Annotated in this window: 38 protein-coding genes, 14 tRNA genes, 2 pseudogenes, 1 riboswitch and 1 other annotated feature; of the genes and pseudogenes, 43 read left to right on the top strand and 11 right to left on the bottom strand. The window is 38.1% G+C overall.

Annotation, left to right across the window (positions count from 1 at the left end):
* Positions 1–209 precede the first annotated feature (209 nt).
* From AC6HVZ_RS16000 to AC6HVZ_RS16135, 28 genes are all read left to right on the top strand, one after another.
* A tRNA-Asn gene (locus AC6HVZ_RS16000) sits at positions 210–284 on the top strand.
* A 1-nt stretch (position 285) separates the two neighbouring features.
* Positions 286–377 (top strand) — tRNA-Ser (locus AC6HVZ_RS16005).
* Positions 378–392: 15 nt separating this feature from the next.
* Positions 393–467: transfer RNA gene (locus AC6HVZ_RS16010), tRNA-Glu, on the top strand.
* Between the two features lie 4 nt (positions 468–471).
* Positions 472–547 (top strand) — tRNA-Val (locus AC6HVZ_RS16015).
* Between the two features lie 38 nt (positions 548–585).
* Positions 586–662 (top strand) — tRNA-Met (locus tag AC6HVZ_RS16020).
* 151 nt (positions 663–813) lie between these two features.
* Positions 814–890, top strand: a tRNA-Asp gene (locus tag AC6HVZ_RS16025).
* A gap of 82 nt (positions 891–972) precedes the next feature.
* Positions 973–1,048: transfer RNA gene (locus AC6HVZ_RS16030), tRNA-Phe, on the top strand.
* Between the two features lie 31 nt (positions 1,049–1,079).
* Positions 1,080–1,164 (top strand) — tRNA-Tyr (locus tag AC6HVZ_RS16035).
* A gap of 19 nt (positions 1,165–1,183) precedes the next feature.
* A tRNA-Trp gene (locus tag AC6HVZ_RS16040) sits at positions 1,184–1,254 on the top strand.
* Positions 1,255–1,268: 14 nt separating this feature from the next.
* A tRNA-His gene (locus AC6HVZ_RS16045) sits at positions 1,269–1,344 on the top strand.
* Positions 1,345–1,355: 11 nt separating this feature from the next.
* A tRNA-Gln gene (locus tag AC6HVZ_RS16050) sits at positions 1,356–1,430 on the top strand.
* A 4-nt stretch (positions 1,431–1,434) separates the two neighbouring features.
* Positions 1,435–1,509 (top strand) — tRNA-Gly (locus tag AC6HVZ_RS16055).
* A 13-nt stretch (positions 1,510–1,522) separates the two neighbouring features.
* Positions 1,523–1,596, top strand: a tRNA-Cys gene (locus AC6HVZ_RS16060).
* A 10-nt stretch (positions 1,597–1,606) separates the two neighbouring features.
* Positions 1,607–1,690: transfer RNA gene (locus AC6HVZ_RS16065), tRNA-Leu, on the top strand.
* Between the two features lie 375 nt (positions 1,691–2,065).
* The gene (locus AC6HVZ_RS16070) at positions 2,066–2,203 is read left to right on the top strand and encodes a hypothetical protein (RefSeq protein ID WP_497559182.1); all 138 of its coding nucleotides are present in this window, start codon (positions 2,066–2,068) and stop codon (positions 2,201–2,203) included.
* Positions 2,196–2,489 carry a hypothetical protein gene (locus AC6HVZ_RS16075; RefSeq protein WP_497559183.1) on the top strand — a complete coding sequence of 98 codons (294 nt, stop codon included), beginning with the start codon at positions 2,196–2,198 and terminating at the stop codon, positions 2,487–2,489. Before AC6HVZ_RS16070 ends, AC6HVZ_RS16075 begins: the two co-directional genes overlap by 8 nt.
* Positions 2,490–2,916: 427 nt before the next feature.
* Positions 2,917–3,140, top strand: a binding site (T-box leader).
* Positions 3,141–3,187: 47 nt separating this feature from the next.
* The gene (gene proB, locus AC6HVZ_RS16080; protein WP_497559184.1) at positions 3,188–4,309 is read left to right on the top strand and encodes a glutamate 5-kinase; all 1,122 of its coding nucleotides are present in this window, start codon (positions 3,188–3,190) and stop codon (positions 4,307–4,309) included.
* 1 nt (position 4,310) lies between these two features.
* Positions 4,311–5,582, top strand: a complete 1,272-nt coding sequence (locus AC6HVZ_RS16085) for a glutamate-5-semialdehyde dehydrogenase (RefSeq protein ID WP_497559185.1) — start codon at positions 4,311–4,313, stop codon at positions 5,580–5,582.
* Positions 5,583–5,757: 175 nt separating this feature from the next.
* On the top strand, positions 5,758–6,039 hold the full coding sequence (locus AC6HVZ_RS16090) for a hypothetical protein (RefSeq protein ID WP_497559186.1): 282 nt from the start codon (positions 5,758–5,760) through the stop codon (positions 6,037–6,039).
* A 75-nt stretch (positions 6,040–6,114) separates the two neighbouring features.
* The gene (locus tag AC6HVZ_RS16095) at positions 6,115–7,056 is read left to right on the top strand and encodes an arsenic resistance protein (protein ID WP_497559218.1); all 942 of its coding nucleotides are present in this window, start codon (positions 6,115–6,117) and stop codon (positions 7,054–7,056) included.
* 199 nt (positions 7,057–7,255) lie between these two features.
* Positions 7,256–7,687 carry an IS200/IS605 family transposase gene (gene tnpA, locus AC6HVZ_RS16100; RefSeq protein ID WP_497559219.1) on the top strand — a complete coding sequence of 144 codons (432 nt, stop codon included), beginning with the start codon at positions 7,256–7,258 and terminating at the stop codon, positions 7,685–7,687.
* An 861-nt stretch (positions 7,688–8,548) separates the two neighbouring features.
* A riboswitch (SAM riboswitch) is annotated at positions 8,549–8,657 on the top strand.
* A 110-nt stretch (positions 8,658–8,767) separates the two neighbouring features.
* A complete protein-coding gene (locus AC6HVZ_RS16105) occupies positions 8,768–9,964 on the top strand; it encodes a M20 metallopeptidase family protein (protein WP_497559187.1) in 1,197 nt (398 codons plus the stop codon).
* A 36-nt stretch (positions 9,965–10,000) separates the two neighbouring features.
* On the top strand, positions 10,001–11,605 hold the full coding sequence (locus AC6HVZ_RS16110) for an ABC transporter substrate-binding protein (RefSeq protein WP_497559188.1): 1,605 nt from the start codon (positions 10,001–10,003) through the stop codon (positions 11,603–11,605).
* Positions 11,606–11,694: 89 nt separating this feature from the next.
* Complete coding sequence (locus AC6HVZ_RS16115) at positions 11,695–12,639, top strand: ABC transporter permease (RefSeq protein WP_497559189.1); 945 nt, start codon at positions 11,695–11,697, stop codon at positions 12,637–12,639.
* Between the two features lie 40 nt (positions 12,640–12,679).
* The gene (locus AC6HVZ_RS16120; protein ID WP_497559190.1) at positions 12,680–13,534 is read left to right on the top strand and encodes an ABC transporter permease; all 855 of its coding nucleotides are present in this window, start codon (positions 12,680–12,682) and stop codon (positions 13,532–13,534) included.
* 36 nt (positions 13,535–13,570) lie between these two features.
* Positions 13,571–14,587, top strand: coding sequence for an ABC transporter ATP-binding protein (locus AC6HVZ_RS16125; RefSeq protein WP_497559191.1), 1,017 nt, complete (start codon positions 13,571–13,573; stop codon positions 14,585–14,587).
* Between the two features lie 3 nt (positions 14,588–14,590).
* Positions 14,591–15,598, top strand: coding sequence for an ABC transporter ATP-binding protein (locus AC6HVZ_RS16130; protein ID WP_497559192.1), 1,008 nt, complete (start codon positions 14,591–14,593; stop codon positions 15,596–15,598).
* A 16-nt stretch (positions 15,599–15,614) separates the two neighbouring features.
* Complete coding sequence (locus AC6HVZ_RS16135; RefSeq protein ID WP_497559193.1) at positions 15,615–16,076, top strand: hypothetical protein; 462 nt, start codon at positions 15,615–15,617, stop codon at positions 16,074–16,076.
* Positions 16,077–16,384: 308 nt separating this feature from the next.
* Here the strand turns inward: AC6HVZ_RS16135 and AC6HVZ_RS16140 are convergent, their stop codons facing one another.
* A complete protein-coding gene (locus AC6HVZ_RS16140; RefSeq protein ID WP_497559194.1) occupies positions 16,385–17,137 on the bottom strand; it encodes a PLL family lectin in 753 nt (250 codons plus the stop codon).
* An 18-nt stretch (positions 17,138–17,155) separates the two neighbouring features.
* Positions 17,156–17,308: a hypothetical protein gene (locus AC6HVZ_RS16145; RefSeq protein WP_497559195.1), complete on the bottom strand. Its 153-nt coding sequence runs from the start codon at positions 17,306–17,308 to the stop codon at positions 17,156–17,158.
* Between the two features lie 263 nt (positions 17,309–17,571).
* Here AC6HVZ_RS16145 and AC6HVZ_RS16150 point away from each other — a divergent pair, with 263 nt between their 5' ends.
* Positions 17,572–17,667: a putative holin-like toxin gene (locus AC6HVZ_RS16150; RefSeq protein ID WP_497559196.1), complete on the top strand. Its 96-nt coding sequence runs from the start codon at positions 17,572–17,574 to the stop codon at positions 17,665–17,667.
* Between the two features lie 296 nt (positions 17,668–17,963).
* Here the strand turns inward: AC6HVZ_RS16150 and AC6HVZ_RS16155 are convergent, their stop codons facing one another.
* The 5 genes and pseudogenes from AC6HVZ_RS16155 to AC6HVZ_RS16175 all read right to left on the bottom strand — a co-directional run bounded on the left by AC6HVZ_RS16155 (position 17,964) and on the right by AC6HVZ_RS16175 (position 21,085).
* Complete coding sequence (locus AC6HVZ_RS16155) at positions 17,964–18,671, bottom strand: M23 family metallopeptidase (RefSeq protein WP_497559197.1); 708 nt, start codon at positions 18,669–18,671, stop codon at positions 17,964–17,966.
* A gap of 128 nt (positions 18,672–18,799) precedes the next feature.
* Positions 18,800–19,936 (bottom strand): plasmid pRiA4b ORF-3 family protein, encoded by a 1,137-nt coding sequence (locus AC6HVZ_RS16160; RefSeq protein ID WP_497559198.1) that lies wholly within the window; start codon positions 19,934–19,936, stop codon positions 18,800–18,802.
* Between the two features lie 24 nt (positions 19,937–19,960).
* Positions 19,961–20,062, bottom strand: a pseudogene (locus tag AC6HVZ_RS16165) (zinc-ribbon domain containing protein); the annotation flags it as partial.
* A gap of 12 nt (positions 20,063–20,074) precedes the next feature.
* The gene (locus AC6HVZ_RS16170) at positions 20,075–20,458 is read right to left on the bottom strand and encodes a hypothetical protein (RefSeq protein WP_497559199.1); all 384 of its coding nucleotides are present in this window, start codon (positions 20,456–20,458) and stop codon (positions 20,075–20,077) included.
* Between the two features lie 78 nt (positions 20,459–20,536).
* Positions 20,537–21,085 (bottom strand): hypothetical protein, encoded by a 549-nt coding sequence (locus tag AC6HVZ_RS16175; RefSeq protein WP_497559200.1) that lies wholly within the window; start codon positions 21,083–21,085, stop codon positions 20,537–20,539.
* A 401-nt stretch (positions 21,086–21,486) separates the two neighbouring features.
* On the opposite strand from AC6HVZ_RS16175, the gene AC6HVZ_RS16180 reads away from it, so the two are divergent.
* Positions 21,487–22,116, top strand: a complete 630-nt coding sequence (locus AC6HVZ_RS16180; protein WP_497559201.1) for an RpnC/YadD family protein — start codon at positions 21,487–21,489, stop codon at positions 22,114–22,116.
* Between the two features lie 311 nt (positions 22,117–22,427).
* On the opposite strand, the gene AC6HVZ_RS16185 is transcribed toward AC6HVZ_RS16180, so the two are convergent.
* Both AC6HVZ_RS16185 and AC6HVZ_RS16190 read right to left on the bottom strand, forming a co-directional pair.
* Positions 22,428–22,805, bottom strand: a complete 378-nt coding sequence (locus AC6HVZ_RS16185; RefSeq protein WP_497559202.1) for a glycine betaine ABC transporter substrate-binding protein — start codon at positions 22,803–22,805, stop codon at positions 22,428–22,430.
* Positions 22,806–23,180, bottom strand: a pseudogene (locus AC6HVZ_RS16190) (glycine betaine ABC transporter substrate-binding protein); the annotation flags it as partial.
* Positions 23,181–23,350: 170 nt separating this feature from the next.
* On the opposite strand from AC6HVZ_RS16190, the gene AC6HVZ_RS16195 reads away from it, so the two are divergent.
* The 5 genes from AC6HVZ_RS16195 to AC6HVZ_RS16215 all read left to right on the top strand — a co-directional run bounded on the left by AC6HVZ_RS16195 (position 23,351) and on the right by AC6HVZ_RS16215 (position 27,972).
* Complete coding sequence (locus AC6HVZ_RS16195) at positions 23,351–23,788, top strand: HI0074 family nucleotidyltransferase substrate-binding subunit (protein WP_497559203.1); 438 nt, start codon at positions 23,351–23,353, stop codon at positions 23,786–23,788.
* On the top strand, positions 23,789–24,079 hold the full coding sequence (locus AC6HVZ_RS16200) for a nucleotidyltransferase family protein (RefSeq protein WP_497559204.1): 291 nt from the start codon (positions 23,789–23,791) through the stop codon (positions 24,077–24,079).
* Positions 24,080–24,388: 309 nt separating this feature from the next.
* Complete coding sequence (gene fabF, locus AC6HVZ_RS16205) at positions 24,389–25,618, top strand: beta-ketoacyl-ACP synthase II (RefSeq protein ID WP_497559205.1); 1,230 nt, start codon at positions 24,389–24,391, stop codon at positions 25,616–25,618.
* Positions 25,619–25,717: 99 nt separating this feature from the next.
* Complete coding sequence (locus AC6HVZ_RS16210; RefSeq protein ID WP_497559206.1) at positions 25,718–27,460, top strand: class I adenylate-forming enzyme family protein; 1,743 nt, start codon at positions 25,718–25,720, stop codon at positions 27,458–27,460.
* A 50-nt stretch (positions 27,461–27,510) separates the two neighbouring features.
* The gene (locus AC6HVZ_RS16215; RefSeq protein WP_497559207.1) at positions 27,511–27,972 is read left to right on the top strand and encodes an acyl-CoA thioesterase; all 462 of its coding nucleotides are present in this window, start codon (positions 27,511–27,513) and stop codon (positions 27,970–27,972) included.
* Between the two features lie 1,500 nt (positions 27,973–29,472).
* Here AC6HVZ_RS16215 and AC6HVZ_RS16220 read toward each other — a convergent pair.
* Positions 29,473–30,324: a DegV family protein gene (locus AC6HVZ_RS16220; protein WP_497559208.1), complete on the bottom strand. Its 852-nt coding sequence runs from the start codon at positions 30,322–30,324 to the stop codon at positions 29,473–29,475.
* 276 nt (positions 30,325–30,600) lie between these two features.
* Between AC6HVZ_RS16220 and AC6HVZ_RS16225 the strand changes: the two genes are divergently transcribed.
* The 7 genes from AC6HVZ_RS16225 (at position 30,601) to AC6HVZ_RS16255 (ending at position 38,948) form a co-directional block, all read left to right on the top strand.
* Entirely contained in the window at positions 30,601–31,791 is a 1,191-nt protein-coding gene (locus tag AC6HVZ_RS16225; RefSeq protein WP_497559209.1) for a DUF4317 domain-containing protein, read from the top strand.
* A 124-nt stretch (positions 31,792–31,915) separates the two neighbouring features.
* Positions 31,916–32,554 (top strand): ribonuclease H1 domain-containing protein, encoded by a 639-nt coding sequence (locus AC6HVZ_RS16230; protein ID WP_497559210.1) that lies wholly within the window; start codon positions 31,916–31,918, stop codon positions 32,552–32,554.
* Positions 32,555–32,783: 229 nt separating this feature from the next.
* A complete protein-coding gene (locus tag AC6HVZ_RS16235) occupies positions 32,784–33,215 on the top strand; it encodes a plasmid pRiA4b ORF-3 family protein (protein ID WP_497559211.1) in 432 nt (143 codons plus the stop codon).
* 317 nt (positions 33,216–33,532) lie between these two features.
* Entirely contained in the window at positions 33,533–35,119 is a 1,587-nt protein-coding gene (locus tag AC6HVZ_RS16240; protein WP_497559212.1) for an L-lactate permease, read from the top strand.
* A gap of 80 nt (positions 35,120–35,199) precedes the next feature.
* Complete coding sequence (locus tag AC6HVZ_RS16245) at positions 35,200–35,916, top strand: FadR/GntR family transcriptional regulator (RefSeq protein WP_497559213.1); 717 nt, start codon at positions 35,200–35,202, stop codon at positions 35,914–35,916.
* 267 nt (positions 35,917–36,183) lie between these two features.
* The gene (gene mqo, locus AC6HVZ_RS16250; protein WP_497559214.1) at positions 36,184–37,596 is read left to right on the top strand and encodes a malate dehydrogenase (quinone); all 1,413 of its coding nucleotides are present in this window, start codon (positions 36,184–36,186) and stop codon (positions 37,594–37,596) included.
* Positions 37,597–38,543: 947 nt separating this feature from the next.
* Positions 38,544–38,948: a hypothetical protein gene (locus tag AC6HVZ_RS16255; protein ID WP_497559215.1), complete on the top strand. Its 405-nt coding sequence runs from the start codon at positions 38,544–38,546 to the stop codon at positions 38,946–38,948.
* Between the two features lie 83 nt (positions 38,949–39,031).
* Here AC6HVZ_RS16255 and AC6HVZ_RS16260 read toward each other — a convergent pair whose 3' ends face one another.
* Complete coding sequence (locus AC6HVZ_RS16260; RefSeq protein ID WP_497559216.1) at positions 39,032–39,259, bottom strand: hypothetical protein; 228 nt, start codon at positions 39,257–39,259, stop codon at positions 39,032–39,034.
* Positions 39,260–39,396: 137 nt separating this feature from the next.
* On the opposite strand from AC6HVZ_RS16260, the gene AC6HVZ_RS16265 reads away from it, so the two are divergent.
* Positions 39,397–40,299 (top strand): Rpn family recombination-promoting nuclease/putative transposase, encoded by a 903-nt coding sequence (locus AC6HVZ_RS16265; protein ID WP_497559217.1) that lies wholly within the window; start codon positions 39,397–39,399, stop codon positions 40,297–40,299.
* The last annotated feature ends 262 nt before the right edge of the window (positions 40,300–40,561 follow it).

Raw genomic sequence — 40,561 nt, forward strand, 5'->3', positions numbered from 1 at the left:
AGTTAAGCTCTCCAGCGCCGATGGTAGTTGGGGCTTTGCCCCTGCAAGAGTAGGACGCCGCCAGGCATATTCCATTCCACAGTAGCATGACTACATTTGCTTTGTAACAATTAAAATGTCATGTGAGGAGTGAAGCTGTTTTGAATAAAGTTTGCACATAGACAAGTTTTAAAGTGCTTGTGTTGCAATGATATTCTATTATGGATTATTCCACAGTAGCTCAGTGGTAGAGCAATCGGCTGTTAACCGATCGGTCGTAGGTTCGAATCCTACCTGTGGAGCCATGGAGAGCTGTCCGAGTGGTCGAAGGAGCACGATTGGAAATCGTGTAGGCTGTTAACGCGGTCTCGAGGGTTCGAATCCCTCGCTCTCCGCCACTTTTAATATATATTGGCCCGTTGGTCAAGCGGTTAAGACACCGCCCTTTCACGGCGGTAACACGGGTTCGAATCCCGTACGGGTCACCAATATGGAGGATTAGCTCAGCTGGGAGAGCACCTGCCTTACAAGCAGGGGGTCGCAGGTTCGAGCCCTGCATCCTCCACCATATTTCGCAACATAACATCTTAATATGATATTTCATATCGCGGGGTGGAGCAGTCTGGTAGCTCGTTGGGCTCATAACCCAGAGGTCGCAGGTTCAAATCCTGCCCCCGCAACCAATTTATTTCAACTAACTACGTCGAGTTACATCATTGCTAGTTGAAGATGAGTAGTACTTTGGAGTATAATAAAAAAAATTCATTTTATTTCATCGAATTAATATATATGTAAATTGGTAAACAGTAGTACCTTAGAGTACAATTAAAAAATGGTCCGGTAGTTCAGTTGGTTAGAATGCCTGCCTGTCACGCAGGAGGTCGCGGGTTCGAGTCCCGTCCGGACCGCCACTTTAAATGATAGCACCACACTTAAACTTTAAACATCAAATGTTGTAATAAAATAGTCGCATTTGATTACTAACAATTTAATGGCTCGGTAGCTCAGTCGGTAGAGCAAGGGACTGAAAATCCCTGTGTCGGCGGTTCGATTCCGTCCCGAGCCACCATTTTTTATTTTCATGTATCTATCTTATATGTGGAGGGGTAGCGAAGTGGCTAAACGCGGCGGACTGTAAATCCGCTCCCTCAGGGTTCGGCAGTTCGAATCTGCCCCCCTCCACCATTTATTTTCATAGTTATGTAGGGGTATAGTTTAATGGTAAAACGAAGGTCTCCAAAACCTTTGATGTGGGTTCGATTCCTACTACCCCTGTCCTTTTGATTATGGCGGTCGTGGCGAAGTGGTTAACGCACCGGATTGTGGCTCCGGCATACGTGGGTTCGATCCCCACCGGTCGCCCCATTTTCAATTAATGGGCCATAGCCAAGCGGTAAGGCATCGGGTTTTGATCCCGTGTACCCTAGGTTCGAATCCTAGTGGCCCAGCCATATTGCGGAAGTAGTTCAGTGGTAGAACACCACCTTGCCAAGGTGGGGGTCGCGGGTTCGAATCCCGTCTTCCGCTCCATTTACATTACTGTGGCGGTATAGCCAAGTGGTAAGGCAGAGGTCTGCAAAACCTTTATCACCGGTTCAAATCCGGTTACCGCCTCCATTATTTTTATGCCGGTGTGGCGGAATTGGCAGACGCGCGGGACTCAAAATCCCGTTCCTTCACGGGAGTGTCGGTTCGACCCCGACCACCGGTATACCAACGTAAAAGTACGTTCGTTTTTAAAAAAGTTAAAAGCTCACAAATCTTGATATATCAAGATTTGTGAGCTTTTTTAATTTATAATGAACACGATAGAAAACGATAAGAATTGATTTGATTTTACACGAATTTTACACAAGATAATGCTGTTGAAATCCAAGTAGAGTAAGGTAACTACCTCCTTTCTAAAACGATATTTACACACATTAATGGTTCGATAAATTACCTAATAATAAACGCACCTACTGAAGGGATGTATGCTGTTGCTATTATCTGTTATAATTTCAAGTAAAGTGGTGTTTATCTTATGTTAGAAGAATAAAGCAATGTTCCGAAGAGAAAATTTGCTTGGGCTGATAAATGGGTGAAAATGACTGGTGACCGGGCTAGAATTGACGCAAAAGTAAACAATACGTATATAGTGTACGAAAAGAACGGAATTCTGGTTAAAGAATTTCCGAATGGCAAAGTCGTACCTCTTACAAATGAGGACAATCATGATGCATAATCACAAACCTATATTCTATGTGTTCGCAGGAAATAATGGAAGTGGAAAAAGCACAATCCGTAATTTACTCATCAATAAAATTGGTATTGAAATTAAGCTTGATCCTGATGCGATAGCTAGAAGAATAGACCCGTCAAACCCAGAATCCAAAAGACGAACAGAGAACGGATATGAAAATCGAAAGTATGATACGATTTCATTTACCGATACATCGTTTAGCAGATTGTCTATTATACAACTGTTCCGTAAGTGCTTAGCTGATATTTTCCGAAGTCCGGCCAATTGAACTTCATTTTTTATTATTTCCTGAATTGCTCTAACAGACAGCGATTTTGGCATTTCCGTAGAATAGTCATAACGAAATTCACAAGTGATATTAAAATAAGATACAAATAGAGGATCATTAGATCGAAGGCGAGGTCTAATCTCCTTTTCTATTGAATTTAAGTAATCACGGATGTGTTGAATATGATCTTCTTGAAGATTAATAATGAAAACAGACTCTTTTGACTCCATCTGTATAGTTTTTTGTGCTAGGTTTATACGTTCCATTTTGAGTAGTGAGATATCCTTTGGAGTAAACCCGTAATACCTAGGAAAAGTGGCACATCGCAAAAAGCTCAAACTAAAAAAATATTGACATAAAACGAAATACCGTTCATAATGTTTCTAATATTAACTATTGGTGAATTGTTAATGATCTAAATTTATATAAAAAAGTAATGACAGGGAACTAGTAAATAGACATTAGGTAAAAGAGAGTAAAATTCATCGGCTGAAAGATTTTACACGCCTGGAATGCTATGGAACCTATCCCTTGAACTGTTAGGCAAAACCTAACCGATTTCCTGCGATAAAGGATATTTAAGTGGATATTAGAAACAATCTAATATCAATGAAGGTGGTACCACGGAGACAAAGCTCTTCCGTCCTTATTATAAGGATGGAAGGGCTTTTTTTATTAAAATGGATGGTGAATAAAAAGTGAAGAAGAAAAGAATTGTTGTCAAAATAGGAAGTAGTTCTTTGGCAGATAGTAATGGCGGACTTAGTAGTGAGAAGATGTGTGAGCATGTGGATGCACTTGCACGACTAAAGAAGCTTGGGCATGAAGTTATTCTTATTTCGTCTGGAGCTGTTGCAACAGGCTTTGCTGATCTAGGCTATTCCTCTCGTCCTACCACCATAGCTGGTAAGCAAGCAGCTGCAGCCGTTGGCCAAGGATTATTAATCAGAGGATATACGGAAGAATTTAAAGAAAGGCATAGCATTGTGGCGGCACAATTACTGTTAACGAGACATAATTTCTTGCATAAAGATCAATATCATAATGTAAATGTCACCCTATCGGAGCTTTTACGATGTAATGTCCTACCGATTATTAATGAAAATGATTCGGTGTCAGTAGAAGAATTAACCTTTGGGGATAATGACATGTTATCGGCCTTAGTGAGTGGCCTTGTGCATGCGGATTTTTTAATGATTTTGACGGATATCAATGGAATCTATAATCAAAATCCACGAACAAATCGGCATGCGAAAAAGTATAACTTTCTTGATGAAATTAATGATGAATTAATAAGTGGTGCTTCTGGAACGGGTACAAAGATTGGTACTGGTGGAATGAAATCAAAAATAGAGGCAGCACGAACGGCACTGGATTTGGGTGTAAAAGTATTTATTGGATCCGGTACCGGGAATGAAAAAATGGTCGATATTCTTGTTGGAAAAGGGGATGGAACCTATATCGGGAGTACGTCTCAAGCTAGTGTGAAAGCGTCGAAGCAATGGTTAGCACTACATTCCATTCCCAGTGGTAAAATTGAAGTGGATCAAGGTGCAGTAGGTGCGATTTTAAGGCAGGGAAAAAGTCTCCTTCCCGCAGGTGTGACAAACATTTATGGAAGCTTTACTATCAATGATATCGTTGAAGTTGTGAACATAAATGGAAAGATTATCGGCAAAGGGAAAGTTAACTTTTCATCAGAACAATTATTGGAAATTAAAGGATTATCAAGTGCAGAAGCTATGATTATAACGAACAGTCATCACAGAGTGGTCATTCATAGGGATCATTGGGTCAGCCAAATTGAAAGGAGAAGATAGAATGAGTGAAATCGTTCAAGCAAGCCAAAGTAGGGAGTTAATTCAAAAAGGAAAAAAGGCCAAAGCAGCAGCTTCTTTATTAGCAAAGGCGACAACTGAACAAAAAAATACAGCACTTCTTATGATGGCAGAACAGCTTATCCAAGAACAGGCATTTATTTTAGCGGAAAATGAAAAAGATGTAAGAGCTGGTAAAGAAAATGGGATGACCGATGCTTTACTCGATCGTTTAAAGTTAAATGAACAACGATTACGAGACATGTCCGAAGCGCTTATTCAGTTAACAAAACTGAAAGATCCCACTGGGGAATTGTTAGAGGAATGGGAACGTCCGAACGAACTTATTATTTCACAAATCCGAGTACCGCTTGGGGTAGTTGGAATGATTTATGAAGCTAGGCCGAATGTGACAGTTGATGCATCAAGTCTTTGTTTAAAAACAGGCAATGCGGTATTGCTTCGTGGAAGTTCAACAGCTATCCATTCCAATATAGCAATTGTGAAGGTTATCCAGCATGCACTTGAATTAAGTAAACTACCTATTGAGTCTGTGCAATTGCTTGAAGATACAAGCCGAAAGACAGCCTCTGAAATGTTTAAATTGAATCAATATCTCGATGTTTTAATTCCGCGTGGTGGTGCCAAGCTGATTCGAACTGTCGTGCAAAACTCGACCGTTCCTGTATTAGAAACGGGTGCAGGGAATTGTCATGTATATATAGATGAAACAGCTGATCCGAAAATGGCGATTGATATAGCGATCAATGCCAAAACACAACGTCCATCTGTATGTAATGCTTGTGAGACGATTCTTCTCCATCGGAAATGGGCATCCAAGTATTTACTAGATTTATATACCGCTTTACGAGAGAAAGAAGTTCATATTCATGGGGATGAAACGGTACAAAAAATTGGAATGGATGTCATTCCCGCTAATGAAGCAGATTGGGGAATGGAGTATTTAGAGCTGGAATTGGCATTAAAGGTAGTCGATAACGTTGATGAGGCGATTACACATATTAATCATTATGGCACAAAACACTCAGAGGCGATAATTTCCCAGACGATGAAAAATGTAGAACAATTTTTCAATGAAATTGATGCTGCAGCCATCTATCACAATGCCTCAACAAGATTCACGGATGGATTTGAATTTGGATTTGGAGCTGAAATTGGGATAAGTACACAAAAACTTCATGCTCGTGGACCAATGGGTTTAACTGCTTTAACCTCAACTAAATATATCATTAAGGGAAAAGGGCAAATAAAGTAGTCTTTACATGATGTGGGAACTGTATCACAAATAGTGATAAAAATAAGAGCAGAAAATGTTGGGGGGTAAGAATTCACTGGCAAGATTATAACCTTTCTAAAAGGAACTGTTGCCATTGTTCTGTTAAGATAGTTCTTAGGCTATGCAAATTAGTAGATTGGATAGGAGTGATTTTATGGCAAGTAAAGTGTACTTATTTTCCTATGTCTGTGTTTCTAAAGAGGAATGGACGAATAAATGCATTGATGAAAGAATGTCAAAATTATATGATATACAGAAGATTCACCATACCCTATATATGATAAAAACAACAGAGGACGTAGAGTTTTTAGAGAAGTATTTAATGGAATGTTTTGACCATAAAGATACCTATTTTTTAGTAGACATAACGGATCAACCTAATCGATATAAAAATATTGACTCAATCGACATTAGAATTTGGATGGATAACATATAGTTATAAATCTCTTCAAGGGTAATTGTGAAGGGATTTTATAATATTTCAACTAAATTAGGCAAGGGTGGTGAAACCGTGGGGCTATTTGAGAAACTATATACTCTATTTATTATATTCTCCGTATTAATTGGGCTAGTCATCGGTCGAGTCAGTGGAATAGAAACTTATGCAGATAAGTTTATACTGCCTTTATTGATTATTATGTTGTTTCTTACTTTTTTACAAATCCCTTTAAAGGATATTAAAAAGTCATTCTCAAATCGTAAATTCACATTTACTAGTATAGGAATGAATTTTGTACTAACGCCATTATTGGCTTGGTTTCTTGCTGCTATTTTCTTGGTTGATAATCCTGCATTATGGCTAGGATTTATTATGCTAATGGTTACCCCTTGTACTGATTGGTATATTATTTTTACAGGAATTGCAAAAGGGAATATAGCACTATCTACAAGTATTCTACCCTTAAACTTAATTCTGCAACTTCTTTTATTACCATTATATCTTTATTTATTCTCAGGAACAGTTGGTGTAGTTGATTTCCACCTAGTGATTGAAAGTATTATCCTTGTATTGATCATACCTTTTGTTTTAGCCTTTATAACAAGACATTACATTTTAAAGAATGAAAAAGACAATTTAATAGAAAAAGTTAGTTCATTACCAGTAATCTTTTTATGCTTGGCAATAGTGGCCATGTTTGCTTCACAGGGAGGCTTATTACTGAATAATTTAGATTTATTGGTTGAATTAATTCTACCGATTCTCGCTTTCTTTTGTATCAATTTTATTATTGGACGTTTGGTTGGAAAGGGATTTAAATTAGATAGGGCCAATACAGCCAGTTTAAACCTAACGACGTTGGCTAGAAATTCACCAGTGGCATTGGCGATTGCTATGACGGCATTTCCTCATGAACCATTAATTGCTTTAGTGTTAGTTATAGGCCCTTTGATTGAATTACCTTTGTTGGCTTTAATAGCTTATATAATAGTTGTAATTGATAAACGAACTTGATGCTTTACTCAAGCGGTGCCCAGAATTGAATCACAGCTAGTGGTAAATAGAGAGTGGAAACTGTTATTAATAAGGAATAGATAGAAAAAATCTAGGTTACCTTCCAAATGCGTTATCTAACTCCACCGACTTTAGACGGTATCGGCTTTTAGCCTTATCTTTTGATGTCCATACTGAGGGGTAAGAGGTGAAGAATAGTATGGACGGATATAAGAAGAATGGTCACGTAGTCTACGATATCAAGTACCATGTCATCTGGGTAACGAAATATAGATATAAGGTGTTAAGTGGGCAAATTGCATATAGAACCAGAGAATTAATTAGACAAGGTTGTGAAGCAAGAGGTATAACAATCTTGCAAGGAAGTGTTGGAAAAGATCATATTCATTTATTGATATCGTGTCCACCAAGTCTTGCCCCAAGTGAAATAATTACATATCTAAAAGGAAGATCATCAAGACTTCTCCAAGATCAATTTCCAGATTTGAAAAAGAAATATTGGAACCAGCATCTATGGGCAAGAGATTATTTCTGTGCAACAGTTGGAAAAGTAGATGAAGAAACGATTAGAAATTATATCGTAAATCAATTTAATGAAGAAAAGAACGACATATTTAGAATTGAGGATTGAGTTTAGTCAAATTTGGAGTGTGCTTAAGCATAAGGACTTTAAGCAGGACTTCAGCTTGAAGAACGACTTTAGTCGTCGATATTTATGTCTAAATCTACCTGCTTTAGGTGGTCGTTTAACCCCTAACGATCTTTTTTACATCTAAAGGTTATTCTCCATTTTTTATTATTGCTTCTGCTTTAGCTAATTTGTGATACATCCGTTTGCACTATAAACTGTTTGCGAGTTTCCATATTCATGATAACCATATCTCAAGAGCCAATTTTTTGTAATAAAAATTGGCTCTTTATTTTGGTGACATCGTTCAGAGAATTCCGTTGGTAGATAAGAAAGTATAGAATATTTCCTTACCGTATAAGTGCAGGCTAGGCTGTCACCTAAGGGCTTGGTGATAACCGAGTTTTCAAATACTGATAAGAAAGTATAACTTTTTTAGGAAATCAGTATAAGTGCACAAAGGCTTTCGCGATTAAGGCTTGGCGATAAGCCAAAGTTTCCTAATATTTCTTAAATCTTTTGTCGGGTGAATTTCAGGCATAAAATTATTTCTTCAGAGTATTATAATGTCTTAATCATAGCGTATTATGTTGTAATGACAATTTGGTTTATATAGCTGGATGGTAATAATAAATGTAGCAACCTTAGTATGTGTGAAATATTCCTCAATGACCATATTAATAACTGAAATTCACCTCCTCCTTACCACTGGACTATGCCTTTTACATACTAAAAGAAAGGGATTTTTTTGACAAAATAAGACGAATTCCGAGAAGTCATAGGGACCAATATAAATATAACTAAACCTAGTTGACAAGTTGGTATTGTCGGGATACAATAGGAATCATAAAATTTAATATGTAACTCTTATTTAGAGAGGTTGAGGGAACTGGCCCGGTGATACCTCGGCAACAGTTGATGGAAAAATCAAGATGTGCCAAATCCAGCAGACTTTACGTCTGAAAGATAAGAGGTTTTGCTTAAGGCTTGGACCTGAGTAGCTGACCTCTTGGAAAAGTGGTCTTTTTTAATAGGACAATTTTTTTGGCAAGAGCTGAATTCATATAAGAATGGAGGATTAGGATGAGTAAAGCGCAACAGAATGAGAATCTATCATCAATTTTTACTGAACTCGATAATAGCTTGGAAGAAATGAAGAACTGGAGAAGGTATATGCACCAGCATCCGGAACTTTCTTTTGAAGAAGTACATACAGCAAAGTTTATAGAGGATAAACTAATCGAATTTGGATTAGAAGTAAAGACGCAAATCGGGGGCAATGGATTAATTGGAATCCTAAAGGGTGCAGGCTCAGGAAAAACGATTGCTTTAAGAGCGGATTTTGATGCTCTTCCAATTAAGGATGAGAAAGATGTCCCCTATAAATCTACCAATCCCGGTGTCATGCATGCGTGCGGACATGATGGTCATACCTCTGCTTTACTAGGTACTGCAAGAACACTAAGTAAGTATCGGCAAAAGTTAAAAGGTGCCATTCTTTTTGTTTTCCAGCCAGCGGAAGAAAAGCCGCCTGGTGGAGCAAAGTTTATGATTGAAGAAGGTATTCTGGACGATGTAGATTATGTATTTGGTGCCCATTTGGCCTCTGATATTCCACTAGGGAAAATAGGTGTTGGTGAGGGATATCAAATGGCAGCAGTTGATAAATTTGAGATTAATATTCAAGGACGTGGCGGGCATGGAGCGAGACCACACCAAAGCATTGATTCACTTGTTATAGGAACCGGTGTAGTGGAAGGATTGCAAAAAATTGTTAGTCGTAGAATCGATCCACTAAAATCTGCCGTTGTGACTATCGGCGTCTTCCATGCAGGAAATGCTTTTAACGTTATTCCTGATACGGCAACAATTGAAGGAACCGTCCGTACGTTTGATGAAGATGTTCGTGATCAGGTCGAAGCTGAAATATATTCAATTGTAAAAGGAATTACCAGCGGGTTTCATGCAGACTATGAAATTGATTATCTCCGCGGTTACCCGGCACTATATAACCATAAAGAAGAAACAGAGACAGTGAGCGGACTTTTATCGGAAGTTTTTACGAAACAGGATATTGTCAAGCTGGAACCAACAATGGGGGCAGAGGATTTTGCCTATTTCCTGGAAGAAAAACCAGGAACGTATTTTAAAGTTGGTTCGCATAACGAAAATGAAGCTACCCATTATCCGCATCATCATCCAAAATTTGATTTTGATGAGAGAGCACTGGTAAACATCAGTAAATCCTTTGTCAAGATAGTGTCACACTACCTTTTCTAAGGGAGAATAAAGAAAACGATGGAGGGGAATATTTCGATGAAAAGAAGTTATCTACTTATAATTGCATTATTATTTACGTTATTTTTATTTGGGTGCGCAAATGCAAGTCAAGATACGACAGAAAGTGAAACAAATACTGGAGATCAAGCTGCTGGGGAACCAGTTGAGGGTGGCACATTGAATGTTGCTTTTGCCTCAGACCCGGATACACTTGACTGGATGTCTACTGGGGCAACGGCAACAAGAGATGTAGGCTGGCATATTTTTGAATCCTTATTTGCCTTAGATAAGGATTATCAAGTAAAACCAATGATTGCTGAAGATTATGAAGTGAGTGAAGATCAAAAAAAATATACAATTACGCTTCGTGAAGGTGTGAATTTTCATGACGGATCTACAGTTACGGCGGAAGATCTCATCGCATCGATTGACCGCTGGAGAAAGGTTTCCTCTGTAGGAACGATTGCAAATGAGTATATTGAATCAGTCAAAGCGATTGATGAGTTAACTGTAGAAATTACACTAAACAAGGTATACAACGCATTTATGTCAGATATGGCGGCACCAAAGTCGGCAATGATGATCATTCCGAAAGAAATTGCAGAGGCTGCTGGTGAAAAACCACTGACACCAGAACAGTATATTGGAACTGGGCCATTTAAATTTGAAAATTGGGAGCGAGGCAATGAAATTGTTCTAACCCGCTTTGAGGATTATTCTGCACGTGAGGAAGAAGAGTGGGGCGGTTTAACTGGCAAAAAGATTGCATACTTTGATGAAATTAAATTCTTGATTGTTAAGGATCCACAGGTAATGATTAACGGTCTGAAAACTGAAATCTATGATTATGCACAAGCCATTCCTGCAGACTTGTATGAAGTCGTTGAAAGTGATCCAAACATTGATCCAGTAACTTATATTAACGGATATTCTGTTACTACTCCAGACAAAACGGAAGCGCCATTTGATGACTTGAAAGTACGCCAGGCATTGAGTCACGCATTGGATAAGGAAGTTATTGCGGAATCAACTTATGGTAACGAAGACTTTTACAGCATGGATGGTGCACTATTTGATCCAGAACAAACGGAACTTTACACTGATCGAGGAACAGATAATTATTTAGCATATGATAAAGAAAAAGCAAAGCAACTGCTGGAAGAGTCTGATTATGATGGCAAGCCAATCGAGATTATGTACTCCAATGATTCAGAAACGTATAAACGAATCTCACAAGTTATGAAACAACAAATGGAAAAAGTAGGTTTCGTGGTGGAACTGGTACCATATGAATGGGCAACCTACCTGGAAAAATGGAATGACCCCGCAAATTGGGATTTAGTTGTTGTAGGATGGTCTACTCGTTTCTCACCAAGTGAACTAGGAATGCTGATCGAAGACACACCAAGTAGTGGCTGGTACAACAGTGAGCGCTGGAGAAGTCACCTTGATGCATGGGGTGTAGCAGAATCTGCAGAAGAAAGAAAAGAAATTTTAGCTGACATGAACCAAACGGTAAATGACGAGCTTCCATTTTTAAAAATTGCGAATGAGACAAAATTAGATATTAAGAGTGAGAAAATTCCAGCCTACGATAATTGGGTTGGTCAACGGTTTTGGAATACTTGGAAGAGTGAATAATTTTGCTGGTGGGAAGTCTTGTCAGGCAATATAATGACTGAGACTTCCCTTCTGAGTTTACATACATACATCTACGAGGAGGAAATACGTTGCTGCAATACACGACACGGAGATTGTTTTCAATCATACCTGTAATGCTAATTGTTAGTGTGATTGTTTTTTTAATTGTCCATCTGACACCAGGCAACCCTGCTTATCTTATCCTTGGAGAAGATAGTTCACCAGAAGCGATAGCGCAGCTGGAGGAGCAATTAGGATTAGATAAATCAATGGCTATGCAGTTTGTTGATTGGATTAAAAATATTTTTACAGGTAACCTTGGTCAGTCTATTTATTCCTCCGAACCTGTTACGCAAGTGATTATGGAACGAATTGGTCCAACGTTCAGTTTGATGATAACAGCGATGAGCTTAACATTAATTATTGCTATTCCTACAGCAATTTTTGTTGTTTGGCGAAGAAACACCTTTCTGGATCCTTTGTTTACCTCTATTTCCCTTCTTGGAGCGTCGATTCCAGAATTTTGGTTTGCAATGCTGCTTGTACTTGGACTGGGGGTAGGTATTCCGATATTCCCTGTTGCCGGCTATGTTCCAATTGCTGAAGGGTTGGGTAATTGGATTTATCATTTGATTTTACCTGCATTTGTCCTGGCTGCGGTTGAAATTGGGCTGATTGCCAGAATGCTTCGGGATGGGATGTTGGAGTCGGTGAATCAGGATTACACAAAAACGGCTCGTGCAAAGGGTGTAAAAGAAAGTGTGGTGTTGATGAAGCATGTCTTTTCCAATGCACTTATCCCAACCACCACGGTTATCGGTGTAACGGTTGCCGGCTTACTTGGGGGAACGGTTATTATTGAAACAATTTTCACCATACCTGGCATTGGACAGCTTTTAATTGATTCCATTCATCGCAGGGATTATCCGGTAATACAAGGAGTTGTTCTCTTTATTGCTGTGGTCTATGTCATTGTGAATCTACTAATCGACCTTTTATATGCATTCTTAGACCCAAGAATTAGGTATGATTGAGCCTGAAGGAATTTGAAAAATTTAAAAAGGGGATTTCCGTATGTTTAAGAAAAAACGAAATCTAATAGCGGGAAGTATACTGCTTCTGCTTACGGTTGCCACAATTACGGCATCGTGGTGGCTGCCAGTTTCACCCTCCGAAATGGATTCAGCAAAACGGTTACTGGGACCATCTGCCGATCATTGGTTTGGTACGGATCATTTTGGCAGAGATATTCTAGCACAAACAGTAGTTGCTGCACGTGTTTCCCTAATGGTCGGTTTAACGGTTGCACTGATTTCCACTATATTAGGAACGATTACTGGTTTAATTGCCGGATATTATAAAAAGGCTGATTTTTTCATTATGCGAATTATCGATGGGATGCTGGCCTTTCCATCTTTACTGTTGGCGCTGGCATTAGTGGCTGCGCTTGGCGGCAGTGTTACGAATATCATCATTGCACTGTCTTTCTCTTTCTGGCCAGTTATGACACGAATTGTCCGTTCGGCTGTCTTGCAAATTAATTCAATTCAGTACATTGATGCCGCGAAGACTTCGGGCATTAGTGATCCAGTAATATTATCCCGCTATGTTTTACCAAATGTGCTCTCGCCAATTATTGTGCAGGGAACATTTATTTTTGCAAAAGCAATTTTGGCAGAGGCAGCATTAAGCTTTTTAGGAGTTGGAGTGGAACCTTCCACACCAACATGGGGGAATATGCTTCAGGAAGCACAAATCTATATTTCCATTGCACCTTGGTTTTCTATTTTTCCCGGGATTGCCATAGTTATCACCGTCCTTGCGTTAAATATGCTTGGAGACGGTTTACGTGATGCCTTTGATCCACATGCAAAAGGAAAAGTGAATAGGAAGAAACGCCGATTGAAAAAACAAATAAACGCAGCATAAAGGCTTTTAATCTGTTGAAAAAGGAGGAGATAGTCAGTGCTGGAGGTAAAGAATCTAAAAACACAGATTGACACCAATGAGGGAATTGTCAAAGCAGTAGATGGTATTTCCTTTACAGTGGAAGCGGGTCAAACCCTTGGGATCGTTGGAGAATCTGGAAGCGGAAAGAGTGTGTTAGCCCATTCCATCATGCAGTTGAACCCAAAGCCGCCTACCTTTTATCCAGAAGGTAAAATTTTATTTGAAGGAAAAAATCTGTTGAAGCTTTCGGAAAAGCAACTTCGTAAAATTTGCGGAAATGAAATTGCAATGATATTCCAGGATCCGATGTCTAGCTTAAATCCTGTCTTTAAAATTGGCGCTCAGCTGGTAGAGGCGATTTTGACCAATCAAAAAATGCCCAGTAAGAAAGCAAAGGCTCGGGCTATTGAGTTATTGAAGGATGTGGGAATTCCTGATGCTGAACATCGGATGAATGATTATCCGCATCAATTCTCAGGTGGAATGAGGCAACGAGTGCTGATTGCGATTGCATTGGCTGGTAATCCGAAACTACTAATTGCAGATGAACCAACAACTGCCCTGGATGTAACGATTCAAGCACAAATTTTAGAGTTAATGAGGCGCATTCAAAAGAAATACGGAACGGCTATCATTCTGATTAGTCATGATTTAGGTGTTATTTCACAAATGGCTGATAAAGTATTGGTTATGTATTCAGGGAGAATTGTGGAGGAAGGCTCTTTGAACGATATATTCTATCGTTCGTCGATGCCATATACCTGGTCACTGCTACGTTCCTTACCACGTCTGGATGGGGCAGCACATGAACGTCTGATCAATATAGAGGGACAGCCACCAAGTCTAGTGTCCTCACCAGAAGGATGCAATTTTCATCCACGATGTCCCTTTGCTACGGATAAATGTCTGGAAGTAGATCCAGAATTGATAGTAAGAGGAGAAGGACATCGGGTGGCCTGTGTCTTGTCTAAACAGGAATTTGAAGCAGCGAAAGAACGACTTGAGTCTGCCGAGAGGGAAGGAGTGCTCTAATTTATGACGGAACCCTTGCTTGAGATTCGCGACGTGAACATGCATTTTCCTATTAGAAGTGGCGTGTTTCAAAAAACAAAAAATTACGTAAAGGCTGTTAATGGTGTTAATTTGACAGTGAATAAAGGAGAAACCCTTGGAATTGTGGGTGAGTCTGGTTGCGGAAAGAGTACACTTGCCCGAACATTAGTCGGACTGCTTAAGCCCACGTCCGGGGATATTCTATTTGAGGGCGAAAGTATCCTTCATTACAATCATAAAGAGATGCATCAACTCAGACGGGATATTCAAATGGTGTTTCAAGATCCATTTACAAGTTTGAATCCAAGGATGAAAGCCGGCGATATTATTGCCGCACCACTGAAAGCTTATCGGATGACCGATAATTTAGATTATAGAGTGAAAGAATTAATGGATCTTGTCGGCTTAAAAGCGGATGATTATCATAAATTACCCCACCAGTTTTCCGGTGGTCAGCGCCAGCGAATTGGGATAGCCCGTGCGCTTGCGTTGAATCCGAAATTAATTATTTTAGATGAACCGGTAAGTGCGCTGGATGTCTCGATACAAGCGCAGGTAATTAATTTGCTGGAAGATTTACAGAAGGAACTAGATTTGACGTACGTTTTTATTTCCCATGATTTATCGGTTATTAAGCATATTGCTGACAAAGTAGCGGTCATGTATTTAGGGAAAGTGATGGAAATATCCGATAGTGAATCTTTCTATAATGATGCACGGCATCCGTACACCAATGCCTTACTGTCCGCAATTCCATTGCCAGATCCGGGAAAGGAAAAGGTACGTGAGCGAATTGTGTTAAGCGGGGAATTACCGTCACCATCCAATCCGCCAACAGGCTGTGTTTTCCATACAAGATGTCCATTTGCGCAGGAAACTTGTAAAACCAACGTTCCATCCTTGGAAACAAAGGATGATAACAAGGCCCATCTTGTCTCTTGTTTTTACCCAATGAATGTCGAAAGGAAACAACCTGTAGAAAATAGTTAATAGAGGGGGAATACGATTGGAACTGCATAAGATTTCATTAATGGATGCTTATATGATTGAAACACTAAGAAGTAACGGTATCTCCAATGAGGAACTCCTTGCTCAGATCAAGCAGGGGAATGTAGAAGCATGGCAGGAATTGAATGAGCATTTTGATTTTAAGGAGCTTGTTAAACTTGCCAAGCAAGATATTGAACGGTTTCAAGAGATTCTTTCACAAGGGTATCGTGTTAAATTTGTAACCTTTAATGGACTGAAAAATTTACTGCGACTTCGATTTGGCAAGGAAAAAGACAAAGACTATGAAGTGACGGAAAAAGGTATTCGGAATCTAATTTTAGATAGTGAGCAATTATCAAGTTTAAAGGAAATGTTGTCGGGAAATTGGGTGGTTGAAGAGATGGAAAAGCATGATGGGAGAAACGCGGGGACGGTTCTCGTGTTGCTCTATTTGCAACACAAGACACCGTCCCCTTGATTTCCAGTTTGTTTGCAGAAAAAAACGTGGCACTTTGATTTTAAATCGATTAAAGGGAAAATATTGATTTAACAACTAAACAAGGGAAAGTTACATTGGAATGATAGATAGCAAAAACTCAGATAATGCTTATTGAATCAGCATTATCTGAGTTTTTTTAAGTCAAAATATAAAATATCTCCACTATTTCACCGCACTGCAGGTAAGTGGGGGACTGACACCTTTTTCTAAGAAAGATAAGCTTGGGGCAACTGCCAATAACGTCTGATTTAACTAACAATCAAGTCACTACTGATTAATCGTTTCACTCAATTACCGCCCCCGCCATAAATGGATAAGATCTTGATTCTGTCCCTGGAAAATACATCAGTACGATTTGGTCCCCAGGAAACAACTGCTGGTTCCGGGGTTAAATTGCCGCCAAGGTCTTCCCAATCCTCCCAGTTTGAGCCATTCCATGTTTTTTTATAAAGCTTGTTACCATTTCCACGGACAAAAACATCAAGCTGGTTGTTTCTGCGTGAGGAAACAGCGGATCCACTAGTAAGCACATCACCAAGGTTCTCCCAGTCACTCCACCTGCTGCTATTCCACCATTTATGATCAAGCGCGTTGTCTGTGCCCCGAACAAATACATCAATTCGATTTGATCCCCATGAAACAGCAGCGGGTGCTGATGTTAATTCACCTCCAAGGCTTTCCCAGCTACTCCACGTGCTGCCATTCCACCAGATATGATAAAGCGCATCGTCTGTTCCGCGGGCAAAGACATCGAGTCGATTATTTTGCCATGAAGAAACAGCCGATGCTGAGGTTAAAGTGCCACCTAAGCTTTCCCAGCCTTGCCAACCTTGCCTTGGCTCCTCGGGCTGATCAACGCCCGCCATTTCCAATGTAATTTCAATAACCCGGGTTAGTACACGGTTCATGACACTTCTCGGTACATTCATTTGCGAGAACAATAAGGAAAACCACGGTACCTGCCGCTGAAACTGCTGATAAACTTGCGCAGCTGATTGATTCGTTTTCGCTTGGTTCAATGTATAATTAACAATAATCAAAAATACATAATCCGTAATTTACCTGTTCATTCCAGCTTGCTCAAGCTCTGAATATAAATTGCTATGTTTAGAACGGAGCCGTTGCATAACCTCCTGTGCGCTCACTTGCTGGCGCATTTCTAAAGAAGCCATACCATAATGATACACAGGCATTGGCATAGGTGCTGACATTACGTAATAATATGGGTATCTATAGATCTTGATTCCTTCACTTTTTCATCAGTGTATGCAGGGGAGGAATTTGGGAAGCGGCTCAGAGGGCCTGTTCCCACTACTTAACGATTAAGTGGAAAGAGTATGGGGAAATTCCGAAAGCTTCTTACAGAGATTATAAAATAGAATGTATGTTTCACATATCTGTGTTATACTGTCAGTAGATAATGTTCCTTTTAGGGGCGGTCGGCTAATCCCAGTGTGAAAGTGGGGTGATGCCCATGAGTATGTATGAAGTTTTGATGGTACTGGGAAGTTTTGGTACCTTGCTAATTGCATTGCTCGCTTTGGTCATTACGATGATCAATAAAAAATAGACCTTCCCCATTACCAGTTAAAAGTTTTCGGGAGAGGTCTATTCGTTAGAGTAGCCGATCCCTCTGGGGGAACCGCTTATCCAAAGAGTCCAGTTACCGCTGGGCTCTTTTTAATATATTCAGTTTCTAATTACATTATACCACATTTGGCTGAAAATGAAACTACCACTGACCATCATAATCTGAGGTTTTGATGATACTGGAAAGTTGGCGGTACCTTTGATGATTGAGTGTACAGAAACTGATGAGTTTTGTAACAGGTATTTAAACTTCTTCAAAATTAATGTAGTTTTAATTTATTCCCATTTATCAGATTTTTGAAATCTTATTCTATCCTTATTTGTTGGAATTCCATTATTTACTTTTTCCCATATGCCATTTTTAAATATTTCGTATTGTTCAAAAGCAAAAAGCAATCCGTTTGCAGTAGCTATGTTACTACTATCCATAAGTTGAAAATGCAAATGCGGAGCAAAGGAGTTCCCTGAATGACCAACTCTACCAATAACTTCACCTTTTTTAACACGCTGACCAACTGAAACCTGAATTGACCCTGTTTGAAGATGGACTAATCCAGCATATACATTGTTGGCACATTCTATAATGATGTAGTTGCCAGCAACTGATTGTATGTCGTCTTTTTTCGGGTCGAAATAATGGGCATTTTTATAAGCGTTAGACATATCTAAAAGCAATTTTGTTCGTGCTCGTTCTTTATAACCATCCTCTGCTTGAACAATGATTCCGTCACAAGGAGCAAATACTTCCTGCCCCCAACAATAATATTCATCTAAAGGAACCCCAAAAAGTAGATATTGCGCCAAACTAGTGCGATAGGCGGGCCAGCCCTTTCTTTCCCAATCCACTTGAATAAAGTCAAAAGCATATCTTGATCCTAATTGGTTTGTGCCGTGACTCGGAATTTTTGTCCCTGGCGTGTTAGGAGAGTACCATTCTCCTCTCAAAGGAAACTCTACAATTATCGGCGCACGCGCGTCAATCATCTCATACCCCTCCTCCGTCGATTCTTTACCTGCATTACTTAGGATGGTGCCTGACCCCCAGTGAAGTAAAGTATGAACGCTTTAGAGAAGTGAAGGTCTAATACCATTCACCTTATTCTTCCACACGACTAAACAATCAGGCTATGTTTCAACATTAGATTAACCATCTTCATATCAAAATCTCTATACCCCTGCCCTCTACTCCAGATTTGCATGTGCTCATACTCCGGATGGTTTTTATCAGCCATAATTTCAAGGAAATCCTCATAACCACCTTCTCCACCTACATCCTCAGGCGGTGTTTTTCCTTCACCTTCTAAGCAGATAGGGTAATTCTTATCGTAATTCTCGATTACATGTTCCACCTTGATATCATGTACCCAGCAATCGCCAAAATCATAAATATATGTTAATTTAGCTGGCATGTATTCAGTCAGCTTGACTGTGGTGTCCATTCTCATCGGGATATCATCATCTCCATAACTAAATGCTTCCTGATCGCATACAAGATTAACAATCGGTTTGTATCCTTCTCCGTCATATGCAGGATGGTTAAGAGAATAGGGCTGATTTGATTTTTTGCTATCAAAAATATAAAATTCATGAAGATGGTAATCCTTCCAACCAAATGCTTTCTGTATCACCTTATGTAAATTACGGAAAGTGATGTTCATCGGTACGATAACTCTCCGGAACACGTTAATGTTATGAAAGCGCAATGTTATCTTCAATTCTAAAGCTTTTGTTTGAAAAATTGGGATACCCGCGAATTCCTCTAAATCCTTATACATCTCTTCATTCGGATGGAAATAGTCACTTTTTCCATCACCGACTAAACTATGGCTAATCCGGAGACTCATGGCAGGTTGATAAATGGTATCTGAATCCAATAATTCTTCAAAGAAATACAGCGTTTTGCAGGCGTTGTTCATTCGTGCAACTAATTTCCTGTTTTTCGTTTTCGTAAATGTAATATCTTTGGCAGAATGGATAAACTGATCGATTACATCATTTCTTATACATTCTTGTTCGAAGGTATTTCGGATAGATTGTAAAATGATTTCATCCATATTTTTAAAATCCTTAGCCTTAAGTCCATGCAAAACAATGACATATCGATTTTTATCATTCACAAGTACGATTGTTTTCCTTCGATTGACGTTCATTAAATTGGCATGCCAAGATGTGAGGGAACTCTCCTCATCAACTATTTCCGGCTTCTTTTTTAATTGATCTAACAACTTTTTTGTGCATTGAATGATCATAACCTCAAACTCCTTTCTGAGAATTTAAAAATAATGATATTTGCGTTCCCGGCATACTTTACATCTTTTGGGATGATCAAGGTCTTTATGCTTAAAAAAATGTTGCTCACCCACAGTAAAAGTGAAACGGTTACCACATTATAAGCATTTTAACAAAAAATCTTCAGGGGGTTGACCTTTTAAAGCTACGTTGATAGATTCTTCTCTCTCTAAAATAGATTGCCTATCAATGCTATCCCTTTTTTCCAATGCTCTAATTGTAGATTGAATCTCAGCTTTGACCTTTTTATATTCAATTTCGCCCCATGCTTTTAAATATGTAATATACTTTGAATTACCAGTTTCCCTAATCTTCATCAGAAACAACAGTATCATTTCACGATTACGATCTTTTAAGTAGGTCATATCCAGACATGGTTTATTTTCTGTTAACCATTGGTTCCATTCATCTAAAAATTCATCTGCCGCTCTTAAAATGGCTCGAATTTCATCTTCGGATAAAGAATTTATTTTTGTTTTCATACCATTAGCGTACCTTTCCAATTTTTATACAAACCATGAATCAAGTCCGTCAACCAACAGGTCGCAGGTACCATCCAGTCAAATTAGTTCATATAAAGAATCCTGCCCTAAGTGACGGACATATTCCTCAGTAAGCTTACGTAAATTATCTGAACTATCTAAGTCAATCCAATCATCAATACTGCCTAAAAAGCAAAATCTTTCTACTTGAAACCCTCTATTCTGTTCATCAATTAGTTTAAAGCGCATCACTGTTTCATAATCTTTATATTTATCAATGTTTACACCAGCAGTGTATGGTGAAAAGTGATTTAGTTCATTTATAACAGTGTAAATATAAATGAATTCCTTTTTGATATCTAGTTTAAAATCCTGAATCGGAGAGTATTTTCTCATTGCTGTTTCAATGACTTTTATTTCATTGTTCCGAATCAATTTTTTAAGAATCTTACGCAAATATACTTTCCCATTTGGGTTTTCATAGATTTCATACCCATCAGGAATGTGCTCAACATCCGCCGCTCCGGTACTTTTTTTAGCGAAGTAATAGGTAACATTTTCCTTTTTAGTAAGCCGACTATGTAAATAGTACATATCTCCACGAAAGTTTTTATACGTTACAACCATTTACCACACCACTCTCTATGAATTTAATTTAACCATCTTTCTATTATTATACCAACGGTGGGGAATTTAAACTAGAGTTCCAAAATTTTTACATCTTTCACCCCTGACTGTGGGGAGTGACACCGTATTCCCATTTCACTTGTCTCACTTCAAAATTTGTCAAAACAAGTTCAATCCCCACTGCGTTAAAATGATAGAATAATGGGGACTGATACCATGGTAGCCATGCCATTATTGATTAAAGGAGATTCCTCAAAATCTACCTACACTGGACATGACCAACTAAGCAAAGAACTCATTAACACATTTTTTAAGAATTTCTTGAAGCATTTTTCCCCGACGTTCATGACAATTTAGATTTTTACGCAATTAAGCCACTGTCTGAAGAAGTGTATACGAATGTGCTGAAAGGCAAGAATCGCCGACTTGATATTGTAATAGAGACCACGCTTAAAGGAACAGATGTGATAGTCATCGTTCATGTTGAACCACAAAGTTACAAACAAGATAATTTTCATGAACGGATGTACCATTATTTTAGTATGTTGTACAATAAGTACCAGAAACTGATTGTACCGATTGCTGTTTTTACTTATGATGAAAATTGGGAAAAGAATCAGGACACAATGGCATTTCCTTTTTTTCATGTTCTCATATTCAACTATATGACACTTCATTTAAAGAAAAAGAATTGGCGTGATTATATTCGTTCGGACAATCCCGCTGCCGCAGCACTGATGAGTAAAATGGGATATAAGATGGAAGAACGGGTGCAGGTGAAGAAGGAATTCCTGCTTATGATTACACGAATGCAACTGGATTCTGCGAAACAGCGTCTAATATACGGCTATTTCGAAACCTATTTAAAGCAAACAAAAGAAGAGAAGGAACAGTTAATGGCTGAAATTGAAAAATTACCAGAAGCAGATAGATTTTTGGAGATTCCGATTTCGTATGAAGAGAAAGGTAAAGAGATTAGGAAAAAAGAAGGAGAAGCAATTGGCGTTAAGAAAGTAGCAATAGAGATGTAGAAAAAATTTTGATGGTCCACAGATACTGCCTGGTGCTGGTTTTTATCCGGGAATAATATCAAATCGATTCATCACACTGACGGTGCGGATCAATATCATCTTTGGGAAAGCAGTAAGGAAGGAAAGTAGTTTTGCTAAGGGATTTGATGAAGGGAGATTTGTAAAAGTAAAGAAATTGAGGTTAATATAATTTTTATAGAACTAACTATCGTATGGCAGCAAAGGGTTAGAGAGACTTTGTAAAAGTGGTTGTAAAACAACGAAATAAAGAAGAGAACTCAATTATAGAAGTTCTCTTGTATTGTTAGCTTTTATTCTTTTGGCTGTAAATCCTCAATGGAATCTATATCCATATTAGATGGTGCAGCTAATCCGATCTGGGTATTTTCATAACTTGACCCTAAATCTATAAAATCACCTTCATGTTCCTTGTATAAAGCACCATGCGTTGTAGGCATCCATGGAGAAAGAGTAGCATCAGCATCACCTGATGAGATGGACTCAAACATAATAGCTGGATCAATTGGAGTAAGCGTAACGTTGTATCCTTGTTGTTCCAATACATTTGCAGCTATGTTTGCTGTAAATAATTCTGAATCCCATAGAGTTGAAACTATTTCTATTGGAGTACCATCTACTGGCTCAACTCCTTCTTTCCATTTTGCAACTGTTTCCTGATTTTCATCCACCTATTGCTGTGCTAACACATCCATCTCTAATTCTTCTTCATAAGCTGTTAGCAAAGCTTCTTCTATGTCTGATACTTCCCAATGGAATCGATCAAGAATCGTATAAGCATTTGGCAGTTCATCTTTCAAGCCTTTTCTGATAATTGTTGCAGCATGTTGTGGCTCCCCGAAGATACCTTTTGGATCCTCTAGATACTTTAGATCCCATTTGGCGAACTTATAATGAGGAGACCATACTTTAAACATAATTGGTTCTTTTTCGCTAATAGCTTCTTCTAAGGTTGATAACATTGCTCCTGTTGACGATGTTTGCTGTTGCCAACCGGCAAGATTTTCATACTCAGCTATAACTTGGTTATTCAATTCCGTTTGTCCAGCACCAGGTTCAAGAAATTAGCACTCCACTGTAAGGACGCTAAACATTTATATGGATCCTTTCCAAATAATAGTAATTACTTTATAATAAGGATAAGATTTATCATCGGTGAATACATTGTTTTATCTACTATAAATGGAATTAGAATATTTATAGAAAGGAGATCAAAATGAGTGATTTAAGTAATAAATACAAAGAATCCATTCAATTATCCTATCAACATTCCATTCGAATGTTAATTCATTTAAAAAATATTATCTCATCACTTGAAAAAATGGAAAACCCAGATGATTTGACAAAAGAGGTGTATCGGGATTCTATTGTAAAAAAATACGAGACGCTTGAAGATTTATCCTGGAAGTTGTTGTCTAAGGTCTTTAAATCAACGGGGTTAGAACTTAATAATCCACGTAGTTGCTATAGGCAGGCTTTCAAAGAAGGATTAATAGACGACATTGACACATGGAATGAGATTTTATCGTCTAGAAATACAACAGCACATATTTATAGCGAAGAAGGCTATGAAGATATAAAGAATAGAATTATTAATAATTATGTGGATGAGATTGAGAAGCTGCTTCTAAAATTGAAAGAACGGATGAAGTAAATGTTTGGAATTCAAGAGAAGGTTTATAATAATTTAATTAATTACTTTGCTGTGCAGGATAATATTTTACAAGTTATATTGTTTGGTTCTCGTGCAAAAAATACTGCAAGTTTTCGTTCTGATATTGATTTATGCGTTACGTATAATGGAAATAGAAAGGCAAGTATTAAGGAAGATATAGATGAATTGGTCGGTATCTATTCATGTGATATTGTATTTGCTGATCAACTAAACAGTGAAATTAAGAAGCAAATAGAAAGAGACGGTATTGTTATTTACAGAAAAGGTTGAACAGATGCTAATTTCTTCAGATAGAACTTTATTCAGTGCGGGTAAGAAGGGAAACCTATGCTGGATGAAGTTTTACTTTATAGTTATTATTACTTTCCAATTATTAACCTATTTTGTATTAGACAAACTATATAAAGGTATAAAGGTGAATAAAGCAAAAAGCTGATAACTTAATCGGCTTTTTGCTTTTACATAGTTAGCTTTTTAAATATCTTGATAGGCTTGGCCATGAGCCAGGTTTCTAAGGAATTTCGTGTTATAATAAATGTTATATCAATAAATTTAGAAACGTTGAAAGGAAGATAAATCTTGAAACGTAGAGTTGTGGTAACTGGGACGGGTGTTGTTTCACCGCTCGGAAATGATGTGGAAACCCTTTGGGATAACATAAAAAAGGGAAAGTCTGGCATTAAGCGGCTGGAAACAGAGGAATTTAAAGATATTAACACAAAAATTGCAGGTTATATAGATGATTTTGACGGGGAGAAGTACCTTGAAGCAAAAGAAATAAAAAGATATGATTTGTTTACACAATATGGATATGCTGCTGCAATGCAAGCATTGGATCAGTCAAAAGTAAATTTGAATACGGTGGATAAAGATCGTGTGGGAATTTATATCGGATCTGGTGCAGGGGGTCTGCAAACGCTATTAGATAATCACAAAATATTGCTGGAAAAGGGAGCGAAGCGGGTGTCCCCGTTCTTAATTCCAATGGCGATAAATAATATGGTTTCAGGATTGGTTGCGATTAAGACAGGGTTTCGTGGTCCAAGCTTTGCTGTCGTGTCTGCTTGTGCGACGAGCAATCATGCGATTGGTGAAGCTTATTTTAATATAGCGCATGGGTACTCTGATGCGATTTTAGCTGGAGGGGCTGAGGCTACCATTACACCACTTTATTTTGCCGGTTTTTCCAAAATGCGTGCAATGTCAACGAAAAATGATACACCTGAGATGTCTTCTCGTCCGTTTGATTTAAATCGTGACGGATTTGTTATGTCTGAAGGTGCGGGTGTTTTATTTTTGGAAGAATATGAGCATGCAAAAAAACGAGGTGCAACAATCCATGGTGAAATTATCGGTTATGGAAGTACGACGGACGCTTACCATATAACCGCACCGGATTACCAAGGTGCTGCGAAAGCAATGAAACTGGCAATCGAGCGTGCGGAGATTCAGCCGGAAGATGTTGATTATATCAATGCCCATGGGACAAGTACGCCAGCGGGCGACATATCTGAAACAAAAGCGATTAAGGAAGCCTTCGGTGAGTCTGCATATGATCTCAAAGTTAGTTCCACCAAATCCATGACTGGTCATTTGTTTGGTGCAGCAGGAGCTATCGAGGCCATTATTACACTGAAGAGCATGGCAGAAAATACTTTTCCACCCACGATGAACCTGGAAAATCCAGATCCGGAATGTGACCTGGATTATGTAGGAAATAAAGCCGTGGAAGGTAATATTAATATTGCTTTATCCAACGGTTTTGGATTTGGCGGCCATAATGCTGTTATTGCTTTTAAAAAAGGTTGATTCTATTGACGAATTATTTTAATACGTGCAACTGACCTATAGCTGCCAAAGAGGAAAAAACGAAATTGATTATTCTCATAACGAATGAGGGGGAGTAAAATGTCTACAACAAAGCAAACGACGCTAAGTCAAAGTGTACTGGAAAGACGAAAAGTACTTGAGAACCGTTTTCCGGTATGGCCACGGGATACAATTGCCGAACACTTTCGAAAAGTATGTTCTCAATATAAAGATAGACCGTATATCTACATAAATGATGACGAATTTACTTATGGGGAAGTTTGGGACAGGGCAGTTCAATATGCGAAGGCATTTATAAAGCTTGGTGTGAAACGAAGAGATCATATTGCGGTTTTAATGAATAATGATTCCACCTACCCATCATTAATGATAGCTTCTTCCATTATTGGAGCAGTATTTATTCCAATCAATTCCATGCTTACGAAGGATGAATTGAGATATATTATTTCTCAGTCAGATACACAGTTTTTGCTTTTACAGCAAAAGTTAAAGGATAAACATCATGGTGTGGCAGTTTCAGAATTGCTGGATGATCCGGATTTCCGGGAAAATAGCAAATTAGATCAGGTTATTTGTTTTGAAAATGAAAAACTAGATTCCGTTAATGACAGTTTTCTACTATGGGATGATTTTGTCAAAGAGTCAGAATCCGTTACAGATGAAGAACTAAAACAAAGGTGGAGTAAATCGCTTTATCCGGATGAAGTTGCGATTATTATGTATACTTCAGGTTCTACGGGGAGTCCAAAAGGTGTCATGCTTACAGATGATATGCTTCTTCGTGCTGGGTATGGCACATGTATGAGCAGGGCGATCGAGGATGGGCGGGTGACGTTTGCTCCATTGCCATTCTATCATTGTTTTGCTATTATTGAAGCGATTTTTGCCATGTCGTTTGTTGGTGGCTCATTTATCTCAGCACTTGGCGCATCTCCGCTTTTATCACTGCAATTAATGGAAAAATATAAAGCAAACGATTATCTATGTGTACCTTCAACATTAGTACCAGTACTGAATCACCCGCGTGTTTCGGAATTTGATTTATCCAATCTTTTTGCCATGTGGTGTGGTGCAGCGCCAGCTCCAGTTTCCGTTTGGCAGCAGGCTGTGGACGTGCTTGGGTTAACCGAAATCATTACCGGTTATGGACAAACAGAGGTGGCTTCTTCAGGCGTCACGACGGAAATTGGTGATTCGCTCGAACGTATTTCCTCACGGGTTGGCCGCCCGAAACTTAACGGAGTCAGTGGTCTTCCGGAGTTTAATGGTAGCTCGGTTCAGTATAAAACGATTGACCGGGATACAGGGACAGACTTGCCTGCTGGTTCTGTTGGTGAACTTGTCGTCAGAGGCGTCACAGTTACCCATGGTTATTATAAAAAGCCGGAAGAAACGGCAAAAGCAATTGATAAAGATGGATGGCTCCGGACAGGGGATGTTGGACGAATTGATGAAAACGGCTATCTTCAGGTTCTTGGCAGAAGCAAAGAGATGTACAAGGTATCTGGAGAATTGGTATCGCCTCGTGAGGTAGAAATTGTCATCTCCAATCATCCAGCAGTCAGCCAGGTGAACGTTATAGGTGTGCCAGATGCTTTAACAATGGAAATAGGCGCAGGTTTTATTGAACTGAAATTGAATGAAACCTGTTCGCGCAGAGATATAATTGACTGGTGTTCTTCCCGACTTGCTCGTTTCAAAATTCCTCGTCATATTTGGTTTGTAGATTCTTCCGAGTGGCCAATGACGAGTACAGGTAAAGTGCAGAAATTCCGTTTACAGGAAATGGCTGAGGCAAAACTATCTAAGAAAAATGGCTAAACGCTTAAGACAATAACTTTGGGAAAATTTTAATAATAGGAGGGACTAAAATGGCAAAAGTCTGGCATCAGCATAATATGCGTGTTCAGTATAAGGATACAGATCGAATGGAAGTCGTGCATCATGGCAATTATGTTGTATGGTTTGAAGTTGGTCGTACGGAATGGATGCGCCATAACGGGATGGCTTATCATAAAATGGAAGATCAGGGTCTTCTTCTTCCGGTAAAGGATGTAAATGTGACCTATAAAAAATCTGCCCACTTTGACGACTGTGTCGCAATTTTTACGAAAGTAGCGACCTATTCTCCAGTGCGCTTGGAGTTTGAATATGAAGCGAGAAAAATTAGTGAGGAAGAGTTTGGTCGGAGTGGGGAAATAGAAGCAGCTGAGCCATTTGGGCATCTGCTTGCAAAAGGTTCTACGGTGCATATGTGGGTGAATTCGGATTGGAAACCGGCACGGGTTAATAAGGTTGCTCCAGGGGTTTATGGTATTCTTGAAAAATTGTGATAGAGTAGATAGTGATAAACAGGTTGATTGTTGTAACTGGTTTTGTTTTAAAGTCATTTAGTGCAACTAAGGCATTCGCCCAAAAACTTGGCGAATGCCAAATTTTTCTAGAAAATGTATTCTTATACAAATTACACTGATAATGTAGAGAAAACATCCTATATGATTGATTCAAATAGTCGTTTACAAATCATTTGATTGGGTGCAATGAATTACGACCACATGGTACTGGAACTGGATAAGATGGTATAGCGGAGGCAGGAGTAATTTTTCGTTATAGATCATGATTTGTATCAATATTGGTATAAGTTTAAGTTTACTTCATTTTCGAACTGGTAAGGTCTGAGGATCGCTCTCATAGACAATTCAGGCTAGGGTTTGTTCAGTTTTGTCCATGAGAAGCAGTCTAATGGACAGTTTGCATCAGTTTTAGCTCCGTCTGGCCCGATTTTGAACGAGAAAAGCACACTATCGCCCTTTGCCAGTAAATTGAATCCGTAAAACATAGTATACGACGAAAAAATGGTAAAGCCCCCAAACTTTCTTGAGAGCTTTACATACATTATAGAATATCCTCAAACCGCAAAGGCTGATCGGGTGATTAAAGCTTTTGCAGTTTAAGTGTTAAGTGAACATTTTGGTGTGGAGATTTTCATCGACACTAGTACTGAAAGAATATGTAAATGAAATAAGTAAAGGATTTGGAAATCTATAGACAAAAAAAGAAGCATAAGGAAGATTGCCGAAAACAAGCAATAATATAAGTGAGATTTATTTAATAGCTTTAGCTCAGTTAATATCAGCTAACTAAATAAGTAGTAACAATTTTGAGATTCGTGAAGTGATTTCGGATGAAAACATTAAGGTCTATTCAGCAGTCTTTTCTACTAATAATTCAATTCATATAAATATCTCAATCATATAATAGTTTTCTATGTATAGAAGTTTGCCAATCTATGATACTTTAACGAGGAATTTGGTATAATAAAGTAATAACTTTTTATACGTTTGTGGGATTGATTGGGAAGCATCAGGTGTAAGGAATAGACTTTACCTTAATTAAGTTTTACAAATGATTCGTTTGTGGTGTACTATATATAGAAAATCAGATAATCTAAAAAACCGTACCATGCTGTAACGTGGAGCGATTAGTAATGTCAATCCCCATTTAGAGGGGCTAGGTACAGTTAAGAACGATTCCTCACTGTCCTGCAAAAAATAAGTGAGGGTTTTTTTGTTTTTGTCAGACATGATACAAACACGTTGCATTACAAAAATATTATTTTCCTCTAAATAGTATGCTTTATTTGGTAAATTAGCAGATATTCTAGCACGTTTTGGCGAAAGAAAGGCATTGAGTATTGTATGTCTGTTGGTAAACAACCGATGGAATTAGCCGAAGAAGAAATGGAACAATTTCGATAGTAATAAGAAAAATCCCAAGGGAATTCTCTTGGGATTTTTGTTGTTTTTGTGGGATGGCACATGACATTTTATAGCTTAAACCTCCAACCCAGCAATCCCAAATCCTCCAGGCCCGGAATGTGTAGAAATCATAGCGCCTGCTTGCATCCATTTTATATTTAAGAAACCATGTTCCGTTGCGATTTCATCCATCCGTTGCTTAATTCCTTCATCAAGACCGATAGAGTAGATTAAATATAGCTGCTTTCGATCGATGTCGTATTGATTTAAATAGTCCCGCATTAGCTTTTCTGAAACTTTACTCATTTTCCCGCGGTATTTTTTATTGGAAACAAGCTTTCCGTCAATTAATTCAATTCGTGGCTTTAATTTTAACAAAGCCCCTCCGAGATAAGCCATATTACTTACACGTCCTCCTGCTCTTAAAAAATCCAAGCTACCAGGCACGAAAGCAAGCTTTGATTTTGGAACAATAGATTTAATTTTTTCTACTAATTGCTCAGGTTCCATCGTAGGTTCCTGCTCTAACAGGTTCACAGCATACATCACAATCACTGTTAATCCACCTGTAACATTCAAAGCGTCAATGAGAAAAAGGTTGCCGAATTCTTCCGATGCAATCACTGCATGTTGAAAGGAGGAAGAGGCCTTTGACGTATAGCCGATATGAACAATAATACAATCAGGATAATCTGTATTTATCTTTGTGAAAAATTCTTGATATTCATGGGAATTGGTAGACGTTGTAGAGGGTATATTTTTCGTACGGTCATAATAATTATAAATTTCCTGTACAGGCAGGGAACCGTCTAAATAATCCTTACCATCCATGATGACATGTATTGGGACAACATGCACATTATATCTCGTAGCTAAATCCTTTGGTAAATCTGCTCCACTCTCTGTTGATAAAATAATTTTTTTCATCGTTTATCCCCCATTCATATAACCCAAGCTGTTGCTATTTGTGTGATTTTTTTTGCTACTCTAAATATACACGAAAAGGGAAAGATGTACATGGTATTTTTAAAAAAATGGGTTAAGTGTGAAAATAATTGAAATTAGAATTTGGCAAGGAGAAACGGAGATTACTAGAATTTTTTAGAGAGATAAGTAAATGATGCAACTGGTATCTATGATAAAATGATAGAATGTATATAGGAAACACCATGCTGTGATAACTAACTTAGGAGTGAAACAGGATTGAATAAAAAGGACATCACAAATATACGAAAGCAATTTAAAATAAATAATGATTTATTGAAAATCCACGAAATTTTTAATGTATACATTATGAAAGAATCAAGTGAGATTTATCATCAGGAAAGTCTACCGTTTGATTTGCTGGAAGAGGAACAGAAAGAGCTGTTTATGGCAAATTTCAAGAAAGTACTGTCAGGTCAATTGGATGAGAAATTATTTGAATTAAAGTTCCAACGTGATGTGGAAAATAGCAGTCAGTTAATTCTTCACCAAGGTCTATTAAGCAACGATACAGAAGAATGGAAAGGTCATATGCTTCAGCTCGTAGAAAAAATGCTGAAGGATAAGCAATATGAAATGGATATTGTCGTAACCTTTATTCGAGGAGAATATAGGAAGTCGAAGAAGCGAGAGAGTGAAGAGACGGAGGAAAGTGCACGAGATACAGTTTATTCCCATTCCTTTATTTTATGCAGTATGAATAAAACACAGGATCCGAAAAAGGAGTTACTGTTTGACTATGTGGAAAAGGAGTTTAAATATAATTTTGTTGTTGACCCGATTATCAATTTGAAGGCTCCTATATCAGGGTTTTTATTCCCTTGCTTCACGGACAATGCGCAGGATGTCAACCATGTACTATACTCGGCTGGGAAAGCGTATGAACTAAATTATCATTTCATCGAGGAAGTGTTAAATGCCGAAGAAACAATGACTGCCCAAGAGGATAAAATTGTTTTTGAGGAAATTGTGAAAAAGGTAGCAGGCGACCAAATCAATACGTCCACACTTTCGAATGTATACGAAGAAATTCATCGTGTCATGGAAGAAAATGAAGAGGAAGATATTCCGAAATTGGACTATAAAGATGTGGAAAAAGTTTTAACGAGTAGTGGGGTAAATGAAGTTGAACCTGAAAAAGTAGAAGAGGCATTTAAAACTGTGATCGATGATGAAAAATATGAATTAAAGGCAAGCAGCATTGTGCCGAAATACACGTCAAAGTCAATCAAAATAAAGACAAAAGTAGCGGACATTTCCATTAGTCCACAAGATCTAAGATATGTTCGTCAGGTTGAATTGAGTGGCAAGCTTTGTTTAATGATAGAAGTGGAAGAAAATACGGTGATCGAGGGGTTTGAAATGATTCCGGAGGCTTTGTTTAGGAAGGTAGAAGGGGATAGTGAATGATTTGGTGGGAATTGAAATAAAAGGAGAGGTTATAATAGGTTTTATGAGCTTTTCCCCGACCATCTGAAGTATTAACGCTTTACTGAGTTGGTGGACTGACAGCTAGATTCAAGAGGGGGATCATATGGCTAAAAAGAAGTTTTATGTTGTTTGGTCAGGAAAAAAAACCGGTGTTTTTGAAACCTGGGAAGATTGTAAAAAACAAGTACATGGAATAAAAGGTGCAAGGTATAAATCCTTTCCTTCAAAACAAGAGGCTGAAGTTGCTTTTGAAAATGGAATTTCCCCAGCTTCAAAAAAATACACAAAAAAAGCAAATTCAAGGGATAAGCAATTATCGCTTTTGGAAGAACCGAAGTATATTAAAGAGAGTATAAGTGTAGATGCTGCTTGCAGTGGGAATCCAGGAATGATGGAATATCGGGGTGTTTGCACAAAAAATGGCAAAGAAATTTTTCACTACGGTCCTGTTGATAATGGAACTAACAATATTGGTGAGTTCCTAGCTATTGTGCATGCCTTAGCCTTATTGAAACAAAAAAATAGCAATCTTCCAATTTACTCAGACTCGAAGATAGCCATTGGTTGGGTGCGGAAACGGCAAATGAATACAAATATACCTAGGGATAAATCTACAGAACATCTATGGAAGGTTATTGATCGGGCTAAGCACTGGTTAAACACGAATACATACTCTAATGAAGTACTTAAATGGGAAACACATTTATGGGGAGAGAGTAAAGCTGATTTTGGAAGGAAATAAGAAGCAAATATAACGAACGTAAAAACATTTCATTAGGAACAACACACGTATTATTTTTTGGCAGTAAAGAAAGTATATCCATCTTTCTTTCTGCTTCAGTGCAACTAAATTATTCTTTAAAAGGCATGCACTTCAAAGTATAAGGGTTTCTAAGAATGCCAAAAACGCTTTCAAGAATCCCTTTAACGAATGCCAAGTTTTCTGATATATCTAATCAAGGAGGACAATCATGTTCAAAGCTTATCAATTCATTGTCACATTACAGCACGTTCCTGATCCTGTCTGGAGGTGGTTTATCATCCCTGCAGAAACAACATTCAAGCGGCTGCATGATACGATTCAATTTGCTATGGGATGGCAGGATTATCATTTGTATGAATTTGAGATGGAATTAAAGGGTATTCCGGAGAATGATATAAATGATATTCCAGTAGAATTAGAGGAAATTTTAGAACTTTTCTCTATGAAACGAATCATTTTTTACCCGGATGAAGAAAGCTATAATCAATATGATTTTGATAAACGTGTAACCGCAGGGACGGTTCCCCCGTTTCATTTAGTTTTGTGTAGAACTAAAATATCTATTTCTTGTGTTTCTTTATTTGCAACACAAGAAACGTCCCCGTGTATTCCACTTGCTAATTATAATGAAAGCGGTTAATATATAGATAAGGTCATCCGATGACCTTATCAGTTGTTTTTTCATAGTTATTTTTAAACTTAGATTCTAGCAACTTTGAAAAAATGTTAGAGAGTTTATCTAAGTTGGATCTTTAATCTGGTTGTAAGTATGGTACAACAAGTCAGGGGAACTATTCAACTATGAATAATTTGATGACATTTTATGAAAGTGAAAGAGCTAGTTGCCTTTTCTGCAGAACACTGAATTGGGATTGTGAACCTGTTCAAACCTAAAAAAATGGGATAGCAATTATTGTGAAAGCAGAAAGACAACGCACGTGGGAGGAAGTTTCATTTATGTTATTATTTGTTGCATTAGCTGCTGTTATTATACCATTCTTTCTTCTTGTTATACTAAGAATGACAGCGCTAAAGGGGATGCTAATTAGTTCTATTATTGTCATTATTTTAGCCTTGACGGTCTGGGGAGTCGAGGGAGATGTTGTCTTAGCCTCTATTTTACAGGGAACGCATAAGGCGCTTACTATTATATTGATTTTATTTGGCGCAATTCTCTTGTTGAATACACTTCAATATACAGGTGCTGTGGACCGTATGAACCAAGGATTTCAAGCTATCTCAGCAGATATGCGGGTACAGGCTGTTATCGTTGCGTTTTTATTTGGCTCCGTAATTGAAGGAGCGGCAGGATTTGGTACGCCGGCAGCTGTTACAGGTCCATTATTGCTTGCCTTAGGCTTCACCCCAATGGCTGCTGTTACATTAGCCTTGATTGCTGATAGTGCGGCAGTCTCTTTTGGGGCAGTTGGTACACCAATTCTAGTTGGCTTAAGTAATATACCAGATGCTAATTTAGCTTTCTTTCAGGATATTGGGGTTAAGGTAACGTCCATTGATCTTTTTGCAGGTACATTTATACCAACGATTCTTGTTATTATTTTGACAAAGTTCTTTGGTAAAGAGAAGGGAATAAAGGCTGCCATGCCAGTGATACTGTGGACATTGCTAATTGGTATTTCATACACGGCTTCTGCCCTTCTTTATGCCGTATTATTTGGCCCTGAGTTCGTTTCTTTTTTGGCGGCACTAACAGGTTTAATTGTTGCAACATTGACTGCAAGAAAAGGATTCTTATTACCGAAGATTGTGTGGACAGAAGCATTAAAACCTGGTTTTGAGGTAAGCAAGGAAAAGTCAAAAATGGGACTGATTACAGCATGGTCGCCATATTTGATAGTTGTAGGATTGTTACTTCTTACACGAGTCGTTCCACCTATAAAAGATTTTGCATTGACGGCTATTGACTTTACGTGGAGTAATATTCTTGGTATTGAAGGAATTATTTCCGCTTGGGAGGTATTATATTCCCCAGGTACAATACTAATTCTGGCTGCTATTCTCGCCGTAATGATGCAACGGAAGTCTTTTTCTACTATTTCTAAGGCATCGAAGGACGCTTTGGGTTCAGTCAAAACTGCTGGATTAACTTTAATATTTACACTGGCTCTCGTACAAGTATTTACCAATTCCGGTATAAATACAAACGATTTTGTCGGGATGCCACAATATATAGCTGAAGCCTTTGCGGGTACATTTGGAACAGTTTGGATTTTCGCTGCTCCATTCCTAGGAGAACTTGGTTCGTTCATTACTGGAAGTGCAACCGTTTCAACCCTAACTTTTTCGCCGATTCAGTATAGTGTTGCAACACAGGTAGGGTTGGATACGGATGTTGTTTTAGCTGCACAAGTAATAGGGGCTGCTGCTGGTAATATGATTTGTGTGCATAACGTCGTTGCAGCTAGTGCTGTCGTGGGCTTGTCTGGTAAAGAAGGTGATGTTATCAGGAAAACGTTAATACCTGCTCTTCTGTACGGTGTCTTAGCTGGTATCGGAGGATTTGTATTACTAAGCTTCTTATAAAAAATCCCAAGCCTAAGTTCTTCTATTGAAATTCATTTTTTTCTTTGAAGATAGATTATAGAAACAAGGAGGATTATGTTTTGGAGTATAAGCGCATTCGTGCAAAAAAGGTTTATGAAGAAGTAGCAGACTCTCTTTTAGAGATGTTAAAGACTGGAATGCTAAAGCAAGGGGATAAGTTGGATTCAGTTGATCGGCTGGCGGTTCATTTTAATGTGAGTCGATCAACCATCCGGGAAGCACTTAGTGGATTGCGGGCAATCGGGATAGTTGAAACACGCCAAGGTGAAGGTACCTATATTACCAAATTTGATCCTGCAACGTTTTCCGTTCCAGTTGAAACAGGCCTATTAATGAATCAAGAAGATATTAAAGAACTAAATGAAGTCCGTAAAATACTTGAAGTTGGTGCAGCTAGATCAGCAGCCATACATCACGAAGTAGAGGATTTAAAACCAATGGAAGAAGCATTGCTCGCAATGGAACAAGCAAATGGTGAAGGAATGATTGGAGAACAAGCGGATTTAGATTTCCATATGGCAGTCGCTGATGCAACCCATAATCAAATGTTAATTAATTTAGTGCGAAGTGTATCAGATACTATGGTTATGTCAATGAGAGAGACTCGGAGATTAATATGGCAATCAGAAGAAGGAATGACTTCGTTACTAAGGGAACATCAATTAATTTTTGAAGCAATCAAATCAAGGCAGATGGATTTGGCCGATAAGAATATGTTACGTCATTTGCTGGAAGTAGAAAGGGAACAATCAAAATACATGAATTTCAGAGAGTAATAACCCACATTCCGCACTCTTATAAAGGATAAAATTATTTTCGTCCCCTTTAGCAGGTGCGGAATATGGATAACATAGATGTGTCCATGAAACGATACGAATACCAAAAAGTTGATGGACAGATCTGTTTAAATGATAAAAATATAATCATTTAATTTATACTTATTCATTTCGGTGTAAATTAGTGTGAATAATAAAATGTTGATTTCCGAGCATTTTATTTGATCTTATAATCCATGTTTGGGATATAATCTGGAGGTAAAAAAGATGTATGATAAACAAAAAAAAGATGTTATTTTAATTGGTGCTGGTATCATGAGCACAACGCTTGGCACGCTCTTAAATAAATTAGAACCAAATTGGAATATTAAACTTTTTGAAAAGCTTGACAAAGCTGGAGATGAAAGCTCTAATGAATGGAACAATGCTGGTACGGGACATGCTGCATTATGTGAGTTGAATTATACCGTTGAACAACCTGATGGCTCCATTGATACAAGTATGGCAGTTGAAATTAATGAACAGTTTCAAATATCAAAACAATTTTGGACCTATTTAGTAGAAGAAAATGATATTCATGATCCACAAAGCTTTATTCGCACCTTACCACATATCAGTTTTGTATATGGTGAAAAACATGTTGACTTTCTAAGGAAACGTTTTAACGCCCTATCCTCCCTTCCAATGTTTGAAACAATGATCTATTCGGAGGAACCACAACAATTATCAGAATGGATGCCATTAATTATGGAAGGGCGTACGTCGGAAGAACCTATTGCTGCAACTAAAATGGATTCGGGAACAGATGTTAATTTTGGTGAGCTGACACGTAAAATGGCCACCAACTTAGAAAAACAAGATAATATAAGTGTCCAATACAAAAGTACTGTCACAGATATAAAACGCATAGAGAATGGCAGATGGGAGGTTAACGTACGTAATTTCAAAGATGATACAATTGAATACCATACAGCTGATTTCGTATTTATTGGTGCTGGTGGCGGTGCTATTCCTTTATTACAAAAAACAAAAATTCCTGAAAGTAAGCACATTGGTGGCTTCCCAATCAGTGGAGAATTTTTAGTTTGCACGAATCCTGATATTGTCAATCAACATGAAGCGAAAGTTTATGGAAAAGAACCCGATGGTACCCCACCAATGACCGTACCTCATCTGGATAGACGTTATATAGAAGGTAAAAGTACCCTGTTGTTTGGACCGTTTGCAAGTATTGGTCCAAAGTTTCTGAAGAAGGGTTCTAATATGGACTTTTTCAAATCAATTAAACAAGATAATATCTTAACACTGCTGGCTGCGGGGGCTAAAAATACTTCACTTATCAAATATTCCATTGAAGAAGTTCTTGCTACCAAAGCAAAACGGATGGAAAAATTGCGTACTTTTGTGCCACATGCAAAAGATGAAGATTGGGAGTTAATTGTAGCTGGTAAACGGGTACAAGTAATTAAGGATATCGATGGTTCGGGAAGAGGAATGATTCAATTTGGAACAGAAATTATCCATTCAGAAGATCATTCAATGGTAGCGTTGCTCGGCGAATCACCAGGTGCCTCAACATCTGTCGCAATTATGCTCGATGTATTGAAGTACAATTTCTCCCAATATCTCGGGAGTTGGAAACCAAAACTAAAGGAAATGATTCCATCTTTTGATGAATAGAGGGACGGTTCTCCCGTTTCACATAGTTTTGTGTAGAACTAATAAAATATGCATTTCTTGTGTTGCACAATTTGCAACAAAAAAGGAACGAAATCGCTCTTCTATGGCTAAAAACCTTAAAAATACTCTAAAATAATGCATAAAAAAGGAAAAGTATGCTCTACTTACGGTATAGTTTTATCGTTAAACCAAACCAACCAAAAGAGAGGCATACTTTTCTTATGAGCTTATACCACAAAATAGAAGAAAAATACATCTACTTACTACCAACATTTTTGAAGCAAGAAAATACGCAGCCAAAATGCCAGTCGCCCCAACGGCGATAATCAAAAGAATAGTTGGGAGATAATCGACGAATATACCAACCGTAATATCGTTCATCGCGGATATAACTCTGACTACAAGAATAATGAGAATGGCTGAACATATTAAGCCGAAAAGGCGATTAATATTGCTTTTACTGGCCTTTGATTAACCGGAAAGGAACCAGTGTACCCATCTGAACAATGAGTGGCGCAACCATCACTGCTCCGAATACTGCAAGGTTCTATCTATTGATCAGAACTTTCAGAAAATAGCTATCCAGATCAAAATTAAATAACCGAATAAACCTGGATTCCCGGAATTTATAACGAGGTAGTCTACAATTGCCGATATAACAATATTCTTACCTCGTTATACAAAAATATATGTAACGAGTATTTATATGTATAAATCCCTATATAATTACATTCCTCGTTATAAAATAGTGTTTTTTTTCGGGAATCCAGGAATAAAGCAACAGGCAGCAATGGAATCCTTGTGGTGCGGAATGACCACGCAGCCTCCATTTAATCCCATTCTAATTCTGTCCTTATAATCCATTTACTTGACTGGGTAGATTGACTTACTATAACATTATAATTAAGTCAAAAGTTTCAAATAATTAAACAATTGGGGGTTTTATTATGGGTTCGAAATGGATTAAGATTGCAGTTATTTATTTGATTATTGGGATTTCAGTTGGTTTGTTTATGTCATCAACCCTTCAGCTTAATTGGGCATCTGCACACGCACATGTTAATTTAGTAGGATTTGCAACAACTGCTATTTTCGGTGTAATATATAGTGTTTATCCGGGAGCGGCTAGCAGTACATTGGGAAAAACTCACTTTTGGCTGCATAATATTGGTATACCATTTTTTCTTTTAAGTACATTTTTAGTTCAAGTATCTGGTATGTTAGCCTTTGCCCATGTCTTCACTTATCTTGGTGGCGGGGCATTTGGTGTAGGTGTTCTTGTTTTTATTGTTAACGCATTCAAAAACATTAATGAATCTACGGTAATAAGCAATAACAGAAAAGCGTCGTAGCTAGCCATAACGTCCTACAATAAGATAAACTTTTGACTTAAAACCGGTCATTGCCAGTTGGTGTTAGGGATGCTTGATAGCTGTCAAGGATCAATAATTCGATCACTTAAAAAATGGATAGGCTTCTTTTTCCTTTTTGGATATTTCCAAGGGCGAGTGAAATAATGCTTTTGGTTGATAGGATGCGGGGAAAGGGATCCTGTCCTACATACACCATATAATAACATTAATCCACTAACCGAAACAGCGGAAAAATTGAAAACACCGGAAATCAGGGATTTATATGCTTTGGTTTCTGTTGTTTTACTCAAATTAGGCACAATCCCCCTGCCCCTATGCAACATATCCCAAATATTTAAAACCTTTGCTCTTCATATAAAATCATGCTATATTAAAAACAGATAATCCACCTCAGTTTTCTCCTCAAAAACTCCAAGGACGTGATACCATGGCAGCCATGCCAATATTGATTAAAGAAGATTCCTCAAAATCTACCTACACTGGACATGACCAACTAAGCAAAGAACTCATTAACACATTTTTCAAAGAATTTCTTGAAGCATTTTTCCCGGATGTTCATGACAACTTAGATTTTCACGCAATTAAGCCACTGTCTGAAGAAGTGTATACGAATGTGCTGCAAGGCAAGATTCGCAGACTTGATATTGTTATAGAGACCACGCTTAAAGGAACAGATGTGATAGTCATCGTTCATGTAGAACCACAAAGTTATAAACAAGCTGATTTTCATGAACGGATGTATCATTATTTTAGTATGTTGTACAATAAGTACCAGAAACCGATAGTCCCGATAGCTGTTTTTACTTACGAAGAAAATTGGGAAAAGAATCAGTATACGATGGAATTTCCTTTTTTTCATGTCCTTACGTTTAACTATATGACACTTCATTTAAAGACAAAGAATTGGCGTGATTATATTCGTTCAGACAATCCGGCAGCTGCCGCACTGATGAGTAAAATGGGATATAAGAAGGAAGAACGGGTGCAGGTGAAGAAGGAATTCCTGCTTATGATAACGAGAATGCAACTGGATCCTGCGAAACAGCGTCTAATATACGGCTATTTTGAAACCTATTTAAAGCTAACAAAAGAAGAGGAGGAACAGTTAATGGCTGAAGTTGAAAAATTACCAGAGGCAGAGAAGATTATGGAAATCCCGATTTCGTATGAAGAGAAAGGTAAAGAGATTGGAAGAAAAGAAGGGGAAGTAATTGGTGTTAAGAAAGTGGCAATAGAAATGTTGAAAAAGGGTTTGGACATGGATCTGATAATGGAAGTCACGCAAATGGATGTTGAGGAAATCAAGAAATTAAAAAAACAATTGTGGTAATGGGAACTGACATCCTATTTCCGGATGTTAGCTATGAATAATATGACCGGAGCTCCAGGTATATGTAGAAATAATAATGATTTTGTAAATACATTTGTTGGGTTGACTTTAGCAAATCCCCATTGAGATCGGAAAGTTAATTAAAGAAGATGCGCTTTTAATTGAAAAAATGTGAGACCGCCTGTAAATATACGGGCGGATTTTTGGCGTGCCCCACTGTTGCACAATCTAGGTGGTTCGAATCCACACGGTAACTTTACCC

It is taken from the genome of Oceanobacillus sp. NCCP-135 (genome assembly GCF_059698015.1).

Bases quoted from the DNA above. Each gene is read 5' to 3' on its own strand.
- AC6HVZ_RS16070 (WP_497559182.1), top strand. From the start codon at position 2,066: ATGACTGGTGACCGGGCTAGAATTGACGCAAAAGTAAACAATACGTAT.
- AC6HVZ_RS16075 (WP_497559183.1), top strand. From the start codon at position 2,196: ATGCATAATCACAAACCTATATTCTATGTGTTCGCAGGAAATAATGGA.
- AC6HVZ_RS16085 (WP_497559185.1), top strand. From the start codon at position 4,311: ATGAGTGAAATCGTTCAAGCAAGCCAAAGTAGGGAGTTAATTCAAAAA.
- AC6HVZ_RS16090 (WP_497559186.1), top strand. From the start codon at position 5,758: ATGGCAAGTAAAGTGTACTTATTTTCCTATGTCTGTGTTTCTAAAGAG.
- tnpA (WP_497559219.1), top strand. From the start codon at position 7,256: ATGGACGGATATAAGAAGAATGGTCACGTAGTCTACGATATCAAGTAC.
- AC6HVZ_RS16105 (WP_497559187.1), top strand. From the start codon at position 8,768: ATGAGTAAAGCGCAACAGAATGAGAATCTATCATCAATTTTTACTGAA.
- AC6HVZ_RS16110 (WP_497559188.1), top strand. From the start codon at position 10,001: ATGAAAAGAAGTTATCTACTTATAATTGCATTATTATTTACGTTATTT.
- AC6HVZ_RS16120 (WP_497559190.1), top strand. From the start codon at position 12,680: ATGTTTAAGAAAAAACGAAATCTAATAGCGGGAAGTATACTGCTTCTG.
- AC6HVZ_RS16130 (WP_497559192.1), top strand. From the start codon at position 14,591: ATGACGGAACCCTTGCTTGAGATTCGCGACGTGAACATGCATTTTCCT.
- AC6HVZ_RS16145 (WP_497559195.1), bottom strand. From the start codon at position 17,308: ATGTCAGCACCTATGCCAATGCCTGTGTATCATTATGGTATGGCTTCT.
- AC6HVZ_RS16150 (WP_497559196.1), top strand. From the start codon at position 17,572: ATGAGTATGTATGAAGTTTTGATGGTACTGGGAAGTTTTGGTACCTTG.
- AC6HVZ_RS16155 (WP_497559197.1), bottom strand. From the start codon at position 18,671: ATGATTGACGCGCGTGCGCCGATAATTGTAGAGTTTCCTTTGAGAGGA.
- AC6HVZ_RS16160 (WP_497559198.1), bottom strand. From the start codon at position 19,936: ATGATCATTCAATGCACAAAAAAGTTGTTAGATCAATTAAAAAAGAAG.
- AC6HVZ_RS16170 (WP_497559199.1), bottom strand. From the start codon at position 20,458: ATGAAAACAAAAATAAATTCTTTATCCGAAGATGAAATTCGAGCCATT.
- AC6HVZ_RS16175 (WP_497559200.1), bottom strand. From the start codon at position 21,085: ATGGTTGTAACGTATAAAAACTTTCGTGGAGATATGTACTATTTACAT.
- AC6HVZ_RS16195 (WP_497559203.1), top strand. From the start codon at position 23,351: ATGAGTGATTTAAGTAATAAATACAAAGAATCCATTCAATTATCCTAT.
- AC6HVZ_RS16200 (WP_497559204.1), top strand. From the start codon at position 23,789: ATGTTTGGAATTCAAGAGAAGGTTTATAATAATTTAATTAATTACTTT.
- AC6HVZ_RS16210 (WP_497559206.1), top strand. From the start codon at position 25,718: ATGTCTACAACAAAGCAAACGACGCTAAGTCAAAGTGTACTGGAAAGA.
- AC6HVZ_RS16215 (WP_497559207.1), top strand. From the start codon at position 27,511: ATGGCAAAAGTCTGGCATCAGCATAATATGCGTGTTCAGTATAAGGAT.
- AC6HVZ_RS16220 (WP_497559208.1), bottom strand. From the start codon at position 30,324: ATGAAAAAAATTATTTTATCAACAGAGAGTGGAGCAGATTTACCAAAG.
- AC6HVZ_RS16230 (WP_497559210.1), top strand. From the start codon at position 31,916: ATGGCTAAAAAGAAGTTTTATGTTGTTTGGTCAGGAAAAAAAACCGGT.
- AC6HVZ_RS16235 (WP_497559211.1), top strand. From the start codon at position 32,784: ATGTTCAAAGCTTATCAATTCATTGTCACATTACAGCACGTTCCTGAT.
- AC6HVZ_RS16240 (WP_497559212.1), top strand. From the start codon at position 33,533: ATGTTATTATTTGTTGCATTAGCTGCTGTTATTATACCATTCTTTCTT.
- mqo (WP_497559214.1), top strand. From the start codon at position 36,184: ATGTATGATAAACAAAAAAAAGATGTTATTTTAATTGGTGCTGGTATC.
- AC6HVZ_RS16255 (WP_497559215.1), top strand. From the start codon at position 38,544: ATGGGTTCGAAATGGATTAAGATTGCAGTTATTTATTTGATTATTGGG.
- AC6HVZ_RS16265 (WP_497559217.1), top strand. From the start codon at position 39,397: ATGGCAGCCATGCCAATATTGATTAAAGAAGATTCCTCAAAATCTACC.